General features: G+C 27.7%; 64 protein-coding genes (2 of these 64 running past the window's edge). 56 read left to right on the forward strand and 8 right to left on the reverse strand.

Annotated features, from left to right (window positions below):
• The 20 genes from VJI93_RS01605 to dltB form a co-directional block, all read left to right on the forward strand.
• On the forward strand, window positions 1-664 hold the 3' portion of the coding sequence (locus VJI93_RS01605) for a cobalamin-independent methionine synthase II family protein (RefSeq protein ID WP_323998780.1). The gene continues 518 nt to the left of window position 1, outside the view; the window shows 664 of its 1,182 coding nt (coding positions 519-1,182); its start codon lies off the left edge, out of view; its stop codon occupies window positions 662-664.
• Entirely contained in the window at window positions 657-1,124 is a 468-nt protein-coding gene (locus tag VJI93_RS01610; RefSeq protein WP_323998779.1) for an OsmC family protein, read from the forward strand. The genes VJI93_RS01605 and VJI93_RS01610 overlap by 8 nt, the downstream gene beginning before the upstream one ends.
• Window positions 1,125-1,391: 267 nt before the next feature.
• Window positions 1,392-1,652 (forward strand): HPr family phosphocarrier protein, encoded by a 261-nt coding sequence (locus VJI93_RS01615; RefSeq protein ID WP_323998778.1) that lies wholly within the window; start codon window positions 1,392-1,394, stop codon window positions 1,650-1,652.
• A gap of 46 nt (window positions 1,653-1,698) precedes the next feature.
• Entirely contained in the window at window positions 1,699-3,363 is a 1,665-nt protein-coding gene (ptsP, locus tag VJI93_RS01620; RefSeq protein ID WP_323998777.1) for a phosphoenolpyruvate--protein phosphotransferase, read from the forward strand.
• Window positions 3,364-3,501: 138 nt separating this feature from the next.
• Window positions 3,502-4,191, forward strand: a complete 690-nt coding sequence (gene ftsE, locus VJI93_RS01625) for a cell division ATP-binding protein FtsE (protein ID WP_323998776.1) — start codon at window positions 3,502-3,504, stop codon at window positions 4,189-4,191.
• Window positions 4,178-5,074, forward strand: a complete 897-nt coding sequence (gene ftsX / locus VJI93_RS01630) for a permease-like cell division protein FtsX (protein ID WP_323998775.1) — start codon at window positions 4,178-4,180, stop codon at window positions 5,072-5,074. Before ftsE ends, ftsX begins: the two co-directional genes overlap by 14 nt.
• Before the next feature lie 10 nt (window positions 5,075-5,084).
• The gene (locus VJI93_RS01635; protein WP_323998774.1) at window positions 5,085-6,281 is read left to right on the forward strand and encodes a murein hydrolase activator EnvC family protein; all 1,197 of its coding nucleotides are present in this window, start codon (window positions 5,085-5,087) and stop codon (window positions 6,279-6,281) included.
• Between the two features lie 12 nt (window positions 6,282-6,293).
• Window positions 6,294-7,505: a S41 family peptidase gene (locus VJI93_RS01640; protein ID WP_323998773.1), complete on the forward strand. Its 1,212-nt coding sequence runs from the start codon at window positions 6,294-6,296 to the stop codon at window positions 7,503-7,505.
• Between the two features lie 116 nt (window positions 7,506-7,621).
• Window positions 7,622-8,374 (forward strand): PP2C family protein-serine/threonine phosphatase, encoded by a 753-nt coding sequence (locus VJI93_RS01645; protein ID WP_323998772.1) that lies wholly within the window; start codon window positions 7,622-7,624, stop codon window positions 8,372-8,374.
• Window positions 8,368-10,308, forward strand: coding sequence for a Stk1 family PASTA domain-containing Ser/Thr kinase (gene pknB, locus VJI93_RS01650; RefSeq protein ID WP_323998771.1), 1,941 nt, complete (start codon window positions 8,368-8,370; stop codon window positions 10,306-10,308). Before VJI93_RS01645 ends, pknB begins: the two co-directional genes overlap by 7 nt.
• Window position 10,309: 1 nt before the next feature.
• Window positions 10,310-11,185, forward strand: coding sequence for a ribosome small subunit-dependent GTPase A (gene rsgA, locus VJI93_RS01655; protein ID WP_323998770.1), 876 nt, complete (start codon window positions 10,310-10,312; stop codon window positions 11,183-11,185).
• A complete protein-coding gene (rpe, locus tag VJI93_RS01660) occupies window positions 11,186-11,845 on the forward strand; it encodes a ribulose-phosphate 3-epimerase (RefSeq protein WP_323998769.1) in 660 nt (219 codons plus the stop codon).
• Between the two features lie 72 nt (window positions 11,846-11,917).
• Complete coding sequence (obgE, locus tag VJI93_RS01665) at window positions 11,918-13,183, forward strand: GTPase ObgE (protein ID WP_323998768.1); 1,266 nt, start codon at window positions 11,918-11,920, stop codon at window positions 13,181-13,183.
• Between the two features lie 12 nt (window positions 13,184-13,195).
• Window positions 13,196-13,492 carry a ribosome assembly RNA-binding protein YhbY gene (gene yhbY / locus VJI93_RS01670; protein WP_323998767.1) on the forward strand — a complete coding sequence of 99 codons (297 nt, stop codon included), beginning with the start codon at window positions 13,196-13,198 and terminating at the stop codon, window positions 13,490-13,492.
• A complete protein-coding gene (gene nadD, locus VJI93_RS01675; protein ID WP_323998766.1) occupies window positions 13,492-14,637 on the forward strand; it encodes a nicotinate (nicotinamide) nucleotide adenylyltransferase in 1,146 nt (381 codons plus the stop codon). The genes yhbY and nadD overlap by 1 nt, the downstream gene beginning before the upstream one ends.
• Before the next feature lie 4 nt (window positions 14,638-14,641).
• The gene (rsfS, locus tag VJI93_RS01680) at window positions 14,642-14,950 is read left to right on the forward strand and encodes a ribosome silencing factor (RefSeq protein WP_323998765.1); all 309 of its coding nucleotides are present in this window, start codon (window positions 14,642-14,644) and stop codon (window positions 14,948-14,950) included.
• 17 nt (window positions 14,951-14,967) lie between these two features.
• A complete protein-coding gene (locus VJI93_RS01685; RefSeq protein ID WP_323998764.1) occupies window positions 14,968-15,339 on the forward strand; it encodes a RidA family protein in 372 nt (123 codons plus the stop codon).
• Window positions 15,340-15,700: 361 nt separating this feature from the next.
• Window positions 15,701-17,215 carry a D-alanine--poly(phosphoribitol) ligase subunit DltA gene (gene dltA, locus VJI93_RS01690; RefSeq protein ID WP_323998763.1) on the forward strand — a complete coding sequence of 505 codons (1,515 nt, stop codon included), beginning with the start codon at window positions 15,701-15,703 and terminating at the stop codon, window positions 17,213-17,215.
• 10 nt (window positions 17,216-17,225) lie between these two features.
• Window positions 17,226-17,453, forward strand: a complete 228-nt coding sequence (gene dltC / locus VJI93_RS01695; RefSeq protein WP_323998762.1) for a D-alanine--poly(phosphoribitol) ligase subunit DltC — start codon at window positions 17,226-17,228, stop codon at window positions 17,451-17,453.
• A 2-nt stretch (window positions 17,454-17,455) separates the two neighbouring features.
• Window positions 17,456-18,628 carry a D-alanyl-lipoteichoic acid biosynthesis protein DltB gene (gene dltB, locus VJI93_RS01700; protein WP_323998761.1) on the forward strand — a complete coding sequence of 391 codons (1,173 nt, stop codon included), beginning with the start codon at window positions 17,456-17,458 and terminating at the stop codon, window positions 18,626-18,628.
• Between the two features lie 234 nt (window positions 18,629-18,862).
• Here dltB and dltD (VJI93_RS01705) read toward each other — a convergent pair whose 3' ends face one another.
• Entirely contained in the window at window positions 18,863-20,005 is a 1,143-nt protein-coding gene (dltD, locus tag VJI93_RS01705) for a D-alanyl-lipoteichoic acid biosynthesis protein DltD (RefSeq protein ID WP_323998760.1), read from the reverse strand.
• Between the two features lie 481 nt (window positions 20,006-20,486).
• Here dltD (VJI93_RS01705) and dltD (VJI93_RS01710) point away from each other — a divergent pair, with 481 nt between their 5' ends.
• The 14 genes from dltD (VJI93_RS01710) (at window position 20,487) to VJI93_RS01775 (ending at window position 32,605) form a co-directional block, all read left to right on the forward strand.
• On the forward strand, window positions 20,487-21,641 hold the full coding sequence (dltD, locus tag VJI93_RS01710; RefSeq protein ID WP_323998759.1) for a D-alanyl-lipoteichoic acid biosynthesis protein DltD: 1,155 nt from the start codon (window positions 20,487-20,489) through the stop codon (window positions 21,639-21,641).
• Between the two features lie 104 nt (window positions 21,642-21,745).
• Window positions 21,746-22,264 carry an adenine phosphoribosyltransferase gene (locus tag VJI93_RS01715; RefSeq protein ID WP_323998758.1) on the forward strand — a complete coding sequence of 173 codons (519 nt, stop codon included), beginning with the start codon at window positions 21,746-21,748 and terminating at the stop codon, window positions 22,262-22,264.
• Window positions 22,264-22,503 carry an RNA-binding S4 domain-containing protein gene (locus tag VJI93_RS01720; RefSeq protein ID WP_323998757.1) on the forward strand — a complete coding sequence of 80 codons (240 nt, stop codon included), beginning with the start codon at window positions 22,264-22,266 and terminating at the stop codon, window positions 22,501-22,503. Before VJI93_RS01715 ends, VJI93_RS01720 begins: the two co-directional genes overlap by 1 nt.
• A 60-nt stretch (window positions 22,504-22,563) precedes the next feature.
• The gene (locus tag VJI93_RS01725) at window positions 22,564-22,851 is read left to right on the forward strand and encodes an FtsB family cell division protein (RefSeq protein WP_323998756.1); all 288 of its coding nucleotides are present in this window, start codon (window positions 22,564-22,566) and stop codon (window positions 22,849-22,851) included.
• Window positions 22,852-22,903: 52 nt separating this feature from the next.
• A complete protein-coding gene (gene tilS, locus VJI93_RS01730) occupies window positions 22,904-24,277 on the forward strand; it encodes a tRNA lysidine(34) synthetase TilS (RefSeq protein ID WP_323998755.1) in 1,374 nt (457 codons plus the stop codon).
• Window positions 24,265-24,825, forward strand: a complete 561-nt coding sequence (hpt, locus tag VJI93_RS01735; RefSeq protein WP_323998754.1) for a hypoxanthine phosphoribosyltransferase — start codon at window positions 24,265-24,267, stop codon at window positions 24,823-24,825. Before tilS ends, hpt begins: the two co-directional genes overlap by 13 nt.
• 18 nt (window positions 24,826-24,843) lie before the next feature.
• A complete protein-coding gene (gene ftsH / locus VJI93_RS01740) occupies window positions 24,844-26,802 on the forward strand; it encodes an ATP-dependent zinc metalloprotease FtsH (protein ID WP_323998753.1) in 1,959 nt (652 codons plus the stop codon).
• A gap of 44 nt (window positions 26,803-26,846) precedes the next feature.
• Window positions 26,847-27,323 (forward strand): DUF5673 domain-containing protein, encoded by a 477-nt coding sequence (locus VJI93_RS01745; RefSeq protein ID WP_323998752.1) that lies wholly within the window; start codon window positions 26,847-26,849, stop codon window positions 27,321-27,323.
• Window positions 27,323-28,198, forward strand: coding sequence for a DNA-3-methyladenine glycosylase family protein (locus VJI93_RS01750; RefSeq protein ID WP_323998751.1), 876 nt, complete (start codon window positions 27,323-27,325; stop codon window positions 28,196-28,198). The genes VJI93_RS01745 and VJI93_RS01750 overlap by 1 nt, the downstream gene beginning before the upstream one ends.
• A gap of 184 nt (window positions 28,199-28,382) precedes the next feature.
• The gene (locus VJI93_RS01755; RefSeq protein WP_004833108.1) at window positions 28,383-28,925 is read left to right on the forward strand and encodes a helix-turn-helix domain-containing protein; all 543 of its coding nucleotides are present in this window, start codon (window positions 28,383-28,385) and stop codon (window positions 28,923-28,925) included.
• Between the two features lie 9 nt (window positions 28,926-28,934).
• Window positions 28,935-29,984: a spermidine/putrescine ABC transporter ATP-binding protein gene (potA, locus tag VJI93_RS01760; RefSeq protein ID WP_323998750.1), complete on the forward strand. Its 1,050-nt coding sequence runs from the start codon at window positions 28,935-28,937 to the stop codon at window positions 29,982-29,984.
• Complete coding sequence (locus VJI93_RS01765) at window positions 29,985-30,812, forward strand: ABC transporter permease (RefSeq protein WP_323998749.1); 828 nt, start codon at window positions 29,985-29,987, stop codon at window positions 30,810-30,812.
• Window positions 30,802-31,578, forward strand: a complete 777-nt coding sequence (locus tag VJI93_RS01770; protein WP_323998748.1) for an ABC transporter permease — start codon at window positions 30,802-30,804, stop codon at window positions 31,576-31,578. Before VJI93_RS01765 ends, VJI93_RS01770 begins: the two co-directional genes overlap by 11 nt.
• A complete protein-coding gene (locus tag VJI93_RS01775) occupies window positions 31,571-32,605 on the forward strand; it encodes an ABC transporter substrate-binding protein (RefSeq protein WP_323998747.1) in 1,035 nt (344 codons plus the stop codon). Before VJI93_RS01770 ends, VJI93_RS01775 begins: the two co-directional genes overlap by 8 nt.
• 45 nt (window positions 32,606-32,650) lie before the next feature.
• Here the strand turns inward: VJI93_RS01775 and VJI93_RS01780 are convergent, their stop codons facing one another.
• Window positions 32,651-33,676 carry a M42 family metallopeptidase gene (locus VJI93_RS01780; RefSeq protein ID WP_323998746.1) on the reverse strand — a complete coding sequence of 342 codons (1,026 nt, stop codon included), beginning with the start codon at window positions 33,674-33,676 and terminating at the stop codon, window positions 32,651-32,653.
• Between the two features lie 372 nt (window positions 33,677-34,048).
• Here VJI93_RS01780 and VJI93_RS01785 point away from each other — a divergent pair, with 372 nt between their 5' ends.
• The 4 genes from VJI93_RS01785 (at window position 34,049) to VJI93_RS01800 (ending at window position 35,843) form a co-directional block, all read left to right on the forward strand.
• Entirely contained in the window at window positions 34,049-34,207 is a 159-nt protein-coding gene (locus VJI93_RS01785; protein ID WP_323998744.1) for a hypothetical protein, read from the forward strand.
• 112 nt (window positions 34,208-34,319) lie between these two features.
• Window positions 34,320-34,784 (forward strand): hypothetical protein, encoded by a 465-nt coding sequence (locus tag VJI93_RS01790; protein ID WP_323998742.1) that lies wholly within the window; start codon window positions 34,320-34,322, stop codon window positions 34,782-34,784.
• Complete coding sequence (locus tag VJI93_RS01795; protein WP_324009201.1) at window positions 34,727-34,882, forward strand: hypothetical protein; 156 nt, start codon at window positions 34,727-34,729, stop codon at window positions 34,880-34,882. The genes VJI93_RS01790 and VJI93_RS01795 overlap by 58 nt, the downstream gene beginning before the upstream one ends.
• 10 nt (window positions 34,883-34,892) lie before the next feature.
• Window positions 34,893-35,843: a hypothetical protein gene (locus VJI93_RS01800; RefSeq protein WP_323998741.1), complete on the forward strand. Its 951-nt coding sequence runs from the start codon at window positions 34,893-34,895 to the stop codon at window positions 35,841-35,843.
• A gap of 367 nt (window positions 35,844-36,210) precedes the next feature.
• On the opposite strand, the gene VJI93_RS01805 is transcribed toward VJI93_RS01800, so the two are convergent.
• The 3 genes from VJI93_RS01805 to VJI93_RS01815 form a co-directional block, all read right to left on the reverse strand.
• Window positions 36,211-37,710 carry a C69 family dipeptidase gene (locus VJI93_RS01805; protein WP_323998738.1) on the reverse strand — a complete coding sequence of 500 codons (1,500 nt, stop codon included), beginning with the start codon at window positions 37,708-37,710 and terminating at the stop codon, window positions 36,211-36,213.
• Window positions 37,711-37,859: 149 nt separating this feature from the next.
• Window positions 37,860-38,717, reverse strand: a complete 858-nt coding sequence (gene pdxS / locus VJI93_RS01810; RefSeq protein ID WP_323998737.1) for a pyridoxal 5'-phosphate synthase lyase subunit PdxS — start codon at window positions 38,715-38,717, stop codon at window positions 37,860-37,862.
• Window positions 38,718-38,814: 97 nt separating this feature from the next.
• Window positions 38,815-39,444, reverse strand: coding sequence for a thiamine diphosphokinase (locus VJI93_RS01815; protein ID WP_323998736.1), 630 nt, complete (start codon window positions 39,442-39,444; stop codon window positions 38,815-38,817).
• A 134-nt stretch (window positions 39,445-39,578) separates the two neighbouring features.
• On the opposite strand from VJI93_RS01815, the gene VJI93_RS01820 reads away from it, so the two are divergent.
• On the forward strand, window positions 39,579-41,333 hold the full coding sequence (locus tag VJI93_RS01820; RefSeq protein ID WP_323998734.1) for a 1-deoxy-D-xylulose-5-phosphate synthase: 1,755 nt from the start codon (window positions 39,579-39,581) through the stop codon (window positions 41,331-41,333).
• Window positions 41,334-41,352: 19 nt separating this feature from the next.
• Complete coding sequence (locus VJI93_RS01825) at window positions 41,353-41,826, forward strand: flavodoxin (protein ID WP_004833119.1); 474 nt, start codon at window positions 41,353-41,355, stop codon at window positions 41,824-41,826.
• A 150-nt stretch (window positions 41,827-41,976) separates the two neighbouring features.
• Here the strand turns inward: VJI93_RS01825 and VJI93_RS01830 are convergent, their stop codons facing one another.
• Complete coding sequence (locus tag VJI93_RS01830; RefSeq protein ID WP_323998730.1) at window positions 41,977-43,665, reverse strand: hypothetical protein; 1,689 nt, start codon at window positions 43,663-43,665, stop codon at window positions 41,977-41,979.
• Window positions 43,658-44,383 carry an ABC transporter ATP-binding protein gene (locus VJI93_RS01835; protein ID WP_323998729.1) on the reverse strand — a complete coding sequence of 242 codons (726 nt, stop codon included), beginning with the start codon at window positions 44,381-44,383 and terminating at the stop codon, window positions 43,658-43,660. The genes VJI93_RS01830 and VJI93_RS01835 overlap by 8 nt, the downstream gene beginning before the upstream one ends.
• 617 nt (window positions 44,384-45,000) lie before the next feature.
• Here VJI93_RS01835 and VJI93_RS01840 point away from each other — a divergent pair.
• From VJI93_RS01840 to VJI93_RS01905, 14 genes are all read left to right on the forward strand, one after another.
• Complete coding sequence (locus VJI93_RS01840; RefSeq protein WP_323998727.1) at window positions 45,001-45,702, forward strand: prepilin peptidase; 702 nt, start codon at window positions 45,001-45,003, stop codon at window positions 45,700-45,702.
• A complete protein-coding gene (locus tag VJI93_RS01845; RefSeq protein WP_323998726.1) occupies window positions 45,669-45,869 on the forward strand; it encodes a Flp family type IVb pilin in 201 nt (66 codons plus the stop codon). The genes VJI93_RS01840 and VJI93_RS01845 overlap by 34 nt, the downstream gene beginning before the upstream one ends.
• A gap of 88 nt (window positions 45,870-45,957) precedes the next feature.
• Window positions 45,958-46,128, forward strand: a complete 171-nt coding sequence (locus VJI93_RS01850; RefSeq protein WP_323998724.1) for a Flp family type IVb pilin — start codon at window positions 45,958-45,960, stop codon at window positions 46,126-46,128.
• A gap of 72 nt (window positions 46,129-46,200) precedes the next feature.
• Window positions 46,201-46,365 (forward strand): Flp family type IVb pilin, encoded by a 165-nt coding sequence (locus tag VJI93_RS01855; RefSeq protein ID WP_323998722.1) that lies wholly within the window; start codon window positions 46,201-46,203, stop codon window positions 46,363-46,365.
• Between the two features lie 142 nt (window positions 46,366-46,507).
• Complete coding sequence (locus VJI93_RS01860) at window positions 46,508-47,092, forward strand: TadE/TadG family type IV pilus assembly protein (RefSeq protein WP_323998719.1); 585 nt, start codon at window positions 46,508-46,510, stop codon at window positions 47,090-47,092.
• 8 nt (window positions 47,093-47,100) lie between these two features.
• On the forward strand, window positions 47,101-47,598 hold the full coding sequence (locus VJI93_RS01865; protein WP_323998717.1) for a TadE/TadG family type IV pilus assembly protein: 498 nt from the start codon (window positions 47,101-47,103) through the stop codon (window positions 47,596-47,598).
• A 14-nt stretch (window positions 47,599-47,612) separates the two neighbouring features.
• The gene (locus VJI93_RS01870; protein ID WP_323998716.1) at window positions 47,613-48,152 is read left to right on the forward strand and encodes a hypothetical protein; all 540 of its coding nucleotides are present in this window, start codon (window positions 47,613-47,615) and stop codon (window positions 48,150-48,152) included.
• 50 nt (window positions 48,153-48,202) lie between these two features.
• Window positions 48,203-49,006 carry a Flp pilus assembly protein CpaB gene (gene cpaB / locus VJI93_RS01875; RefSeq protein WP_323998715.1) on the forward strand — a complete coding sequence of 268 codons (804 nt, stop codon included), beginning with the start codon at window positions 48,203-48,205 and terminating at the stop codon, window positions 49,004-49,006.
• A 9-nt stretch (window positions 49,007-49,015) separates the two neighbouring features.
• Window positions 49,016-50,218 carry an AAA family ATPase gene (locus tag VJI93_RS01880; protein ID WP_323998714.1) on the forward strand — a complete coding sequence of 401 codons (1,203 nt, stop codon included), beginning with the start codon at window positions 49,016-49,018 and terminating at the stop codon, window positions 50,216-50,218.
• Window positions 50,218-51,570 carry a CpaF family protein gene (locus VJI93_RS01885; protein WP_323998713.1) on the forward strand — a complete coding sequence of 451 codons (1,353 nt, stop codon included), beginning with the start codon at window positions 50,218-50,220 and terminating at the stop codon, window positions 51,568-51,570. Before VJI93_RS01880 ends, VJI93_RS01885 begins: the two co-directional genes overlap by 1 nt.
• 8 nt (window positions 51,571-51,578) lie before the next feature.
• On the forward strand, window positions 51,579-52,526 hold the full coding sequence (locus tag VJI93_RS01890; RefSeq protein ID WP_323998712.1) for a type II secretion system F family protein: 948 nt from the start codon (window positions 51,579-51,581) through the stop codon (window positions 52,524-52,526).
• A gap of 8 nt (window positions 52,527-52,534) precedes the next feature.
• On the forward strand, window positions 52,535-53,476 hold the full coding sequence (locus VJI93_RS01895; protein WP_323998711.1) for a type II secretion system F family protein: 942 nt from the start codon (window positions 52,535-52,537) through the stop codon (window positions 53,474-53,476).
• Complete coding sequence (locus VJI93_RS01900) at window positions 53,473-53,811, forward strand: DUF192 domain-containing protein (RefSeq protein WP_323998710.1); 339 nt, start codon at window positions 53,473-53,475, stop codon at window positions 53,809-53,811. The genes VJI93_RS01895 and VJI93_RS01900 overlap by 4 nt, the downstream gene beginning before the upstream one ends.
• Before the next feature lie 21 nt (window positions 53,812-53,832).
• Window positions 53,833-55,167: a hypothetical protein gene (locus VJI93_RS01905; RefSeq protein WP_323998709.1), complete on the forward strand. Its 1,335-nt coding sequence runs from the start codon at window positions 53,833-53,835 to the stop codon at window positions 55,165-55,167.
• A 190-nt stretch (window positions 55,168-55,357) separates the two neighbouring features.
• Here VJI93_RS01905 and VJI93_RS01910 read toward each other — a convergent pair whose 3' ends face one another.
• A complete protein-coding gene (locus VJI93_RS01910; RefSeq protein ID WP_323998708.1) occupies window positions 55,358-55,996 on the reverse strand; it encodes a superoxide dismutase in 639 nt (212 codons plus the stop codon).
• 179 nt (window positions 55,997-56,175) lie between these two features.
• On the opposite strand from VJI93_RS01910, the gene trkA reads away from it, so the two are divergent.
• Both trkA and VJI93_RS01920 read left to right on the forward strand, forming a co-directional pair.
• A complete protein-coding gene (trkA, locus tag VJI93_RS01915; protein WP_323998707.1) occupies window positions 56,176-57,531 on the forward strand; it encodes a Trk system potassium transporter TrkA in 1,356 nt (451 codons plus the stop codon).
• Between the two features lie 7 nt (window positions 57,532-57,538).
• Window positions 57,539-57,671: the 5' end (the start) of a TrkH family potassium uptake protein gene (locus VJI93_RS01920; RefSeq protein WP_323998706.1), read on the forward strand. It continues 1,313 nt past the right edge of the window; only the first 133 of its 1,446 coding nucleotides appear in the window; the start codon lies at window positions 57,539-57,541; its stop codon lies beyond the right edge, outside the window.

Below are 57,671 nucleotides of genomic sequence, written 5' to 3' on the forward strand. Positions count from 1 at the left end.
AGAAGAATTAGGTAAAGATGTAGTAAAAATTTTAAAACAAGAGATAGATAACTTAATAGAAGCTGGTGTTGATATAATCCAGTTCGATGAGCCTGTACTTACAGAAGTTGTTTTTTCTGAAGGAAAAACAAGATCTTTTATGTGTGCTGCTCTTTCTGAAAGAAAGGATCCTACAGAAGAGTTGATATTTGCAACGAATTTGATAAAATGTGTTATGGATTATATGAAAGATAAACCTATACTTAGTTCACTTCATGTTTGTAGAGGAAACTGGAGTAAGGATGAGAGTATTTTGCTTGAAGGACCATATACACCTCTTGTTCCTCTTTTTGAAGAAACATCTCCAAATATTTTGGCACTTGAATTTTCGACTCCTCGTGCAGGAGAACTTGATTCTTTATTATCAAGTGAAAAAATTAAAGAAAATTCAATTCTTGCACTTGGAGTTATAAATCCTAGGACAGACGTTATTGAAACAGCACAATCAATAATTGATAGAGCTAGAGAAGCATTAAAATTTATCTCTAAGGAAAAACTTTGGTTAAATCCCGATTGTGGCTTTGCTACTTTTTCAAATAGACCTGTAAGTACATTTGAAATAATTGAAAAGAAGTTGGAACAATTACAAATAGCTAAAAATGCTTTAAGGGAAATGTATGAGTAGTTTATATGAATCATATAATTATGATGCTTCTTACAGGGCTATTTTAAGTTATAACGATGTTGTAAAAGTTTTTACAGAAAAAGATTTTATTGAAGTGAATTCTCAGATAAGTTTTGATGTAGAAGATAGTAATAAAACTTCTTTTAATTATTTTGCAAGCTCAATTATTTCGGGGATAATTCATAATTTAATTTTTGTTTCAAAAAAACTTAATATAAAATTAGAGGATATTGAGGGAAAAATTAAAATAAAATTAAAAAATCCACTGACAATATTAGCTGTTAAAGGCTATTCAGAGGAAGCTAAAATTGATAGTTGTGATATCATAGTATATTTATTTTCAGATCTTGAAGATGATGAGTTAGTTGATTTTTGTAAGAAATCTTTGAATAGTTGTTTTATTTATAATACACTCAAGGATGTAATGAATATTAATATAAGATTTATTCCAATTTTATAAAAATATTAATAATAGACTTCAAATTTTTAATAAAAAGATTAATTATTTGAAGTCTTTTTTTGATAGATGTTTTTAACAATATTAAAATTTATTAATATAGATTTTTTTATGAATTTTATTATATTTTATGTAAAAAATTACATACTAAATTAATTTAACAATTATGAAAAACGTTTTTAAAAATTTTTGATAAAACTATTGAATTGTTTAAACAATAATGGTAAAATATATATGTAGTTTAAATATGAGAAACTTAGGAGGCTTATTATGATTGAAAAAAACGTTATAATAAAAAATGAAACAGGATTACATGCAAGACCTGCTGCATCTTTAGTTCAATTTGTTAAGAAATTTGATGAGAGTATTGAAATTATTTTAGATAACAAGGTTGCAGATGCGAAAAGTATTTTTAATGTTATGAGTTTAGGTATTTCTAAGGGAATGGAAATAACATTGAGAGTTGATGGGGAAAATGAAGAGAAAACTTTAGGAGAAGTTGTAAACTTCATAGAAAATTTAGCTGATTAATTTTAAGGATAGCTTCTCAAAAGAGAAGCTTTTTTGGTGGAGTATTATGAGAATATATGATGGATTTTCCGTTTCTGACGGAATAGCATATGGCAAAGCTGTTACATTATTTTATGAAAAGATTTCTATTCAAGATAAAATTCTTGATAATGAAAAAGAAAAAGAACTTTTAAGATTTGAAAGTTTATTATCAGGTTTTTTAGAATCGGATAGAATAATGGACGAGGATGAAAAACTAGAAAATTTATTAAATGTTCATATTGAATTGATAGATGATCCATTCTTAAAAGATACGGTAAAAAATAAAATATTGACTGAAAATAAATCTTTAGAAAAATCAATAGAAGAGACATTCAGTCATATTTGTTATGAATTAAATAGTCTTGATTCTGACTATATGAGAGACAGAATTTATGATTATATTTCGATTCAAGAAGAATTTATTAGGACTTTAACATCAGTTGAGGAAATTAAAATTTATGAAAATAAATTTATTCTTTTTACTGAAAATTTATCTCCAAAACTAATTGATAAGTATAAAGATCAATTAATAGGAATAGTTTCAAAAAATGGTGGAAAAACCTCACATGCTTCTTTGTATGCTAAAAATTTACAAATTCCTTATATAATTTGTAATTCATTGGATTTTCAAGAGTTAAAAAATAAAAGTTTTGATTGTATTCTGGATTGTGATCAAGAAAAGTTGATTATAAATCCTGATGGAGATACTGTTAATTCATATAAAAAATCATTAAAAGCATCTCAAAAAGAATTTTTAGATACTAATATTGTTAGGACAAAAAACAATAGATATGTAAGGGTTTGTAGTAATATTTCAAGTTTTGAAGAGTTTGAAGTATCTTTGAATAATGGTACAGACGGCTGTGGATTATTTAGAACAGAATTTTTATATATGTCTGATGAATCTCCAACAGAAGAATATCAATTTGAGATTTTTAAAAAGCTTGCACAAAGTACAGAAAAACCCATTGTAATTAGAACTTTTGATATTGGAGCAGATAAAAAATCAAAATTTTTTAGACTTGATGAGGAAAAAAATCCTTTCTTGGGTCTTAGAGGTTTTAGAATATATAAAGAATTTTATAAAGAATTAAGAAAGCATTTAAGAGCAATTCTAAGAGCTTCAGCTTTTGGAAATGTAAAAATTATGATTCCCATGATAACAACACTTGAAGAGGTTTTGTGGATAAAAAATGAAATTTTAAAAATTAAAGATGAATTGAGAGAAGAAAAAGTCGATTTTGATGAAAATATTGAATTTGGAATTATGATAGAAACTCCTGCATCGGTGTTTCTTTTTGATATCTTGGTTAAAGAGGTTGATTTTGTAAGTATTGGAACAAATGATTTAGTTCAATATATGTTAGCTTGTGATAGAGAAAATTCTAAGATGCAACAACTCTATGATTGCTATCATCCTTCGGTTATTCGCTCAATTAATCGTGTAGTAGATATTGCTCATAGAAATGGAAAAATTGTTTCAATGTGTGGAAACTTTGCAAGTGAGTTGGATGCTGTTGAACTTTTAATTTTACTGGGAATTGATGAATTCAGTGTTACTAATGATGTTTTACAAAAAATAAAGAAAAGGATAAAGTTGTTTGATTATAATAATTATTTGGACTTTTTTGACAAGTTAAACAAGTTTAAAACAGGTCGATCAGTAATGTATTATTTTGATAATAAATAAAAAATTTTTTGAGTATATTAAGTTTTTGTAATATTTTTGTCATTATTTTGTAACTTTTTTGGTTTTTTTACTACTTTTTATAAATTTTATGATATAATAGTACTATCGATTAGTTAGAAATTTATTTGAGGTGATATTTTGTTAGAATTTATAGAAGTAACTAAAATATATAAAAATGACGTTTGTGCCCTGAAAGATTTGAGTTTTAGGGTTGAAGATGGAGAGTTTGTATTTCTAATAGGAGCCAGTGGAGCTGGTAAAACAAGTATTATAAAGATGCTTTTAAGAGAAGTAAAACCTACATCAGGTGAAATAATAGTTGATGATATTGATATAGTTAAATTAAGAAATAGAAAAATACCTCATCTTAGAAAAAAGATGGGTATTGTTTTTCAGGACTTTAGATTATTAGAAGGAAAGACAGTTTTTGATAATATAAAGTATCCACTACAAATTCTAGGAGTTTCAAAAAGAGAAATAAATAGAAGAGTTAAGGAACTTTTGGAACTGGTTGGTTTATCAGAAAGAGCGAATTCTTTCCCAAATCAACTATCTGGTGGAGAACAACAAAGGGTTTGTATTGCTAGAGCAATTGTAAATAGGCCGAAATATTTAATAGCTGATGAGCCTACAGGAAATTTAGATCCAAATACTTCAGAAGATATAATGAAGTTGCTTTTGGATGTAAATGCCAAAGGAACAACGGTAATTGTTTCTACTCATGATAAAGATATAGTTAACAAGCTCAAAAAGAGAGTTATCAGTATGAATCATGGAGAAATGATTAATGACGAAGAACGTGGAGGTTATTTCGATGAGTTCAATTAGAAGATTTTTTTCTGCGATAGGAGAAGGCTTGGTTGGTATTTGGAGAAATAAATCCATGGGTGTTGCGTCGATAGTTTCAATTTGTTCAATGCTTTTAATTCTTGGCGGGATTACTTTTGGAGTTTTTGTGGCTAATAATATAGTAGAAGATATGAAGACCAAAGTTGATCAAATAGACGTTCTTTTGACACCCGAAGTTACATCCGACAGAGTTTTAAAAATAAAAGAAGAATTGCAAAAAATTGAAAATGTAAAATCTGTAAATTATGTTTCAAAAGAACAAGCTCTTGCAAAGATGAAAGCACAATGGAAGGAAAATGCATTTTTATTAGACGGAATGGAATCAGCACTGCCTGAAAGTTATGAGTTAAAAGTTGAAAATATAGAAAATTCAAATGCTGTTGCATCTAGTATTTATAATATTAAAGATGTGGAAAAAGTTGTTTATTATAAAGATATTGTTGAAAAGATTGCAAAAGTATCAGAGATAGTTAAATATGTAGGAATTACATTGGTTGGAGTATTACTGTTAGTAAGTTTCTTTATAATGTCTATAACTATAAAATTGACAGTTATTGCAAGAAAGAAAGAAATAAGTATAAAGAAATATATTGGTGCTACGAATATGAGTATTACGGGTCCGTTTATTGTTGAAGGTATTTTGCTCGGAGGACTTGGTGCAGGAATATCTTTTGCAATTATTTTCTTTGCTTATAAGTATGTTTATGAGAGTTTTGCTTGGGGAATAGGTGGTATATTCTCTAATTATTTTTTGCCTGTTAATGTTTTTGGAATTTATATAGCTATTTCTTATTTTATAATAGGTATGGGCATTGGAATATTAGCATCAATATTTTCAAGTAGAAAGTATATGAATGTATAGGAGGTTGTATATGAAAAAGAGAAGATTTGTAGCGTTGATACTTATGCTTTCAATGCTTGGTTCAGGTGTGATTTCTTATGCTGATAAAGTAGACAATCTAAAGAAAGAGAAAAAAAATCAAGAAAAAAATCTAGAAAACAAGAAAAAATCTATTAATGATATGACTACTGAAAAAGATACAGCATTCAAAGAAATTGTTGAAAAACAAAAAAATATTGACCAATTGGATAAAGATCTTACAGAGTTAGAAGATATGATTAATAAGATTTCTGAAGAAATTCAAGTTTCTAAAGAAAAAATATCAATTTTAGAAGATAGAATTACTGAAAAACAAGAACTATTTAAAAAGAGAGTTCGTGTTATGTATGGTAATAGAGATTTAAGCTCTATTGAAGTTCTGTTTTCTTCATCTAGTATAGGAGATTTTATTTCAAGATATTTTATGATGCAATCAATTGCTGATTATGATAAAAAATTAATTACAAGTTTGAAAAATGATAAACTTGCCTTAGTAGCAGAAAAAGAAGAACTTGAATCAAGAAAAGAAGAAAAAGTAGTTAAGAAAAAAGAAATGGAAATAAAGTATCAAGCTTATACTGAAGAAGTTGAAAAAAACAAACAACTTATAGCAAAATTGGAACAAAATATAGAGTATACAAAATCTGAAATTGACCAATTACAAAGTAAAGTTAAAAATTTAAATGCAAATATAAGTTTTGAAGAAAAAGTAAAAGCAGATATTCTAAGAGGAATAAACGAAAGAAAAATTCAAAAAGATATTGATGACGGTAAAATAGATGCACGTCCTTCAAATGGAGAAATGATGTGGCCGTTGAAGGGATATTATAGAATTTCAAGTCCATTTGGATGGAGAAATGCACCAATTGGTAGTGGTGGAGAAAGACATAGAGGAATTGATATTCCTGCTCCAACAGGAACACCTGTGTACTCTGCAACAGATGGAGTAGTAATTTCAGCAGGATGGAATGGAAGTTATGGTAATGCTGTTATGATTAAATATACAAATAATATTGTTATTGTATATGGACATAATTCAAGCTTAGTTGTAAAAGCTGGACAAAGAGTAAGTAAAGGACAAGTTATTTCTTTAGTAGGTTCTACAGGAAATTCAACAGGGCCACATTTACACTTTGAAGTTAGATATAACGGCTCACCAGTAGATCCACTTAGATATTTGAATCACTAGGAGTAATAATATATGATAAAAAATAAAAGGCTTACTGCGTTTCTAGTCTTAATGATATTTTTGTGTTCATTTATATCATACAAGGCTGGAAAAAATTCTGCAGCTGTTTTTAACAAAACAACTACAACAAATAATACTACTGATCAAGACAATACAGATTATGGAAAATTTCAGTCATTTGTAAACTCAATAAAAGAGAAGTATTATTTCAATATAGACTATGAAAAAATGAATACTGAAATAAAGAAGGCTATATTTTCTTCTTTAGGAGATCCGTATACTCAATATCTTACTGAAAAAGATATGAAGGAGCTTCAAAAAGTGAGTTCTGGAAAATTCGTTGGAATAGGAGTTCAAGTAAGTGTAAATGAAAATGGAGAAATAGTTGTTGTCGCTCCTATAAAAGGAGGTCCAAGCCAAAAGGCTGGAATACAATCAGAAGATATTATAGTAAAAGTAAATGATGAAGAAGTCAAAAAAAATGATTTAGAATCAACAATCAAACTAATGAGAGGAAATGAAGAAGTTGGTTCAGAAGTTAAGGTTACAGTTAAGAGAATTGTAGATTCAGAAGAAAAGATTTTAGATTTTACAATAAAGAGAGAAGAAATAACTACAGAATCTGTTAATTCAAAACTTTTAGATAATGGAGTTTTATATGTGCAAATTACTAATTTTGCTGCAAAGACAGGAGCTGATTTTGAAAAGGCTGTTGATGAAGGTATTAGTAAGGGTGCAAAATCTTTGATAATTGACCTTCGAAATAATCCAGGAGGATTATTAACTGCCGTTAAGCAAGTTGCAGATAAAATTTTACCTGCTTCTACAATTATGAAAATTGTAGATAGTAAGGGGAACGAAACTCTTGAAAAAGCAACTGGAAAAGGAACTGATATTCCGATAGTAGTTTTGATTAACAAAGGTTCAGCATCAGCATCTGAAGTACTAAGTGTTGCACTTCGTGATAATAAAAAAGCTACATTGGTTGGAGAAAAATCTTTTGGTAAAGGAATTATTCAAACAGTTTTCCCTATAGATAATGATGGTAAAACAGAAGGAGTAAAAATGACTATTGCTGAATATTTTGGACCTAATGGTACTAAGATTAATAAAGTAGGATTGGAACCTGATCATAAAGTTGAGCAAAAAGGAAATTCTAAAATAGGGATAGAACATTTAGATACAGACCCACAATTACAGAAAGCTATAGAATTGTTAAAGTAGTTTTGTCTGTTAATTGTTGAAAAATCTTATTAGTTGTTAAATTAAAAAAAAAATGATATAATACCTTTATGAAAATTGTTGGTTTTCATAAAGGTATTTTTTTAAAGGGGTGTTTTATGTCTTTTTATATGGATTCGGATAAAGGAAATGTTAGACAGAATAATGAAGACAGTTTTCTTTTTGAACAATTTGAAAAACTAAATATTTTAATTTTAGCTGATGGTGTAGGAGGACATGAAGATGGAGAAATTGCATCAAGTTATGCAGTAAATATAGTTATGGAATACATAAAAAGTAACTATAAACTATATTCAGATTATTTGCATTTATTAGTTGATGCTTTTTGTGATGCCAATAAAGTTATTTATGAGATAAATTTAGAAAAAAATTCAGGAGAAAATAAAATATCAAATAGACTTATGGGAACAACTTTAGAAGTTCTTTTATTTGATGGAGATATTTTATACTTTGGACATGTTGGTGATAGTAGAATATATATTAAAAATGATAATTTTAGATTGTTAACTAAAGACCATTCTTTAGTTCAATATTTATATTCAAGTGGGGCATTAACAGAAGAGGAAGTAAAAAATTATAATGATAAAAATTCTATTTTGAGAGCAATCGGGATGGAAAAACATGTAGAAGTCGATGTTGATTCAATTAGAATTAAACCTAAAGATATTGTACTTGTTTGTTCTGATGGACTTACAAATGAACTTGAAGATAACGAAATTTCAGAAATGTTAGACTTTAAATATAATGCAAAAGAAATGGTTTATAATATTATTTCCACTGTTAAAAATGGTTTAGCAAGAGATAATGTTACTGTTGGAATTTTTAAAAATGATGAGGAGATTATATGTTAGGATCAATTTTAAATGGCAGATATGAGATAATTGAAAAAGTTGGAATTGGCGGAATGGCCATAGTATACAAAGCTAAGGATATTTATTTAAAAAGAATTGTTGCCGTTAAAGTTTTGAAGGAACAATATCTTGAAGATAGAGAATTTATAAAAAAATTTGTTATTGAAGCGCAATCTGTTGCTAATTTAAACAATCAAAATATAGTTAAGATTTATGATGTAGGGCAACATATTGAAAATGAAAAAACATTTAACTATATTGTAATGGAATATATTAAAGGAAAGACTCTAAATGAATTAATAAAGGATAATGGAAAACTAAATTCTAATGCAGTTGTTTCAATCTCTAAGCAAATAGCTAATGCTTTAGATTGCGCTCATAAACATCATATAATACATAGGGATATTAAGCCACATAATATTATTATTGATGAAAATTTAAATGTTAAAGTTACAGATTTTGGTATAGCTAGAATTGCAACAAGTTCAACTATAACTTACACTTCTTCTGTACTTGGAACAGTTCATTATATTTCTCCAGAACAAGCAAAGGGAAAATTTATTGATGAAAAATCTGATATTTACTCTTTAGGTGTTGTTATGTATGAAATGATAACAGGTAGAGTTCCTTTTGATACGGATAATGCAGTTGGAATAGCAATGCAACATATAAATGAACCGTTGGTTGAGCCAATTAGACTTGTTCCAAATATGGAACCTTGGTTAAATGCAATAATTGTAAAATGTATGGAAAAAGATCCAGAAAACAGATTTGAAAGTGCTGAAAGTCTAATTAGGGCATTGGAAGATAAGAATGTAGGAACTAACCAAACAGTTGCATTTAACGATAATACAGACAGAGCTTTATATAGAGAATCTGTTTATAAGGCAGATAAGCAAAAAGATTTTAACAAACCGATTATAAAAAATAATAATAAAAATAGAGAAAGTCTAAAAAAGAAAAAGGGAATCTTTGATTATAGTATAACTTATGTTGTATTAGCTTTACTCATAGTAGCTTCCGTATTCTTTATATATAGATTGGCAGTTTCTAATAAAGCTACAAATACTGTAAAAGTTCCTCCAGTAATTGGATTGGATAAAGATGAAGCAATTAGAGTATTAAAAGAAAAGAAACTTAATGGACTTATAGTCAAGACTGTAAATGATGATTCTGTTGAGGCAGGAAAAATTGTTCAACAATCCCCAGCTCCTAACGCTGAAGCAAAAGAGGGAACAAATGTTGAACTAACTGTAAGTGTAGGCAAAAATAAAACGATAGTTCCTAATCTTTCAAATGTTGAGTTTGAAAAAGTTGAAGAATTATTAAAAAAGAGTAATTTATCATTAGGTAAAGTTGAAAGAAAATATGACGATAAAGTTGATGAAAACAAGGTAATAAGCCAAAGTGTGAATTATGGTGATGAGGTTGAAAAAGGAACTAAAATTGACATTGTAGTAAGTAGGGGAAAAGAAGATAAAAAGGTAGAAGTTCCTGATTTGATTGGAAAAACTGAAGCTGAAGCTATTAAAGCATTATACGATAGTGGGCTTGCAGTTGGTAGAACAGAGAAAAAGGCGGATTCTAAAAAAGCTGGAACTGTAATTTGGCAATCTTATGGCAAAGGCGTAAAGGTTGATGCGTCAACTAAGATTGATATTGTTGTAAGTTCAGGGAAAGCAACAAAGGACAATGTATTAAATTTAAGCCATTATACGGAAGATGATGCAGTTACAAAGAGGTATACTATTAATGAACCCGATAAAAATTATCTTTTACGGATTACCAAAAATACAGAAAAGGGTGAAACAAAGATATATGAAAAAACAATGGTTACAGGTAGTGGAAAATTGACAATAAATATAAAAGCTAAATCTAGTGATAAATTCAATATTTATGTAAATGGAGAACTTATTCTATCAGGTGAAAATTAATATGTTTGAAATTGGCGTTATATTTGATATTTCAAAAGATTTATATTATGTAAAAACTCCAACTGAAAGATATATGTCAAAAGCAAGAGGGGTTTTTAGAAAGCAAAAATTTTCCCCAATGGTTGGAGATAATGTTAAAATTGAAATTTTCGAAGATAATACTGCCTACATTGTAGAAGTTTTTGATAGAAAAAATAAAATTTTAAGACCTCCAGTTGTAAATGTAGATCAAGCTATAATAGTTTTTTCTTTGAAAGAACCAGAAATTTCATATAAAATCATTGATAGATATATAATGTATTATGAAGTAATGAAAATTCCAATAATTTTATGTTTAAATAAATGTGATTTAATCAATAAAGAAACGGAAATTGATTTTAGAAATACTTATGAAAGACTTGGTTACAAGATAATTTTTAATAGCATTAACTTAGATAATAGAAAACTATTTGAAGAAATTTGTAAAGACAAAATTTCGGTTATTACAGGTGCTTCAGGAGTTGGTAAAAGTACGATTTTAAATTTTTTAAATCCAGATTATAATATTTGGGTTGGAGAGATAAGTAATAAGACAAAAAGAGGTAAACATACAACAAGAGCTGCTACTTTATATGAATTTTTTGACAACTCATTCATTATTGATACAGCAGGGTTTACTTCTCTTGATCTTACTAAATTTATAGATAGCGAGGCTCAAATTAGAGATGCTTTTGTGGAATTTGAATTTGGCTCTAAATGTAAGTTTTCAGACTGTAGGCATATCAATGAACCTAATTGTTATGTGAAAGTTAAATTAGAAAACAGAAGTATAAGTAAAAGTAGATATGACAGTTATATATTTTACTTAAATGAATATCTAAAAAATAGGAGGTATTAAATGTTAGAATTATCACCATCATTATTATCAGCTGATTTTACAGATTTAAAATCTGAAATAGAAGTTTTAGATAAAAATGGAGTTAAGTATTTACATTTAGATGTAATGGACGGAATGTTTGTTCCAAATATTTCTTTTGGTCCAATGATAATTAAGCAGTTACGACCTTTAACAAATATGGTTTTTGATGTTCATTTGATGATAGAAGAACCTGATAGATATGTTCAAAATTTTAAGGACGCAGGAGCCGATATTTTAACTGTACATTATGAAGCTTGCAAACATCTTCATAGAACTATTTCTTATATTAAATCATTGGGAATGAAAGCTGGAGTTTCTTTAAATCCTGCAACTAATATTGACGTTTTAGATTATGTATTGGAAGATTTAGACTTAGTTTTAATTATGAGTGTAAATCCAGGCTTTGGGGGACAAAGTTTTATTCCTTCAGCTATTGATAAAATAAAAAATTTAAAAGAAAAGATAATAAAAAGAAATTTAAATGTTATAGTAGAAGTTGATGGTGGTGTAAAAACTACTAATGTTAAAGATGTCATTGAAGCCGGAGCAGATTTGATAGTTTCAGGTTCAGACGTTTTTGCGGATAAAGAAAATAGAATTAGAGCTTATAAAGAAATTTTTAAAAATTATGAAAAATAATTATGAGCTTGTCATTAAAAAAAGATTGAGCTTTCAATCTTTTTTAAAATTAAATAAGAAAAAGAGGTTAATATGTTTATAGATATTGCAAAAATAGAATTAAAAGCCGGAAAAGGCGGAGATGGCTGTGTTTCTTTTAGAAGAGAAAAATATGAACCTGATGGCGGACCTTACGGTGGCGACGGCGGAGATGGAGGAAGTGTAATTTTTATATCTGATGAAGGTGTAAGAACTCTTATGGATTTCAGATATAAAAAACATTACTTCGCTCAAAACGGAGAAAATGGAAAAACTAAAAAACAATATGGGAAAAAAGGGGAAGATTTAATTGTAAAAGTTCCCGTTGGTACATTGATTAAGGATTTTGAAACTAATAGAGTTATTCATGATTTTAAAGTTAAAGATGATAAATTTATAGTTGCTAAAGGTGGTAGAGGTGGTAAGGGAAATGCAAGATTTGCCACAAGTACAAGACAAGCACCTCGTTTTGCACAACCCGGAACAAAAGGAGAAGAGAGAACTATAAAATTAGAATTAAAACTAATTGCTGATGTTGGACTTGTTGGTCTTCCAAATGTTGGAAAATCTTCTTTGCTTTCTGTTTTAAGTGATGCAAAACCTAAGATTGCAAATTATCATTTTACAACATTGGAACCTAATTTAGGAGTTTGTAGAGTTGAAGAAAACAAATCATTTGTAATAGCTGATATTCCTGGACTTATTGAAGGTGCTAGTGATGGGATTGGACTTGGATTTGAATTTTTAAAACATGTTGAAAGAACAAGACTTTTAGTTCATGTTTTGGATATTTCTGGAATTGAAGGTAGAGATCCTATTGAAGATTACAATACTATTTATAAGGAATTAGAGCTTTATAATGAAAATATTAAGAATAAAAAAGAGATAATTGTTGCAAATAAAATAGATTTACTTACTTCTGATGAGAATTTAAAAAGAGTAAAGGAATATTTTAAAGATAGAACAGTATTAGAAATTTCTGCTGTTACACAAATGGGAGTAAAGGAATTAAAATATAAAATATTTGATGAATTATCAAAAATCGAAATAGATTATGAGACTTTTGATGAAGATTATGAATATATAGAAGAAGTTGAAAAAGAGGCTTATGAAATTTATAGTGAAGACGGGACATTCTATGTTGAAGGACCTCTTATTGACTATTTAGTCTATATAACTAATTTTGAAGATTATGATTCTTTAAAATATTTCCAAAAAGTTTTAACTGATAAGGGAGTAATTGAAGAATTAAAACAAAAAGGAGTAAAAGAAGGTCAATCCATTGTAATTGGAGAAATGGAATTTGAATTTTTTGAATAATAAGGAGAAAATATGATAAACCCAAAGCAAAGAGCATTTCTAAAGTCTTTATCTCACTCTATGGAACCTATTATGAATATAGGAAAGCATGGAGTTAATGATGAAACTATAAGACAATTAGATTTGGCTTTAGAGAAAAGAGAGCTTGTAAAAATCAAAATTCTAAATAACAATTTGGACGATAACAAAGAAATAGTAGATTTAGTTTTACAAAAAACTAGAGCAGAATTTGTACAACACATTGGAAATAAATTTGTTATTTATAGAAGAAAAAGAAAAGATAAAGATAGAATAGAGTTACCAGAATAATGAAAAAAATTGGAATTTTTGGTGGAAGTTTTTCACCTATTCATAATGGTCATTTACAAATTGCTGAGGACTGTTTGCTAGAAATAGGACTTGATAAGATAATTTTTCTTCCAAACTCAAATCCTCCACATAAGGCTGTAGATAAATTTAGTTTTGATACAAGAGTTGAAATGTTAAGATTAGCTTTAGAAGATAATGAAAACTTTGAAATTTCTCTTGTCGAAAATGATTCTACAAAAGTTCATTACTCCTATAATACCATTAGTGAAAATTTTTACAATGGTGAAGATAAATTTTATTTCATAATGGGAGATGATGAGTTTTTAAGTGTAAGGTCTTGGTATGAATATGAAAAACTTTTAGAGCTTACTTCAGTTATAGTTTTTCTAAGAAAATACGATTATGATTTTATTTTAGAAAAAAATAGAGAAATAATTGAAAAATATGATATTAATATTATTACAAATTCTGTTATTTCAATTTCATCTACAGAAATTAGAAATAGAATGAATGAAAAGAAATCTATAGAATATCTTATACCCGAAAAAGTAAGAGACTATATTTATGAAGAGCTTAATTATTTTGATATACTTAAAATAAAAAAAGATTTAAAGGAAAAACTTTCAAAGAATAGATATGAACATTCTTTAAGGGTTGCAGAATACTGTAAAAGACTTGCTAAAATATATAATGCTGATGAACACAAGGCTTATTTATCTGGACTTGTTCATGATTGTGCAAAGAATCTAGAAGAATATTATATGTTGAATAAAATAGTAAATTCTGATATAATATTGGATGTTGAAGAAAAAAATAATCCAAAAATTCAACATGCACCAATAGGGGCAGCTGTTTGTAAAAATATATATGGTATCTTTGACGATGAAATTATTTCAGCGGTTCGTTATCATACAACAGCAAGGGAAAATATGTCTTTAATTGAAAAGATTTTGTTTATATCAGACAAGATTGAGCCTAATAGAATGTATGATACAGCTGATGAGCTTAGAAGGATTGCAGATTATGATATAGATAAAGCTATAATAAAGTTTTTAAATGATAGTTTTGAATATTTAGAAAAAAACTCTCAAAAAATTCATCCCTTGTCAATTAAAGCAAGAGATTATTTAGTAAATATGAGGTGATTTTATGGAAAAACTTGATGTTATATTGAAAGCATTGGATGATAAGATTGCAGAAAATGTTGTAAGCATTGATTTAAAAGGAAGATCATCAATTGCTGAATATTTTGTTATCGCAACTGGGAGCGTGGTTAATCACAATCAAGCTATTTGTGATGAAATTGAGTTCCAATTAAAAAAGAATAATATGGACTGTTTAAGTACAGAAGGATATAAAGATGGAAATTGGATTTTATTGGACTGTGGAGAAATTATAGTTCATATTATGACAGAAGATTATAGAAGCTATTACAATCTTGAAAGATTGTGGGCATAGATTTAGGAGGTAAAAAAATGAGCGTAGAATTTTTAAAAACTGATAAGGCTCCAGCAGCAATTGGACCTTATTCACAAGCTGGAAAGGTTGGTAATTTAATATTTGTTTCTGGACAATTACCAATTACAAATGGAGAATTACAAACTGAAATAAAGGCTGCAACACTTGCTAGTTTAACTAATGTTTTAGAAATTATTAAAGCAGGTGGTGGAAGCATAGAAAGTATTGCTAAAGTTAATGTTTTTGTAAAAGACATGAATGATTTTGAAGCAATTAATGGAGTTTATGCTGAATTTTTTGGAAATCATAAACCAGCAAGAGCTTTAGTTCAAGTTGCTAAATTACCAAAAGATGCTCTAATAGAAATAGAAGCAGTAGCAGCTGTTTAAAAATTTTTATACTGATGTTTAAATACATCAGTATTTTTTTGCAAAAATATATTTTTGTGGTACAATTATTCAATTATTTTGTTAAAAAGTTAAATTATTTATTGATAGTTGCGCTATCAGGCTTTTGTTTTTCTTCTATTTTTGGTATAATATAACCTATGAGAATATAATTATCGTAAATAAATTTAGTATTTTAGGTTTATTTAAAGTTTATAGTATAAAATATAAGTGTGTTACGATATACTTTATTTTGAGTTTAGTTTAATATTGAAGATATTAAATATTAGATTAAAAATAAAATAAAAAAGTAATATTACGGAGAGATACACTTTGAAATTTTTAATGATTTGGAGGATTTTTTGTGAAGTATTTAGAAACTTTTAATAGTTATAAGAGTTCAGAAAAAATTGCCTATATTTGTGATGACAAATTCATTACATATAGGGAGCTTATGTTATATTCTGATAGACTTGCAAAATATATTTTACAAAATTTTGGAGCTGGGAATAAAGATGCAATTGCAGTTTATGGACACAAAGATTTTTTAATGTTGGTTAGTTTTTTAGCCTGTACAAAATCAGGGCATCCATATTGTCCGATGGATATATCTTTTACTAGAAATAGAGTTGAAGATGTGTTGACTGTAACTGATTCAAAATTTTCAATTTTTACAGAAGATTTGACTGTAGATGAAAAATTTAATATTTTAAATAAAAAAGAGATTTTGAATATTATTAATGATGAAAAATATGATGATATTTCAAATGATGGCCTATATAAAATTGAACCAGAAGATATTGTTTATATAATTTTTACATCTGGAAGTACAGGAAAGCCTAAGGGAGTTCAAATAACATATGATAATTTAAATAATTATATTGGATGGATACATAATGTTGTAGGAAATGAGAAAAATAAAATTTACTTAAATCAAGCACCTTTTTCTTTTGATTTATCAGTAATGGATTTATACTTATCTTTGTTTTCTGAATCCACTTTATTTGCTATAACGAAGGAAGACCAACAAGATTTTTCTAAACTTTATCAAAACTTGGAAAAATCTGGTATTACAAATTGGGTTTCTACTCCTTCATTTGCAGATATGTGTTTGTCTTTGCAAGAATTTAATTCTGAAAATATAAAGAATATAGATTATTTTCTATTTTGTGGAGAAGTTTTGACAAAAAAAACAGCACAAAGGTTAAGGAAGAGATTTCCAAATGCAAAAGTTATTAATACTTACGGGCCTACTGAATCTACAGTATGTGTTACTGATATTTTAATTACAGACGAAGTTTTAGAAAAGTTTGATATACTTCCACTTGGAGATGTTAAAAATGGAAGTAAGATTGAAATACGAGAAGATGATAAAATTCTTGGTGATGGGGAAATTGGAGAAATTGTCATTATTGGAGATACAGTAAGTAGCGGATACTATAAAAATCCTGTTCAAACTGAAAAAGCATTTTTTGTTACTGAAGATGATAAAAGAGCTTATAAAACAGGGGACTTAGGATATTATAAGGATGGAAATTTATTTTTTTCCAATAGAAAAGACTTTCAAGTTAAATTAAATGGGTATAGAATTGAACTTGGAGATATTGAAAGCAATCTTTTAAATATTGATGGTATAAGTTCTTGTTGTGCATTGCCGAATTATGATTCAGATAATAAAGTTAAGAGCATAACAGCTTTCATAGTAAGTAAAGTGATTGATGATGAAAAAGAATATATAAAGTTTTTAAAAGAAGAATTACAGAAATATGTTCCAAGTTATATGGTACCAAAAAAATTCAAATTTTTAGAAAAATTACCAATGAATAATAATGGAAAAGTTGATAGAAAAGAATTAAAAAAAATTTTAGAAAATAGATAGGGAGATTTACATGGAAGAAAAAGTTTATGAAATTTTAGAAGACATTTGTGAAGAGGATTTAAGAGATACTCCTGATGTGAATATCTTTGAAGAAGGTCTTATGGATTCTCTTGGGCTTGTTAGATTTATTGTTGAAGTTGAAGAAAGATTGGGAATAACTTTAGGAATAATGGAATTAGATAAGGAAGTAGTTAATACACCAAATAAAATAATTGAATTTTTAAATAGTAGGAAGTAGAAATGAGTTTTTTTAGCGGATTAAATTTCTGGTTGGTATTTATTTTAATGTCCATACCTGCAGTTATTATAGGTATTAGAGAAAAGAAAAGTAAATACTATATCTTAGGAGTTTCTCTTGTTTTTTGCGTTATGGTTTATTCGAAAAAAATAAATTCATTAATATCATTAACTATATTTGTAATATATGAGTTTTTATTGATTAAATTATTTTTAAAGCTTAAAAAAGAGAAAAATTTTGACAAAGTTTATATATTTGTACTTTTAAGTTTACTACCACTTATTTTAGCTCGTGTATTACCCTTTACAAAAATACATTATAGATTAGGATTCTTAGGAATATCATATATCACTTTTAAAGTAATGCAAATACTTGTAGAAATAAAAGATAATTTAATAAAAGAAGTAAAATTTGTTGACTATTTATCTTTTATGATATTTTTTCCAACCCTTTCATCAGGACCAATTGATAGAAGTAGAAGATTTTTTAAAGACTTGGAATCTACAATAACTAAAAGTGAATACTTAGATAAATTAGGAAAAGGGATAGAATATATTTTACAAGGGCTTGTCTATAAAATGATTTTATCACAGTTGATTTTTGATAAGATGAATGTTGTTGCTGAAAGACACTACACAGTTCCTAATCTATTAATATATATGTATCTATATGGATTTTATTTGTTTTTTGATTTTGCAGGATATAGTTTAATGGCAGTTGGAGTTAGTAAAATTTTCGGAATTGAAACTCCAATGAACTTTAATAAACCATTTTTGGCAAAAGATATGAAAGACTTTTGGAACAGATGGCATATTAGTTTATCACATTGGTTTAGAGATTTTGTTTTTAGTAGATTAGTTTTTGGAATGTTCAAAAGGAAACTTTTAAAAAGTTCATTAACTACTGCTATGGTTGCCTATATTGTTAATATGTCTGTGATGGGTGTTTGGCATGGATTAAAGTTAAGCTATCTTTTATATGGATTTTATCATGGAGTTGTTCTTGCATTTACAGAATTATTCCAAAAAACTAAATTTTATAAAAATAATAAAAGCAAAAAATGGTTTGAATATTCATCTATTTTTATTACTTTTAATTTGGTTATGTTTGGATTTTTCATATTCTCAGAAAAATTTGTTTACATTTTACGAATATTAGGAGGTAGATTATGGTAAAAAAAGAAACACAAGAATTTATATTCAGAGTTGTTTTTTATACTTTGATGATCACCAGTATTATAATTTTTTGTGTATTATATGATTTTAACGTCGTAAAAGAATTTATATATAGTAATTTTTAGGTATAAATTTTAAGATTGAGAAAATAGTATTCTCAATCTTTTTTTGTGAAAAATCTAACTATTAAAAAGGAGTAGCTTACATAATAGTTACTCCTTATTTTTTCATACTTTAGTCATTCTGTTTTAATAAATCTTTTTGTAATTTTATAAAACCTAACCTTCCTAAATGCATTACATCGTTAAAAAAGTAAGGTTTATAGGAATACATACTATAGTCTGTAAGTTGTACTTGATTTTCTTTGGCAATCTCTTTTATTTTATCATAATACTCATTTATTGAGTCTTTAGAAATACCTGTATAATCTGCCCAATATCCCTGCAATGGAATCATTATAAGATTTACTTCAAAACCAAGCTCTTTTGCAACAGTTAAAAATAATCTTAAATCATCGTATTCTGGACTTGCTGAATAACTTTGATTACTCATATAGCCTTCATATTTTTTAAAATCATCCTTTATATATTTATTATAATATCTATTTTCTATATAAAATTTATTATTATCAGTTTCTTTCTCTGCTCTTTTTGTAGCTTCTTCTTCTAAAACTTCCCAATCTATTCCTTTAAATTTTAGATTATTTACAGAACTATCATATTCATATTTTTTAACGAAATTTCTCTTTTCTTGTAAATCATATTTAAACTTTAAAATAGGGTTTATAAGCTTGTAGAAAAAATTAGGGAAATAGATATTATCTACAGTTGAATTGATAAAACTTGTTGAATCAGTTAAATTTTTTATTCTATTATACATTTTTTCTTTAGTAGTATTAGAAATATTTTTATTATCAAAGAAATGATAAAGATGATCTAATGAAACTCTATTTTCAAAAGCTTCTTTTTCTAAACCCTTTTTTTCAAACCATTGCATTGATAATATTAAGTTAACTTTTTTAACAGGTATATCACTTCCAATAGAACCTAAAACAATGGACTGTAATAAACTCTGATAATTACCTCCGCCTATTTGCATTATATTTTTATCTGAATAATTTAACAATTGTCTTGGATGTTCTTCATTTTCTAGTGTTGTTACAAGTTCCGATGAACCCATAAGTAAAATTGTATTTTTATCTATATTTTTTATCAACACATCATAAGAATTATACTTTGAGTATAAAGTATTATATTTTATACTATTATTTTTTACAACGATATTTTTTTCAATATTTTTTGAATAATACATTAGTATAAAAGAGGATATAATAACAGACAAAATTAATGAAATTACTAATGCTTTTAATCTTTTCATAAATTCTCCTAAACTTTACCATATTTGAAATTTATAAAAACAAATATAACCAATATTTTTATGTTCTAGTACGTTTAAAATTTGTATAATATACAAAAATCTATAACTTTTAATGAGGGAATTATAGCATATGCAGAAAAAAATTTCAATTCTTCGTTACTAAGATTTCACAATAGTATATAACTATACAACATATAAAATAATAGATAAATTTTTTTGAATTTTCTTGATTTTATGGTATAATAGTATTCGCTAAATATAGATGTCTTAAAATTTTAAAAAAATTTTTACATTATTTTTGAAATTAGTAATATGATAATTTTAGTTTAATTTAAAGTTTATATTGTAGAATTACTTGGAGTAATTTATGAAGTTTTTAAATTAAAATAAGTTTATTAAGGATTTTTAAAAGTCTATAATTTTAGCATATTGTACGATTTTTATATCGTAAAAATTTATACATCAAATTTTAGGAGCGTTTATGAAAAGGTTAAAAGCATTAGCAGTAGCAATTATTTTATCTTCAATTATTTCTTTTACATTTTTAAATTTTTATACAAAAAAAGAGCAACAAGCTTTTGATGAATTATCTGTCAAGAATAATTCAATAAGATATAGTGATTCTCCTTCTAAGTATAAATCACATGATGCTATAGTGAAAAATATAGGAAAGGGAACTATCTTACTTCTAGGTTCTTCTGAGTTAATTGTAACAAATGATTGGAAAGAGCATCCAAAACAATTGTTAGATTATTCAGATAAAAATATAATGCAGATAGGAGAAGGATATTATCAATCTCTAATTCAAGCTATAACTTTGGGTTCAATAGGGGAAAAATCCCAGGTGAAAACTGTTAATTTAATATTATCAATGCAATGGTTTGAAAAGAAGGGAATTTTGCCTGAAGCATTTCAATCCAGATTTTCAATAGATCATTTATACAATTTGTATAAGAGTGAAAAAATATCTCAAGAAACTAAAGAAAAAATTTATGATAGAATTTTACAACTTTCTAAGCGCAATCCTATTGTTAAAAGGATGGTTGAAAGTTTAAAACGAGACAATCCTATAGATAGAACAATGAATAATGTAAATTATGAAAAATACAAATTGATTGCAAATAGTAAATTTCTAAGTTCATATCATAGGGATGATAGTGTAAATGATAAAAAAGCACCTGAAAAATTTGATTGGGAACAATTAAAGAAAGAAGCAATAGAAACTGCAAAAGCAGAAACAAATGAAAATAAATTTTTTATAGAAAATAAATATTTTGATAAGAATTTCAAGAAAAATTTGGATAAGTTAAAAGATTCTGCAAAGGATACAAAGTATAGAAGTAAAGAAGAATATGGAGATTTACAATTATTTTTAGATGTTGCCAAAGATTTAGGAATAAAAGTTAATTTGGTTTTAGTTCCATTACAAGGACAATGGGCTGATTATACCGGAGTTCCAAAATCAGAGATAGAATATTTTTACAAAAAAATCAGAGATATTTCAGCGAAAAATAATGTGAATTTGATTGATTATAGTAAATATTCTTATACTCCATATTTCTTTAAAGATGCTACACATTTAGGAAGACTAGGGCTTCTACAATTACAAGAAGATTTATTAAAATATAATGACTAATTATTAGAAAAAAGTATTTTAAATTCAATTAATTGTCCTAAATCATTGCAAAAAAAGTTAAAATGTTATATAATGAGTAGCCAGCAAAATTTTAGGAGGAAATTATGGATTTAAAATCAAAGATAAGAGTTATTGATGGATTTCCTAAAGAAGGAATCAGTTTTAAAGATATAACTACTTTAATTAGTGATGCAGAAGCTTTTAATGAAGCTGTTAATATTATGAAAAGAAATTTAGAAAATAGAAATATAGATTATATTGTTGGGCCTGAAGCGAGAGGGTTTGTTTTTGGTTCTGCCGTTGCCTATGCCTTAAATATAGGTTTTATTCCAGTTAGAAAACCGGGAAAATTACCTGGAAAAACTGTATCTTTTGAATATGCATTAGAATATGGAACAGATGTACTTGAAATCTGTAAAGATGTGTTAAAGCCAGGAGATCGAGTTGCAATAGTAGATGATTTGCTTGCCACAGGTGGAACTATTAATGCTTGTGCAAAATTAATCGAATCACAAGGGGCGGAAGTTGTATCAATGCAATTTTTAATGGAATTGACAGACCTAAAAGGTAGAGAAAAAAATAAAGAATATCAGATAGATGCTGTTATGGAGTATAATATTTAATGAGAATTGATAAATTTTTAAAAAATTCAAGACTTATAAAGAGAAGAACAGTAGCTAAAGAAGCTTGTGAAAAAGAAAGAGTTTTTAGAAATGGAAAAGCTATGAAACCTTCTGATGAGGTAAAAGTTGGAGATATTATAGAGTTAAAGTTCGGAAATTCTGAAGTTAAAATTAAAGTTTTAGATATTACTGACAGTCAAAAGAAAGAAGATGCACAAAAAATGTATGAAAATCTCTAAAAGTATTGAAAATTTATATTTTTTGTTATATAATCTATAGTAGATAGGGGTGATGACTTGATGAAAAAGAAAAATAAAAGTCGAATCAGGGTTTACAGTTTAGTATTTTTTGCTCTTTGCATTGTTTTTGGAAAGACTTTTATTTATCAAGTCAAGGAAAAAAACAGATTAAATAACAAGATTCAAACTTTAAAAGATAGAAAAGATAAGTTGGATTCTGAAATCACAGAAGCAAAAGACAATCTTCAAAAAGTTGATACTGAAGAATTTATTAAAAAAGTAGCTAGAGAAAAACTTAAAATGGTTGAAAAAGACGAGATAGTAGTAAAGTATAAGGATAACGATTAGTTTAATTTAGTAAAGAAAGGGGACCGAGTTTTTACTCGGTTTTTTAATTTTTATGAAAGATGAATTTTTAAAAAATTTAGAAGACTATAATCTTGAAAATTCTAGAATTTTACTTGCCATATCAGGTGGTAAAGATTCTATGACTATGCTAGATTTGTTTAATTGTTTTAAAGATGAATTAAAATTAGATTTAGTTGCTTGCCATTTTAATCATTCTTTAAGAGAAGATGCTGACAGAGATGAAAAATTTGTAAAATCTCAATGTGAAAAATATGGATTAAAATTTTATTCCAAAAAAGAAGATGTTCTCCTTTATTCAAATGAAAATAAATTATCTACTGAAGAGGGAGCAAGATTTTTAAGATATAAATTTTTTGATGAAATTAAAAGAGCTGAAAATATTGAATATATTGCAACTGCTCATAATAAGAATGATTTAGCAGAAACTGTTATTATGAGAATTTTAAGAGGAACCGGTATTAACGGACTGGTAGGGATACAATCTGAAAGAGGAGATTTAATTAGACCAATTTTAAATTTTTCAAGAGATGAAATAGAAAAATATATTGAATATAATAATATACCTTTTGTTGAAGATGAAACTAATTTTGAGGATTTGTATCTAAGAAATAAAATTAGATTAAATTTATTTCCAATATTAAAAAATGAATATAATCCTAAAATTTTAGACGCTCTTTCTAGATTGTCTAATATTGCTTTTGATTATAGTAGCATTTCAAGAGAATATATTGCTTCAAAAGAAGGATTATTATGGGAATTTAATAAGGGAAAAATACTGGTTTATATTGAAAAATTAAAACTTCAATCTAGGTCTTTTAGAAATATTATGTATAGAGAATTCTTTGAATTTTTTAGTAAGAATCCAGATGGAATAAATTATAAAATAATTGAAGAAATTGATAATTTGATTTTTTCAAAAACGGGTAAATATATAGAAATTAAAAATGTAATTTTTAAAATTGAATATGATAAACTTCTCATTTATGATAAAAATATTTTTGAAAATTTAGAGTCGAATTTTTATTTTGAAAATTTAGATTTTTCTTTGTATTCTACAAAATTTTTTGATATAATTATAGAGCAGTCATGTTTTGAAGAATTTAAAAAATTAAAACATAATAAGAACTTGCTTTTTATAAATAAAAGATATCTTGATTTTATAAAAATCAGAAAAAGAAAAAATGGAGATTTTTTAGAATTTGATTTTGGGAAAAAGAAGTTGAAAGATATCTTTATTGATGAAAAAATCAGTAAAGATATTCGAGAAAACATACCTATTTTTGAAATTAAAAATAATATTGTTTGGGTTCCTAATATTAGAAGATCTAACAGATATTTAGTTGAAGGAAATGAGGATATTATAAAAATTAAAGTTTTATCAAAGGAGATTTTATGGAGAGATTAGATAATGTCGTTAAGTTGGATATGAAAGAATTGTTATTTGATGAAAAAACTATAAAAAGTAGAGTTGAAGAACTTGGAAAAGAAATAACTAAACATTATGAAGATGATGAATCTGAACTTGTTGTGGTTGGAATTTTAAGAGGATCTACTTTGTTTTTTGCGGATTTGATTAGATATATAAATTTACCAATTTCCATAGACTTTATGGCAATTTCATCTTATGGTAATACATCTGAAAGTGGAGTTGTAAAAATCATAAAAGATTTAGAGGCAGATGTTACTGGAAAAAATATTTTGATAGTTGAAGATATTATTGATACAGGGAAGACTTTAAAATATCTATTAAATTATTTTAGAGAAAGGGGAGCTAAAACTGTTAAAATTTCTAGCATGTTGGATAAGCCTGAAAGACGACTTGTTGAAATTTCAGGAGATTTTGTAGGGTTTGCAGTTCCAAATGATTTTATTGTTGGTTATGGTTTAGATTATAATCAATCATATAGAAATCTACCATATATAATTTCACTAAAAGAAGAAGTTTATAAATAAAATAATAGGAGGAAAAACGTGAATAAAAAAAGTAAAGCGTATCTTATATATTTGATACCAATTATATTTTTAACTGTGTATTTTTTTGTAATAAAAACTTCAACTCCTGTAGTTAAAGAATATACAGTTACAGAGATTGTATCAAAAATAAAAAATGATGAAGTTTCAGAGATAACAACTCAAGGTGCCTATATTACCGGGAAATTAAATGATAAGGATAAAACTGAATTTAAAACTTACTTACCACAAGAATTTAGATTTCAATTTTATGAAAATTATTTAAAATCAAAGGTAGAGAATAATACTTTGAAATATAATGGTAAAGCTGAACCTACAAAGCCTTTTTATATTGAAATTTTACCAACTCTATTACTTTTGGTAGGACTTGGAGTCGTTTGGTTCGTATTTATGAAACAAGCTCAAGGTGGCGGAAAAGTAATGAACTTTGGAAAGAGCAAGGCAAAACTTCATAAGGACAAGAAAAATGATGTTACTTTTGCTGAAGTTGCTGGTCTTGAGGAAGAAAAAGAAGAATTACAAGAAATTGTAGATTTCTTGAAATCTCCAAAAAAATATAGTGATATAGGTGCAAGAATTCCAAAAGGTGTTTTGATGGTTGGTCCTCCGGGAACTGGGAAAACATATCTTTCAAGGGCTGTAGCAGGAGAAGCAAAAGTTCCATTTTTCAGCATAAGTGGTTCTGACTTTGTTGAAATGTTTGTCGGTGTAGGAGCTTCAAGAGTTAGAGATTTATTTGAAGAAGCTAAAAAGAATGCTCCTTGTATAATATTTATCGATGAAATAGATGCTGTTGGTAGAAGAAGAGGTGCAGGACTTGGTGGTGGACATGATGAAAGAGAACAAACATTAAACCAATTACTTGTTGAAATGGACGGTTTTGGTGTAAATGAAGGAATCATTGTTATGGCTGCAACAAATAGACCTGATATACTTGACCCAGCTATTTTAAGACCAGGTAGATTTGATAGACAAATCTATGTTGGAATTCCAAATGTAAAAGAGAGAGAAGCAATTCTTATGGTTCACACTAGAAATAAAAGATTAGATCCAGATGTAGACCTTAAAGCTATTGCAAAACATACAACAGGATTTACTCCTGCAGATCTTGAAAACTTATGTAATGAAGCTGCTCTTTTATCTGCAAGACAAAACTTAAAGAGTATTCCTATGAGAATCTTTGAAGAAGCTGCAATAAAAGTTGTTGCAGGACCTGAAAAGAAATCAGCTGTTGTAACTGATAGAGATAGAAAGATTACAGCTTACCATGAAGCGGGACATGCTATTGTCTCAAGATTTGTACCATTATCAGATCCAGTTCAGATGATTACTATTGTACCAAGAGGAAGAGCTGGTGGATTTACTGCTTATTCTCAAGATGAAGATAGTCAATATATGACTGTGAATGCTATGAAGTCAAGACTTGCAACGATGCTTGGTGGACGTTCAGCTGAACTTATAATTTTTGAAGATTTTACAACTGGGGCGTCCAGTGATATTGAAAGAGCTACAAAAATTGCAAGAAGTATGGTTACAACTTATGGTATGAGTAGTAAAATTGGACCAATAAATTATGATATGGGAGAAGAAGAAACTTTCTTAGGAAGAGACTTTGGTAAAGGCAGATCTTATTCTGAAGATGTTGCCAGACTTATCGACGGAGAAGTTAAAGACCTTCTTGATCAAGCTTATGAAACTGCTCAAAATATTCTAAGAGAAAATATAGAATTTTTACACATAATTGCAAAAAAACTTTTAGAAGAAGAAACTATAAGTGGAAAAGATTTTGAAGATATGTATAAAAAATACATGGGAATTGAAGAAGAAAAAGATGGAGTTTCTGAAAAAACAGTTTTTGAGGATAGTAATGTTATTGCTGAAGAACAAAATACTGCTGAAGAAGTAAATAACTCAGAAGAAACTATTGAATTAGGAAAAACTGAAACAGAAGATAATTAAAATTAAGTAGAAGCTTGCTTCTACTTAATTTATATGGAGGATTTATGGGAAGCAACGATATTTTATTGATAGTATTTGGTATAATCTTAATATTTGTAATTAAGAAAATAGTAGCAATGTTTCAAACTAGAAAGAAATTAACAGGAAAAGTTTATACCATTGGCCTTAGAGGAAGAAAGGTGTTATTTGGACTATCTATAGCATTGGTGGGATTTGGAATTGTATATGCTGTAAATGTTCAAGATATCTTTAGTGTAGTATATGTATTGATTGGTATTACATATTCTATAGTTTCTCTAGATAGATTATATATTGGAGAAAATGGATTTTGTTTTGATGGAAAGATTGCAGAATTTAAAAAAATAAAAAAATGGGGTGCTTTAAATGATAAATTTTTTGAAGTGTTAGTTTCCGGAGAATTAAAAGATGAAGTCTTAACAATTCCTCTTACTAAAGAAAATTCTGAAAAACTATCTGCAATTATTAAACAACATAAATCAAAAACAAAGGCGAAAAAATAATGAAACTATATGAAAAAGATAATTTAGTAATTTTAGAAGAAGTTGAGAATTTTGATGTAAGAGCAATATTCACTTGTGGACAGGCTTTTAGATGGTATGAAGAAAGTGATGGAAGTTTTACAACAGTACATTTAGGAAGAGTTTTAAATGTTTTAAATGAAAACGGCAGGGTTATATTCAAAGGAACTAATTTGGAAGAATTTAATGAAATTTGGATGGATTATTTTGATTTGAATACAGACTATAAAGAGATAATAAAAGAACTGTCAAACAATGAAATTTTAGCAAATGCAATAGAATATGGGAAAGGTATCAGGATATTAAATCAAAATCATTTTGAAATGTTAATAAGTTTTATAATTTCAGCTAATAATATGATTCCTAGAATAAAAAAATCTATTGAAGTAATTTCTACGAGATATGGAAAGCTTATCTGTGAAGATAAAAATAGAAAATATTATTCCTTTCCAACTATAGAAGAATTAAGTAAGGCTACTGTAGAAGAATTAAGAGAATTTGCAAAAGTAGGTTTTAGAGATAAAAGAATTTTTGATACAGTAAATATGATTTTAAACGAAAAAATTGACTTAGATAATTTTGAAAATTTAGAAACTGATATTTTAAGAGAAGAACTATTAAAATTTTCAGGTGTTGGAAATAAGGTTGCAGATTGTATAATGTTATTTTCATACAAAAGAGGAGAAGTTTTTCCGGTTGACGTTTGGATTAAAAGAGTGATGGAGGAATTTTTTATTAAAGAAGAAACTCCTGTGAAAAAAATTGCAAAAGAAGCAGATAAAATATTTGGAAAATATGCAGGCTATGCACAACAATATCTTTTCTACTACGGAAGAGAAGAAAAAATAGGAAAGTAGAAATATGTACCGATTTGATCGGTACTTTTTTGTATTCTTTTGTTTAATATTTTAAAATTTTAATAAAAAATTTTAAATTTTTAGTAAAAAAGTATTGAATAAAGATTTATTTGTGATATAATATTTATTGTTTAATATAGAGATATTTATAGTTTAATATATTGTTATATTGGGAGAAAGAAAATTGGATATTGGAGAAAAAATTAAAAATTTAAGGACCATTTTGGGACTTACACAAGAAGAACTTGCAGAGAGGGCAGAGCTTACTAAAGGCTTTATTTCTCAGCTAGAAAGAGGACTTACTTCACCATCTATTAGTTCTTTAGAAGATGTTTTAGAAGCACTTGGAACTAATATTTCAGATTTTTTTAAAGAAGAAAAGGAAGAAAAATTTGTTTTTCAAAAATTTGATGCTTATGAAACTATTTTTGAAAATGGAAATAGTAAATTAGAGTGGATTGTTCCAAATGCACAAAAAAATTCAATGGAACCGATAATAATAACTTTGAATGAACAAAAAAGTTTTTCAAGGACTTATGAACCTTTTGAGGGAGAAGAATTCGGTTATGTTTTAAAGGGTAAGGTTGAACTTCATCTTGGAACAAAGGTATTTGTTTTAAAAGAGGGTGAATGTTTTTATACGAGTGGTCAATTTGAAAGAAGTATAATAAATTTGTCTAAAAAAGAATCTAAGGTTTTGTGGATTACTAATCCACCAAGTTTTTAGGAGGAATATATGGGAAATCACGCAGTCGAATTAGTTAATATAAATAAAAGATTTGGAGATAATATTGTTCTTGACGATATAAATTTATATATTAGAGATAAGGAGTTTTTAACTCTTTTAGGTCCATCAGGTTGTGGAAAGACAACTACGTTAAGACTTATTGGAGGTTTTGAAACTCCTACTAGTGGAAAAATTTTATTTGAAGGAAAAGACATTTCAAATGTTCCTCCTTATGAAAGAAATATAAATACGGTCTTTCAAAAATATGCTCTTTTTCCAAATATGAATGTTTATGAAAATATTGCTTTCGGTCTTAGAATTAAGAAGATACAAGAAAGCATAATAAATGAAAAAGTTAAAGAAATGTTAAGACTTGTAAACTTGAAAGGATATGAAAAAAGATCTATTCTATCTTTAAGTGGGGGTCAACAACAAAGAATTGCAATTGCAAGAGCTTTGGTAAATGAACCAAAAGTTTTACTTTTAGATGAGCCACTTGGTGCTTTGGATTTACAACTTAGGAAAGATATGCAAGTTGAACTGAAAAATATTCAAAAGAGAGTTGGGATTACATTCGTTTATGTAACTCATGACCAGGAAGAAGCTCTTACAATGAGCGATACTATTGTTGTTATGAATGACGGTAAAATTCAACAAGTTGGAACTCCAATTGATATTTACAATGAACCTAAAAATGCCTTTATAGCTTCTTTCATTGGAGAAAGTAATATTTTAGACGGAGTTATGAATGAAGATTTTGTCGTAAGTTTTTCAAGCAGAAGTTTCAAATGTGTTGATAAAGGCTTTTCTCCAAATGAAGAAATTGATGTAGTAATTCGTCCGGAAGACTTGGAGCTTGTTGATGAAGAAAATGGAATGTTGGTAGGAATTGTGAAGTCTGAAATTTTTAAAGGGGTTCATTATGAACTGCTTGTTAAGGTTGGAGAAGTTGAATATATGGTGCATTCTACAATTACAAAACCTATAGGTTCAAAAGTTGGACTTAGAGTTACGCCTGATAATATTCACATTATGAAAAAAGGAGCTAAAGAAATATAGATGAAATTTAAGAGGTTTGCATATCCATACGTTGTATGGTTAGTAATTTTTATTGTTGTTCCTCTGATTTTCATAGCAAAATATTCTGTTGACTATGGAGGAGAAAATTTTCTTTTTTCATTGGAACATTACAAAAGATTTTTTAATCCGACTTATATTAAAGTCTTATTAAGATCTTTAAGAATGGCGGTTTTATCTACAGTATTATGCCTTATAATTGGTTATCCTTTTTCATATTTTATTTCAAAGTTTAAAGTTAAAACTAGAAATATGATGATTTTGTTGGTTGTAATTCCGATGTGGATGAACTTTTTACTTAGGACTTATTCTTGGATTAGTATTTTGAGTAAAAATGGACTTTTAAATTCGATTTTAAATTTTTTTGGATTATCAACTGTAAATTTAATGTATTCTAATGTATCAATTTTAATAGGGATGGTATATAATTTTTTACCTTTTATGATTTTACCTATTTATACAACTTTGATTAAAATAGATAAGGAATATATTGAAGCATCTCACGATTTAGGTGCTAATAGAGTTAAGACTTTTACTAAATTAGTATTTCCTATGAGTTTACCAGGAGTTATTACGGGAATAACAATGGTATTTATCCCCGCAATTTCAACTTTCGAAATATCTGCTCTTTTAGGTGGAAATAAAGAAAATTTAATAGGGAATATAATTGAACAACAATTTAGAGTAACAGGAAATTGGAATTTTGGCTCTGCAATGAGTATGGTACTTTTAGTTATGATTTTGGTTTCACTTTTCATTATGAATAAGTTTGATCCAGAGTATTCAAAAGAGGTGGAAAATGGAAAATAAGTTAAAAAAATTATATATTTCACTTGTATTCATATTTATATATGCACCTATTTTTGTACTTATACTTTATTCATTCAATGATTCAAAACTTCGTGGGTCTTTTACAGGAATTACTTTTAAATGGTATGTTGAATTATTTAATGATAGAGAGGTCTTGAGAGCTCTATATTATACAATACTGATTGCTGTTCTAACTACGGTAATTGCAACTTTTATAGGTACCGTTGCAGCTATCGGGATATATTATATGAAAAAAAGTGAAAAGTTTGTAGTTTTAAATTTGAATTACATTCCAGTTTTAAATCCGGATATAGTAATAGCTATTTCACTTATGGTATTATATAAAGTTTTTAATATCGATTATGGATTTTTAACTTTGCTTGCTTCACATATTGTACTTGCAACGCCTTATGTAATACTTTCTGTTTATCCAAAGATGAAACATATGAATAAATTTTTACCTGAAGCAGCAATGGATTTAGGAGCAACACCTTTTTATGCACTAAGAAAAGTAATTCTTCCTGAAATTAAACAGGGAGTTTTTGCTGGGGCATTGCTTGCATTTACCCTTTCGTTAGACGATTTTGTTATAGCATATTTTAACAGTGGAAATGGTGTTGTAAATTTGAGTACACAAATTTACTCTATGGCAAGAAAAGGGATAAATCCATCAATAAATGCTCTTTCAACATTGATGTTTATTGCAATGCTTGCTCTTTTACTAATTATAAATAAGAAAAGTGAGGATGGTATTTTGTATGACTAAAAAGAATATATTTTTAAAAATATTTTTTTCGCTTTGTGTGATATTTTTGTTTTCTTCTTGTAACAAAAGAGAGGGAAATGTTGTAAATATGTATAATTGGGGAGAGTATATAGATAAAGAAGTCTTGGATGAATTCACAAGAGAAACTGGAATTAAAGTAAATTATGAAACCTTTGTTACAAACGAAGATATGTACTTGAAGATAAAACAAGGGGGAAGTAATTACGATATAGTAGTCCCTTCAGACTATATGATTGAAAAGATGATTAAGGAAGATATGCTTGAACCAATTGATAAAAATAAGCTTTCAAATTATAAGAACATAGATTCAAAATTTTTAAATAAGAGCTATGACCCTGAGTCAAAATATTCAATTCCTTTGTACTGGGGAACATTGGGTATTTTATATAATAAAAATTTAGTTGATGGAGAGATTACTTCTTGGGCTGATTTATGGAATGAAAAGCATAAAGATAAAATTATTATGTTGGATAGTTCAAGAGACAGTTTAGCAGCAGCACTTTTAAAAAATGGATTTTCTATGAATTCGAGAAATAAAGAAGAATTAGAAATTGCTAAAAAAGATTTAATAAAGCAAAAAAAATCAATACTTGCATATCTTGTAGATGAAACAAAAGATAATATGTTAGCTGAAAATGCTGCGATTGCAGTGATGTATTCTGGAGATGCGACTGAACTTTTAAATGCAGACAAAAAATTTAAGTATGTAAAACCCAAAGAGGGAACAAATCTTTGGTTTGATTCAATGGTAATTTTAAAAAATTCAAAGAATAAAGAAAATGCACATAAATTGATAAATTTCTTAATCAAAAAAGAAATTTTAACAAAAAATATGGATTATACATGTTATGCAGTTCCGAATCAAGAAGTGATTAATAAAAATAAATTAGTAAAATCTGTAACAGAAATTGACGATAAATATTTTAAAAAAATGGAAGTATTCAAAGATCCATCAGATTTTATAAAAGAATATGATAATATCTGGACAGATGTAAAAGCTGATTAAAAAAAGGCATAGATTTTCAAAATCTATGCCTTTTCAAATTAAAATTTATTTATCTAATAAATATTCCAACATTAATTTATATGTATTTTCGATACCTAAGATATGAGTTCTTTCATAGCTGTGGCTAGCATCAACCCCTGGACCGATTAATGCACAACGAATATCATTTCCTGCTCTAAGTGCAGCAGTTGCATCTGATCCATAATGTGGATAAATATCAATTCTGTAATTAATTTTCTTTTCTTCAGCAATTTTTCTCAATTTATTTCTCATTCCTAAATCATAAGGCGTTGAAGAATCCATTGCACAAATTGTTACAGCTCTTTCGTCGGATTCTTGCCCAACTCCAGGAGCTGCCATATCTACAGCAAAAAATTCAACAGTATTTTCAGGAATAAAACTAGAACCATGACCAATTTCTTCGTAATTACTTATAAAGAAATTAATTGTATTTTTAGGTTTGATTTTATTATCAACTAAATATTTAGCAAGTCCCATCATAGCTGCTATACAAGCCTTATCATCCAAATGTCTTGATTTAATAAAACCTGATTCATAAATTCTGCATCTTGCATCTAAATAGATGAAATCTCCAACAGAAATGCCAAGTTTTTTAACATCTTCAGCATTTTCAACAACTTCATCAATTCTTACTTCCATATTTTTTATAGAACGTTGAGCAGTAGTTGTAGTATCATAAACATGAACTGAAGCTTCATTATATAGAACCGTTCCCGGAATTAACTTTCCGTTAAAAGTTTTAATAAATACATTTTCAGTTTCAACACTTGTTGGAGAAAAACCACCAACTAAACTAAAAGCTAAACGTCCATTTGCTTTTATTTCTTTTACCATTAAACCTAATGTATCAACATGACCTGAAAAAGTAATTGCTTCTTTTTCTTTGCCTTTTATTGTAGCTATTAGAGCATTCTTATTAGTTCTTTTTGTAGGAATATTCAATTCCTTAAACTTTTTTTCCATAAAACTAATCGCATTTTCAGTATCTCCAGTAGGACTGTAGATATTTAATAACTCTTCAAGTAAATTTGTAACATAATTTTTATCCATAACAACCTCCAAATTTATTTTATATGTTTATTATACACGATATTAAAAAGATTGTAAATTGTTAAATGTACAAATTGTAATAATAAGTTATTCACTAAAAATTTCAAAAAGTGTTTTATAATCTTTAAAATTTTTTCATTAATAAATTTGATAAATTATTACATTAATCACAGTAAGACAATATTAAAGTTAAATTTATTGACAAGTAATGAAATAAGATGTATCATTTAACTAGAAGGTAAATTTTTTATATTACTTGTATTATAAAATCTATAAAAATATCAAAAGTGTACGTTATAACAGGAGGTATTTATGAAAGAAAGAAAAAATTATTTTAAAATTAAATAATTAATATCCGCTTTATGTATTTTTATGCTACTTTTTAACTTTACAGTTTCAAGTATTGTAAATGCAGAAAATAGAGCTAATAACAATATTGTTGCATATAATGATAACAGTAACAACAATAATAGTGAAAAATTTGATATTACTGAAAATACGATTACAATAAATGGAGTTAGTATAACATGAAGAAGAAGTAATAAATGCAAGAAAAACTTTAAAATTAGTAAAGAAAAATGTAATACCGAAAATAAATGTCAAGATTAAGCTACTTAGTGATAGTGGAGAATATGGTGGAATATTGACTTTTGATGTGAATTCAGCATCAGCATTGAAATCAATAGGAGTAGGTGTTGTAGGAGCTTTTGGCATAATAGGCTATAGATTAGGACTTGTTGAACATGCTTATGAATTTTGGAGATGTAGTATAGATGGTTATAAATTAAATATCTTCTTTACTCCTGAGGGTATGTTGGTAAATAATTATTCAATCAGTTATTCTTGGTTTACAAAAGCATTAATGGAAAATGTTGATAAAAAAGAAGAACCAAAAACTGAAGCTGAAGAGGAAGATTACTTAGGTGAAGTATTAGAAGGGGCTAAAAAATTAAAAGATAAAAAAGGAAAATCAAAGCAATGGGAAAAAGATGGAGGCTATGAAAAGGCATTAGAAGATTTTAATAGTTTGAAATTAGAAGGTTCAGAGATATGTCTGACTCTGAAGGAGAAAAGAAAACTGGAGTACTGCCTGATGGAAGAAAAGTAACTGTTAGAAAGTTTGCAAAACAAGGAAAGTCTACATTGGAAATTATAACAGAAGTAGGCAAAAAGATAACAAAGAGAATAAAGATTAGGTATAAATAAGGATATGATTATGAATGATTTTCAATTAAAAGAAAAAATAAAACATTCTCTTAGACTTGGGATGGGTATATGGGAAAAATGGAATCCTAGAAATCATTACTATTTATATAATGATTTTTTTGGAGATTATGAGGAAGATTCAAGATTTGAATTAAATGATAAGGGATTAAAATTTTGTTTAGTGAATGATCAAAGAGGATATAAAATAACATTAACATTTAATTTAAAAAATCTTTTCAAAATCATAGGAACAGACGAAACATATAGATGTGGATCCTTTTGTACAGGAATTGAAACTATTGGAGAAAAATTTGAAAGAACCAAGATATTTAAAGTAGAATATTCATATTTTCAAAACTACTATTACGAAAATTTTAAAGATGAGCTAAAGGATAAGATTTTAAATTATTTTATAACTGGTTGTAGTAATTATATTTTTGAGGCTTTTTGTGTTGAAGAACCAAAGATTAGTTTTGAAAAAATTGAGGTAAAAGAAAATGAAGAGATAGAACTTAAAGAAGATAATAAATATGGTTATTTTGACGATGATGAAGATGAAGAATATATAGGAGAACCATATGATTTTGACGAAATAATATTGCCATTTGATAATTATAAATTAGAGAGTTTTAATCTTGAACGTGATTATTATGTATTTATACTTTATAGTAAAAATGCTAATAAAAGATATAAAATTACTTTTTATTATAATAATGTACATTCTATTATGATTAATAGAAGAAAATATTTCAAAGGAAAAGATGTTGAATGTGAAATGGTTAACGATGGTATTAGAATTTTTTATGAGATAGAAGATTCGGAATTTTTTGAATGGTACAAACAAGAACCTTTATGGGACTTTGGCACTGATGATTTAAGGCATATAAGATTTAATGGTTGTGATGATTTTGTAATAGATTTTATTTTTGAGTGTTGTGAAATAGGTGTAATGGAGATTTAGTTAAGGGATGTTTCGACATCTCTTTTTATTTTATAAAATTAGATTTTTTTATAAATTTAAGTAGGATTGTTGAATTTATGCTTGTTATTATAAATATATGAAATTAAATGAAGTTTAAATTATATATTTATAATATTTTTTTGTTATTAGAAAATTTTTTTAATTAGGTTTAATATTGTTCATAAAAAATTCCATAGGTAAAATTCTAGTATAGCTGTTTTTTCACTTTTTGTTTATACTCAAAATTCTCACTAAAATTCACAAAAAAAGGATGCCTCTTTAAAAAACAGAGACATCCATTGTTTAATTAATAACATACATTTATTAGGCAGATGTCAAAATACGACTACCTTTAAATTTTAATTTTTTAAGCATCAGATCTTGAAAAACCATTTTTCATTTCACAGCTTGCTGTGTAAAGAACTTTACTTAATAAATCAATTGTTTGTTTCTTTAGTTCTGTTGCAATTTCTTCGTTTGCTTTTTCGCAAAATTCAACAACTTTTCCTTTAGCTACTTTTTTACCTAGGAATTTATTGTCGTATTTATTTATTATTTCAGTACATTTTGATTGAATAGCTAATTGGTAACGTTCAATATGTGAACTACAAGATGCAAAATGAGCATCTGCCAAAGCTGCTACTAAACGATTTGTCCAATAAAAATCTTCTGTTGTAGGTACTCCTGTAGTATTTGCAAGATATTCAGGTGTCTTATCTATATTTACATAGAAAGGAATCATTGCATTAAATACATTTGAACCAAGAGCAAGCCATTCAATGCTTCTAATTGCTTCAGGCATATCAGGTCTTATTTGAACTAGTCCTAAGAAGTTATTTCTATTAATTCCAATTGGTCTGAATTTTCCTTTTTCATCTGCAAATTTTCCATAAGGGTCATAAGGAGTTCCTTGGAAATGATTAGAAAGTGCATATTTAATATCTTCAACAGTTATTTTTTTGTCTGGAGTCCTGCACCATGGAATATCATCTGATTCAGGAACATAATCTGCTTCTATTCCATCCCAATAATTTGTAAGTGGATTGAAATATCTTTGTAATACCCAAGCACGAGGAGTATTATAAGTATGATCTGCGTCAGAATGGCTACCAAAAGCTTCTCTAGGATTTAAACTTCCATCAATAGAAAGATCTAAATGGTATCTATTTATAAATTCTTTTAAATCTGCAGAGCACATATATTCTTTTTGTTTTCCAAAAGCATCGTCTAAATCAAAATAATCAAGACCAAGTTGGTTTGGCATAATTACGTAACAATCATCTGGAACACGTCTTGCAATCCAATGATGACCTCCGATAGTTTCTAACCACCAAATTTCATTTACATCTTGAAAAGCTATACCGTTCATTTCATAAGTGCCGTATTTTTCTAAAATTTCTCCAAGTCTAATTACACCTTCACGAGCGGATTTGATATATGGTAAAACTAAAGTAACCATATCTTCTTCACCAATTCCACCAACTTTTTCAGGAACATAATTCTTATCTCCTTTTTTTCCAACGGCAGGAACAAAATTTACAAGAGGATCAGCACCTAAAACTCTTTCGTTAGAAGTTAAAGTTTCAGTTGCGGACATGGAAATATTTAATTCATTAACACCACAAGCGCCCCAAATTCCTTCACTATCAACTGCATTAGGCATACAAGTATAACGCATAGGATTAGTAGGTAAATCAATTTCAACATGAGATAAAACTGATTTATATTTTACTGGTTGATCTTTTGGATGAACAACTATAAATTTTTTTTCTAAAAATCTACCTGATGGAGAGTCCTCGTTACGCGCAACCATTGTTGATCCATCATAAGTAGCATTTTTTCCGACTAAAATTGTAGTACAAGCCATAATAAAATCTCCTTTCAAAATATATCTTTTTGCATAAATTGTGTAACATTTTCATTTATGCTACAAATATATTATACTCTGAAAAAAATAAAAAGTAAATATATTTAATAATAAATATCAAAAATAATAAAAAATAAATTTAATAATTTTTAAATTCCTCTTTCAGCCATAATTATTTCAATTTCATTTTCATTAATTCCTACCATAGCTTCTCCAAGATTTTCAGAAACTTTAGCAATAACTTTAGGGTCATTATAATGTTTAACAGCTTCAACTATTGCCTTAGCTCTTTGTTCAGGATTTCCTGATTTAAAAATTCCTGAGCCTACAAAAACACCTTCTGCTCCTAATTGTCTCATAAGGGCTGCATCTGCTGGAGTCGCAACTCCACCTGCTGAAAAATTAACAACAGGAAGTTTTCCATTTTCGCGAACATATTTTAATAGTTCATAAGGAACTTTAAATTCTTTTGCTTTTTCAAATAATTCATCTTCTGCCATCGCAGTTACTTGACGAATTTCACCTTGAATTTTTCTCATATGTGATACAGCTTGAACAACATCTCCTGTACCTGCTTCTCCTTTTGTACGAATCATTCTTGCGCCTTCTTGAATACGCCTTAGAGCTTCTCCTAAATCTCTTGCACCACATACAAAAGGCGTATCGAATTTTGTTTTATCTACATGATGAATATTATCTGCAGGGGATAGCACTTCACTTTCATCAATATAATCTATTCCAATTTCTTGCAAAATTTGAGCTTCAACAAAATGTCCAATTCTACATTTTGCCATAACTGGAATTGAAACAGCTTTCATTATACTTTTAATCATTGCAGGGTCGCTCATTCTTGAAACTCCACCGGCTACACGAATATCAGCAGGGATTCTTTCTAAAGCCATAACTGCTACGGCTCCTGCTTTTTCAGCTATCTTTGCTTGTTCGGGTGTGGTAACATCCATTATAACTCCCCCTATAAAATTTTGTGTTAAATCTTTCTTTTTCATAATAATTTTTTCTCCTTAAATAAATTTTACATAAACAGTATAATATATTTTTGATACTAGAGAAAGAACCAAAATTGATATAAAAAATGGTATCAGATTAAGATTTAATAACACACAAAATTTTCCCTTCTTCAAAGGTTATTTTTGCAAAATCTGATTCTATAATATTACTTATGCAAAGAGAGTCGCCTTTTTTAAGAGTAATATTTTCTACATTATATTCAAAACCTGACAATGTTAATTTTTTTATTTCTTCTGAAAATGGAATAAAGGAAATTTTTGTATTTGATAGATTGTTAAATTCAAAATTTTTTTCTATTTTAAATAGCGTTTCATTTTCTTTTAAGAAATATAAATTATCATATTTAAACATTAAATTAATATTTGTAAGTTCATGAGCTATATCTCCTCCAAATGCTCCAATACAATATATTTTATCGTAAGTTTTATCTTTAACGTAATTTAAAATTAATTCAGAATCTGTAAAATTTTTATCTTCAGGGAATTTTTTTATAATTACATTTTTTTTCTCATAAAAATTTAAAATATCTTTATTAATTGAATCTAAATCTCCCCAAATTTCATTTGGAATTAAATTTAATTCATAGCAAAGATTGGCTCCTCCGTCTGCACAGAATATATCACCTATATTTTGCATAAAGAAATTTTTAAAATATTCTACATTTCCTAAAAGTTTTCCATTAAAAAATATATAAGCAAATTTCATATTTTTTCTCCTAATTTTTTCTATATTTATATTTTAACACAATTTAAAAATTTTTAAACTATTGAATATTTTGTTTATTAGGGGTATAATTTAATAAATTGAAGTAAAAATTTTACATAAAAGGAGGAGATATTATGTATTTAGAAAAAATCAATTCACCAAAAGATATAAAAAAATTATCTATTGATGAATTAAAAGAGTTAATTGTGGAGCTTAGAGCACATTTGCTAAAAAGACTTAGCGAAAAGGGGGGACATATAGGTCCTAATCTTGGATCATTGGAATTTACAGTTGCACTTCATTATGTTTTTGACTCTCCAAAAGATAAGATTGTTTTTGATGTATCTCATCAAACTTATGTTCACAAAATGTTGACAGGAAGAAAAGATGCATTTATGATTCCCGAAAAATATAGTTCAGTTACGGGATATACTTCTCCTAAAGAAAGTGAACATGATTTCTTTACTATCGGGCATACTTCAACTTCAATAAGTCTTGCATGCGGTCTTGCAAAAGCTAGAAATTTAAAAGGAGATAACGAAAATATTATTGCAGTTATAGGAGATGGTTCTTTAAGTGGAGGAGAAGCTTATGAAGGACTTAATAATATTTTTGAACTTGATAGTAACATGATTGTAGTTATAAATGATAATAATCAATCCATTGCTGAAAATCATGGAGGTATTTACAAGAATCTTTTTGAACTCAGAAAAACAAAAGGAAAAGCTGAAAATAATATTTTTAAAGCCATGGGACTTAATTATATCTATGTTGATGAAGGAAATGATATTGAAGAACTGATTTCAGCATTTAAGTCCGTGAAGAACATTGGCAAACCTATAGTTGTTCATCTTTCGACAAATAAAGGTAACGGATTCAAACCTGCAGAAATAAATAAAGAAGATTTTCATTTTGGAGCACCTTTTGATATTGAAACAGGAGAATTTAAGAGAAATAAAAGTGGACAAAAAGACGAAGATTATAGTTCTATAACTTTAGACTTTTTGATAAATTCAGTTAAAAATGATAAAACTGTTGCTGTTTTGACTGCGGGAACACCTGGAGATTTTGAATTGTCAAAAGAAGTTAGGGAAAAAATGGGCAAACAATATATCGATGTTGGAATTGCAGAGGAACATGCAGTAGCTATGTCTTCAGGACTTGCAAAAAATGGTGCAAAACCTGTTTTTTGTGTATGTAGTTCATTTATCCAAAGGACTTATGACCAACTTTCTCAAGACTTGTGTCTAAATAATAATCCTGCATTGATATTAGTTTATTATGCGTCTGTTTATAGAGCAAATGATGTGACTCATCTTGGAATTTTTGATATACCGATGATTTCAAATATTCCAAACTTGGTTTACCTTGCTCCTACAAATAAAGAAGAACATTTAAAGATGATGGAGTGGGGATTAAATCAAAATGAACATCCTGTTGCAATAAGAGTCCCTGCATTAGATTTAATATCAACAGGAGAAGAAGACAAAACGGATTATTCTATTTTAAATAAATACAAAGTTACAAAAAAGGGAAAAGATGTGGCCATAATTGCTCTTGGTAATTTCTATAAACTTGGAAAAGAAATTGCAGATGAATTGGGAGACATTACTTTGATAAATCCAAGATTCATTACAGGATTGGATGAAGAATTGCTTGAAGAATTAAAAGAAAATCACAAATTGGTAATAACTTTAGAAGATGGAGCTATAGATGGAGGTTTTGGAGAAAAAATTTCAAGATTTTTTGGAACATCCGATTTAAAGGTTAAGAATTATGGGATTAAAAAGAATTTTCCGGATAGAGTTGTTGCAGAAAAATTACTCCTTGAAAATGGAATTTCAAAAGATTTAATCATCAATGATATCAAGGAAATATTGAATAAATAGGAGATAGGAGGTACTGGTTATGAGTAGAAAATTAGTTGCATATTTCAGTGCAAGTGGAGTAACAAAAAAACTTGCAGAAAGAATTTCAAAAATTGCAGGAGCGGATTTACACGAAATTGTACCTAAGGAAATTTACACAGATGAAGATTTAAACTGGATGAATGAAAATAGTCGTAGCAGTATCGAAATGAAAAACAAATCATTTAGACCTGAAATAGCAAACAAGATTAATAATATTGATGACTATGATACTATCTATGTAGGATTTCCTATTTGGTGGTATGTTGCACCTACAATCATAAATACTTTTTTAGAAAGTTATAATTTAACAGGAAAAACTATTATTCCTTTTGCGACTTCAGGAGAAAGTTTAATGGGAAATACTAACGAAGAATTGAAAAATTCCTGTAAGGGTTCAGTTCTAAAAGAAGGAAGAAGATTTGACATTAAAGATAGTGATGAAATAATTAAAAATTGGATTGAAAGTTTATAAAATGTTAGCCGACTTAATTTCAAGTCGGTTTTTTAGTAAAGAAACTTAAGCTTTCGGTAATATTAGATATTTAATGTTTTTTCAATAATACTGTTGTTCTACAATAAAAAGAGATTTCGTTTGAAATCTCTTTTTGAAATAACTAAGGTTCTATAATCTCTTTAATAATTTTTGGTATAATTTATAGTTTATTATATACGAAATTATTCCAATTAAAAGAATAATTAATATATCTACCAATAATACAATTGGTATTCTTATATTATTCTTTTTACCAAAATAGAAAATTGTTCCAAGGAAAACATATATACCATAGTTTATAAGAATAGAAACAAAACTTATTCCTGAACCACTATTTAAAGCTTCTTTTGGAGTTTTCCAATCAAAATTAGGATTAACAAGCCCAAGTATCATATTTAACGATCCACTTGTAAATAAAGTTATAGAAGCACCAAGTATTAATGCTATATAAACTAAAGGATCAAATATATGAACAATAAGTGATAAAAGTATAATTATCATCAAAAATATAAAATATAAAAATTGACAAGCAAATATTCTTGCCAAAATTTGAGTATGGACTTTTATTGGTGCTGAAGCAACAATCCAAAAGGCTTTTCCATCCCTTGAAACAGAACTAGTAGTTAAAGATGTAAAACCTAAAACAATACCTAAGATGGCTCCAGTCGTAAAAGCATAAACCAACAACTCAAATGAAGTTGTTGAGGTAATAACCCAATAAAACGCACTCTCTACCATATCTTTTGCCTTAAAGAAAATAATACCAAAAGCCACAATAAGCATTACATTTTGAACTATTAATTGTAATACATATGTTGGTATTGTTAATATTTCGATAAATTCTCTTTTGAATAATACCATAAATTTACTTTGTTTAGAGTATGCAAGGCCACGGCTTTTTCTTTTTTCTATTACAGAAGAGTCTTCTTGTGATGCAACATTTGAACTTCTTAAAATTTCAAGATAGTTTCTATTAGCCAGAATTCTAAATATTAGTACTATTAAAATCGTAGAAACAACTCCGATTAGAAGACTAATCAAAACTGTTTGATAATCTTTAAAAATAATAATATCTTTAGGCCATACCGCAAAGAAAAATGTCTTTGAAAGTATTTCATTAACATTGCTCATGACAGAAGTTACTTCTGATCCTAATTTAGGAGATGAAAAACTTTGTGTAATTATCATATATAAAGAAAACCCTAGAATCATAAATAGGGTATATATAGCTTTTGCAAATTTATTGAAAAATTTACTTTTTCTAATAAGTTTACCGAATATCAGAACTATAATTCCTGAAAGTACTATTGATTCAATATTGAATAAAATCATAGAAATAGTTATAAAGATGTAATAATCAAATCCTCTACTTAAATTATAACCTAGTGAATAAAGTACTGCTAAAATTATAGTCTGTAATGATATAAAAAACACTATAGTCAATGCATAAATTCTAGCACTAATAATATCTTTTCCAGAAATTGGTAGAGATAACAAGAACTCACTCTCTTCAGTTTTTTCTATAAAAGAAAAAGCAGATGAAAGGGCAATGAATAATGTTACTACAAATATCATTGAAAAAATAGTTGTAAATAGGGGAATAGTGTGAGTATTAAGTATAAAACTGCTAATATTTTTTCCCAACACAGGCGCAACAAATATTATTAGAATAAAAGTTGTTAAAAGCCCAATGATTCCTTGAAATGCTGCTGATTTCTTTCCTTTTTTTGATAGTAAGTTTTGTTTTATTGACAAAATTGCAAAAAAATCAATAGAAACAAAATATTTTGTTAAAATCCAGAGTTTTGAATTATTCATTATCAGTTAACTCCAAGAATATTTTTTCAAGATCTTCATTTGCTTCATTTTGTTCCTTAAGATCTTGTAGATTTCCACAATATGCAATTTTACCTTTGTTAATAATACCAACTTTATCACAAATTTTTTCAGCTACCTCCATAATGTGAGTTGAAAAAATTACAGTTTTTCCACTATCTGCAAATTTCCTTAAAATATTTTTTAAGTTAAAAGAAGTCTTTACATCAAGTCCAACCATCGGTTCATCTAAAATTAGAACTTCAGGATCAATTATTAATGCACCTATTAAAACTAATTTTTGACGCATACCATGTGAATAACTTTCTATGGTGTTATAAATCGCATCTCCTAATTCTAATTCTTTATTATATTCTTCAATTCTTTTTGTTCTAAGATTTTTATCAACACCATAAATATCACAGATAAAGTTTAGATATTTAATTCCGGTCATTTTTGTATAAATATCTGGATTATCTGGAACATAACTTATAATCTTTTTTACTTCCATAGGTTTTTTTAGGGTATCTAATCCATTTACTGTTATAGTTCCTTCTGTTTGCTCTAAAATTCCTACAAGCATTTTTAAACTTGTGCTCTTTCCAGCTCCATTTGGGCCTAAAAAACCAAAAATTTCACCTTCATTAATTGTAAAGTTTACATTGTTAACGGCTTTGATTCCTTTGGAAAAAATTTTTGATACATTTTTAAATTCTATCATGTAAAAAATCTCCTTTCTTACTATTTATATTATTATATTTCTTACTATTTATATTATTATAATAAAAAATATTTTAAAATACAAGTAAAATTAAATCTATTTTTAATATAAGTAAAATTAATCGTTCTTATATAAAATTAATCAACAAAACATTGAAAAGTACTAATGATATATAAAAATAATAAATAAAATAAAATTTAATAATAAAAAAATTTAAAAAAATACGTTTAATATGTTTTATAATGGTTATAATACTAGAGGTAAAATTTAAAAGATGAGAAATAATATATCAAATTTTTAAAGAAAGATGGTTTTTAGCATAAAATAAAAGAGAAAAGCGGTCAACTATGAAATCTCTTTAGAAAATTTTTGACCAAGTAATCTAATATTACACTTAACCATGTAAAAAAATCTTTCAAATTATGTAAAATTTATTGAATTTTATTTTTTATTATGATATAATACTATCTGATAAAGTATTATGAAAATATATCTGTAGTTTGTATTTTAATAATTCAATGAATTTTCGTTAATATTTTTGATATATTTTTTTGTGTGTAATAAAATGCATTTATAGATTTTAATTTGATTAATTTATATTTTTAAGGAGGCATATTTTGAATTATATCTATTTTACTATTTCTGTAATAGTAGGGGTGTTGTTTGCTTTTATTGTGCCAATAATTGTTGATGGTTTAATACAGTATAAACAGAAAAACGCTAGAGTTGAGTATGTTGATAGGAAGCCGTCTGTTTTATTTTGTAGACTGTATTCGGCGATTACGGGGATAGTATTTAGTTATCTAGCATTTGTGTATTTTCCAAAATGGAAAGTTATGTTTTTATTAGTTTTTTGTTTAATCGCATGTGTTGGGACATTTGTTGATAATAGAATAAGGATAATTTCAAACGAAATGGTTGTTCTTATGCTTTTAATAGCAATACCATATCGTATCATAGACGGAGGTCTTCCGTATTTACTTAATAGTGTATTGTCTATGATAGGTATATTTGTTTTTTTAGTTGGAACTTTTTTCCTTATTGGAAAGTTTATGACTAGGTTAGCACCTGGTGGTGCTGGTGATTTAAAACTAATGATGACATTGGGTTTTTTAGTCGGTTATCCAAATATGATAATTGCAGTGTTTTTTACCATGATTGTTATGTTGATATATATAATCTTTGGATTAATTACAAAAAGATTATTATTTAAATCTTACATTCCAATGGCAGGATTTATTATGTTGGGGATTTTAGTTGGATTTCTTAGTGGAGGTATGAATTTATGGGAATTAATTCCAAAAACTGGACTAATATAGAAAAGTTTGTTTTTGAAGAAGATGGACAAGGAATGGTAGAGTATGCTTTAATACTTGCGGTTGTGTTTTTAGTGGCATTACCTGCTGTTGTATTGGTTGGAAAAGCAATAACTTCTATATACGTAGAGAAAATTGCTCCTGTATTGTTTAGTGCATTCGGCATCTAATTATTATACATTGAGGTGTATGATTTGATGTACATATAATTATTTTTAATCAATATTATATGAAATTATTTGAGGGGAGGTGAAATAAATGAACAAATTTATGAATTGGTTTGCTAACGAAGAAAGTGGGCAAGGAATGGTAGAATATGGTTTAATTATCGCATTAGTTTCAATCGTAGTAATAGCAATTTTAACAACAGTTGGAACTAATTTGAAAGGTATATTCGACAAGATTGCTAAAGCTTTAAAAACTGCTTAGTTGATGAGTCCAATATAGTATCTAACAGATACTAGAAATTTAGTAAAAATAAATAAATGGGAGGTGAAAAATATGAGCAAATTTATGAATTGGTTCGCTAATGAAGAAAGTGGACAAGGAATGGTAGAATATGGTTTAATTATCGCATTAGTTTCAATCGTAGTAATAGCAATTTTAACAACAGTTGGAACTAATTTGAAAGCTATATTTACTAAAATAGCTGGTGCTTTAAAATAATTGATATTTTGAAAGCTTAAATGTTTGCTAATAGCAACCCTAGCCAATGGAAGTTTCATTAAGATGAAACTTCCCCAGCTTAGGGAATTAAAGGTTATTAAATATGGATTATAGAGTAGTATATTCGTGAGACATGTTTTGTATGATTACTAAAACAAGTATGGTTTATATTTCTAAAATTTTGAAATTGTTAATTTTAGAAGAGTATCTTATAAAAATAGTAAAGGGGTGTTTAATGAGAAAGTATTTTAGAAAAAATTTAATAAAAAATGAAAATGGACAGGCTTTAGTCCAAATAGTTATACTTTTCATACCTGTTTTATTAGTTATATTAAGCATGATGGCGGATTTATGGAGAGTTTTTGACGCTAAGTTGTTGGTTCAATCAGCCGCTTCAGAATGTGCAATAAATATGGTTGAAAAATCCGATGATCCGGAAGGTGTTGAAAAATATGTAAGGCATGTTATATACACAGAATATGGGAATAGACTTAAGGCTGATAAAGTCAAGTTTAAGATGACTCCAACGGGAACTGAGTATGAAGAAAAATATAAATATCATTCAAATTTAGAGCATGAAGGAATAGAAACATCAAATAAGTTTAGAGATATGAAAATAGAAGTTTCTTATGATGTGGATTTAGTTCTTCCGCTCACAAAGGAGATATTTGGAAGTAACACGGTGAATGTTAAGTCTAGTTTTATAACGAGGGTAAGTAAAAAATGAGAAATATTTTGAAAAAATTTGTAAAAGCTGAAAGAGGACAGGCTATGGTTGAATTTGCCGTTGTCACTTTTTTTATATTTTTACCATTATCTCTTATGATAATGGATATAGGTTGGATGGCATATAATTACATTTCTTTTGACTATAATTACCGTGTAACATCATGGGAATTTAGAGTTGATGATCCTGATATAGATCGTGATCGTACTATTAGCGGTGGTGAGGCAAATAAGCTATTACTTAATGAATTTTCTAAGAAGAGTATTGCATTGAATCTTTCTAAAATCAGTATTAGTGATGCAACTATAAAGTTAACAACTCAAAGAAGAGATAAAAAATACCCAGATGGAGGAAAATCAGTTGAAAGAAGAAGATATATGAATATCACAGGAAATATAACATATAAATTTGAACCTCTTACTCCGATTGGAAAGACTTTTTTTGGGAAAGAGCATAATATTACAAAAAAGCTCGATAAGTTAAGAATAATGGAAGTTAAGAGTTAGAATAGGAGGTTATAATGCTAAGAAATAAGTTATCTAAATTCAAAAATGAGGAAAGAGGAGATATCTTAGTTTTAACCGCTGCAATGTTTACTGTTTTTATGCTGTTCTTGTCTGTTGCGACAGATTTGGCTATGGCATATAACAAAAGAGCTAAAATGTATGAAATTGGTCATGTTATGAGACAAACTAGATTTACTAAGGATCAAGATACTTTATCCCGCTTTATGAATGTTGAAGAACCAGGTAAGGAATATGCCAAAGGGTTTAATGAATATGCTAGAAAAAATGGATTTAAAGGGAAGATTACAGTTACCTATAATGAAACCCATCCACAAGCATTTGGGTATTCTAAAAGACAGTTTACGATTGATATGAAACTTGAGGATGTTTATGAAACTATGATACTTAGGGTTGTTAATATAAATGAACTTCCAATAACTGTAGTTATTCGTGGATCTGGGCATAAGTGGCATGGAGGAAAGAGTAAAATTTGGTATCCTAAAGACAATCCAAACTTTACTCATTATGAAACGACTTTTCCAGCGATTAAATAAGATATAAAAATTTAAAATAAAAAAATAATTTGAAAAAAGGAAGGTTAAAAATGAAAAAAATTAGAATAGTTGCTTTAGTTTCTGCACTTGCAGTTATGGTTTTTTTAGGAATTTATTTATCTGGAATATCTGGTTCTAGAGGGAGAAGTAAAGGTAGTGTTGAGGTTGTAGTTGCAAATGAAGATATACCAGCAAACTCAATAATTAAAGAGTCACAATTAAAGAAAATTTATGTTTCTAAAGATTCTGTGCCTGAAAACTCAATATCAAATCCAGATGAGATTGTTGGGAAAATGTCAAAATCTGCAATTTATAAGGATGAAGTAGTTATTAAAGAACGTATTATTGAAAAAGCAGAAGGAAATTCTTCACCTTATGGATTAGCTTATGTAGTGTCCGTTGGGAAAAGAGCTATGAGTATTGAAGTAACACTACCACAAGGAGTATCTAATTCATTAAAAGTAGGAAACTATATTGATGTTTATTATTCTGGAAGTGTTAAATATACTGTAATTAACTCTGGAAAAGGAAGTAATGATAATAAAGAAAAACAAAAAGAAGAGCTTACTAAAGAATTTTCAAAACTTCTTTTACAAGATGTTAAGGTTATAGGTCTTGAGTCTAATATAGAACAAAAAGATAGTGAAAAAGGATCAAATTATAAGACTGTTACTCTAGAACTTTCACCACAAGATTTTGCAAAATTAGTTTTTGCAATTAATAATGGAACTGTTTGGTTAGGCTTAAGAGCTGAGGGAGATCATGAAATCGTAAAAACAGAGGATGTATTGATAGATGACCTTGTTGATAAGTCTAAGTTATTAAAAGTATTAAAAGAAGAATTTGAACGTTAGGGAGGAATTATGGCTATTAGGGTATTGTTACTTGGAGAGTCTTGGGATGAACTCGAAAAGATTGAAGGTAAAATTACAGACAATGATTTTTCAATTGTCGGAGCTTCTGCAGAATTAGGAAGTGCATCAGATGAAGTTGTAGAACATGAACCGGATGTAGTGGTAATGTCTTGTTCAGATTTAAGCTGGGTTTTTAGGGCATGTCAACAAATTTATTTGCTTCATCCTAATGTTGTTACTGTTATGGTATCTGATGAAAAATCATATGAAATTGCTAAAAAGGCAATAGATTCAGGAGCTACTGCATATATTTCTCCAATTCCTGATTCTTCTGAATTTTGTGACAGATTGAAAAAAATATATTTCAATGAGAAGTCAAGAGTTTCAATGTTAATTGAAAATTCAGGTGTGCAAAGAAAAGCAGAAGTTATTACTGTTTTTGGTACAAAAGGTGGAGTTGGAAAAACAACTTTAGCCGTTAATTTAGCTGTTGAGCTTTCTAGAAAAAAAGCAAAAGTTGCTATTTTAGATTTAGATTTATTATTTGGAGATGCTCATATGTTCTTGGGCTTAGATGTTAAAGAAACAGTTGTTGAATTGTTACAAGAGAGAAAAGTTCCAACAATTGATAGTGTAAGAAATTATTTTTTGGTACATTCTTCAGGTGTTCAATTGCTATGTGCACCAATCAGTCCAGAATATGCTGAAAATGTTACAGCTTCTCAAGTTGAGCCTCTTTTAAATGTATTAAGACCTCATTATGATTATATAATAATTGATACAAACGCTGATTTTTCAGAATTAAATCTTTTATTACTTGAAGAAGCAAGTACTATACTTTATGTAACAGGACTTGATATATCACTTTTGAATAACTCAAAGAAAGGATTATTACTTTTGGATTCACTTAATTTAAGTGGAAAAATCAAAATAGTTGTAAGTAAATCTTTCAAAGGAGATATCTCTAAGGGAGATGTTGAAAAGATAATGGGTAAACCTGTTTTTGCTACAATTTCGAATGACTATATTGAATGTGTTAAGTCTTTAAATCAAGGGGTTCCAATTGTTCAAGGAAGTAAGAGCCCTATTGCTAAAGATATTGTTACTATTGCAGGTGCTTTTAGAAAACATGATTCAGAATCTGGAAATGATGAACAAGATGAGCCTCGTAAATTTTCTTTTGATTTCTTAAAATTGGGAGGTAGAAAGTAATGGCAAGTAATCTACTTAAAAGATTAGAGCAAGCTAAATCAATAAAAGCGTCTAGTTATAATTTGAAAAAAACAGATGATGACGATGACAAGACTGTCTATTATGATGAGTATGCCACTTTTAAAAATAGAGTTCACAAAGAAATTCTTGACCAAATTAATTTTGGAAATATTGTAGATGTTAAGGATAAGGAAGAAATTCATAATTTAATAAAAAACATTGTGGATGAATATGGAGCTGAAATTTCTCGTCCTATCAAAAATAGATTAATTTCAGAAATACAAGATGAAACTTTAGGTCTAGGACCTTTAGAAACATTACTTAAAGATGAAACTATAACAGAAATTATGGTAAATGGTCCTTCTCAAGTATATATAGAAAGAAATGGTAAGATTGAACTTTCTTCCATCCAATTTAGAGACAACAACCATGTTCTGAACATAATAGATAGAATTATTTCTCCTCTTGGAAGAAGATGTGATGAAAGTTCACCAATGGTTGATGCCAGACTGGCAGACGGATCTCGTGTTAATGCTATTATTCCACCAATTTCTCTTGTCGGTCCTTCAATAACTATAAGAAAGTTTTCAAAAAGGCCTCTTGAGATTGGTGATTTGATAAAAAATAATTCAATTTCTTACCAAATGTCTTCTTTCTTGGAAGCATGTGTTAAGGGGAAAGCAAATATAGTTGTATTCGGAGGGACTGGTAGTGGTAAAACCACTCTTCTAAATACGCTTTCAGGTTTTATTCCTGAAAATGAACGTATTGTTACAATCGAAGATGCTGCGGAACTTCAATTGAAACAGCCTCACACTATAACCCTAGAAAGTAGACCTGCGAATATTGAAGGTACTGGAGCTATTACAATAAGAGATTTGGTTAAAAACTCTCTACGTATGAGACCTGATAGAATTGTTGTAGGGGAAGTTCGTTCTGGAGAAGCATTAGACATGCTTCAAGCAATGAATACAGGACATGATGGTTCTTTAACTACTGCCCATGCTAATACTACCAGAGATTTACTTGCACGTCTTGAAACTATGGTTCTTATGGCAGGAATGGGCTTGCCTTCTCATGCTATTCGTGAACAAATAGCTTCAGCTTTTAATATTATTGTTCATCAAGCTAGACTTAGAGATGGTAGCAGAAAGGTAGTTGCTATTTCTGAAATTCTTGGAATGGAATCTGATACAATAGTTTTACAAGAGATATTCCGTTTCAAACAAGAAGGTTTTGATAGTACTGGAAATATTAGAGGAAACTTTGTTCCTACTGGTGTAAGACCAAAGATATTGCAAAGAATTACTGATGAAGGTGTCATGATTAACGATAATTGGTTTAATGCATAGGAGGGTTTATGGGTTTAATTATTAAATTATTACTGATTGGAGCTATAGGCACAATTGTGTATTATCTAGTATTTACAATATTGAGTGGAGATTTGCTTGCTTCATCAAGAGTAAATAGAAGAGTTAAGCATTTAACTAAAATGAATGAAATAAATGGTGCTAATGTAAACAAAAATTCACAGCATGGTTCTTCAGTTTTCTCTTTTATAGTTGTTTCTGATAAATTTAAGAGAAATCTTATGACTTCTGGGATTAAGTTAAAAGCAGAAGAATATGTTGTATTTTGGATTGTTGTTACATTATTACCTATGATGTTGTATTCTCTTATTAAAGGATTTAGTTTCATGTCATTAATTATAGCAGGGATTTGTTTTTTTTCAGTACCCGCTTGGGTTAAAACCGCTAGAAAGAAGAGAATGCAGAAATTTAATTATCAACTAAATGATGCACTTTTAATAATTAGTAATTCATTAAGAAGTGGTTTTACATTTAGACATGCTGTTGCAAGAGTAGCAGAAGATTTACCAGATCCTATTTCTGAAGAACTAAGAAGAGTAATTAGAGAGGTAAATTATGGAGCTAATATTGAGGATTCATTGAGAGCTTTAGCTGAAAAAATGCAAAGTAAAGAACTTGCTATGATAAATTCAGCTGTTGCAATTCAACAAAGATCAGGAGGAAACTTAGCAGAGATAATTGATAAAGTAAGCGAAACAATATCTGATAGAATTGAAATGAAAGGAAAAATAAGAGCCCTTACTGCTCAAGGAAGAATGGGTGGAATTATTATAGCATTAATACCAGTGGTAATTGGACTTGCAGTATCTGTAATTAATCCTGGATATATGAAGATATTTTTTGAGTCACCAATTGGGATATTCTTTTTAATTTTATCAATTATATGGGAATTGATAGGCTTTTTAGTTATTAGTAAAATAGTAGATGTTAAGTATTAGGTGATATTATGGTATATATAATTGTTTTATTGTCAGGACTTTGTGTATATTCAAGTATTTTGTTACTCTTAGGAGAAAAAGCAAGTAGAGTTGAGAATATAAGAAAGAGGATAAATAAAGCTGGAAAAGAAAATAGAATAAAAACGGATGATTTTTATGAAAATGTTCCATTTGCAGAGAGAGTTATAAAACCGATTGTAGACTTTTTTATAAAAGCTGTTTCTGATATGTTTCCAAGTAGTAAAGAGGTTGAAGATGAAACTTACCAAACGACTTTACTTCAAGCGGGAATTAGAATGAAAGCTAGAGATTATTATATCTTAAAACTTTTAGTTGTAGTTCTTTTTGCTATAATCGGTGGATTTTATTCTAAAGTAGTAGGACTTAGAGGATTATTTGGCTTTTTATTTGGTGGCATCTTTGGTGCTATTATTGGTTATCTTTTTATGACTTACTTGTTAAGAAGAAGAATAAGAATAAGAAAAGAGAATATGGAAAGACAATTTCCTGAGTTTTTAGATTTACTTTCCGTATGTATAGAAGCAGGATTAGGTTTTGATCAAGCTATACAATATGTAGTTGGAGAATATAAATCTGAATTATCAGATGAGTTTAGAATTGTAATGAGAGATATTTCTTTAGGGAGTACTAGAAAGCAAGCTCTATTAAAATTACAAGAGAGATGTTTAGTTGAACAAGTTAAGACTTTTAATGCTGCAATTATTCAAGCCGATGAAATGGGTATTTCTCTAAAGAAGATACTTTCAGCACAGTCTTATAATGCTAGACAAGCTAGAAAAAGAAAAGTTGAAGAAGAAATTCAAAGACTACCTATAAAGATATTATTTCCAATGTTAATCTTTATATTCCCGGTAATCTTTATTGTTCTTTTATTACCTGCTGGACTTTCAATAATTAAATCTCTTACATCAACGGGGTTATTTTCATGATAATTACTATAGTAAGAGATAATGAAGCTGTTTTAAAAGGTCCTTTACATCTTGCAGATTCTTTTTTTGCTAGATTTAAAGGACTTATGCTGAAAAAAAGCATAGGTGAAGAAGAAGGGATATTTTTTACAAATGTTAATAGAATACACACTTCTTTTATGAGATTTCCTATAGATGTTGTTTACTTTGACGAAGAATATAAAGTTTTACATATTGAAACTGTGAAACCTTGGAAACTAGGATCTAAAGTTAAAGGAGCAAAACATGTTCTTGAGCTTAATGTTGGAATAGGAAGTAAATTTAAATTAGATGAATATGTAAGTATTAATAGATAAAGTAAAGGAGGAATATTTGATATGGATAATAAAGATAATATTGAAAATGGTGAAAACAACGAAAATGTTGAAAGTAAAGATAACTTTGAAGGTAATGATGCAAGTGATTCTTCTGAAAAAAAAGATACTATCAGTAGAATCAGAAATAGAAGTATAGAAGATTTTTTAGAAACTAAATTAAAGACAGTATATCTTACAAAGGGTTATTCAAAATCTAGTGTTAAAGAATATGTTAATAATTTATTAAAAGAAATAGAATATCAAAAAGAAAATTTTAAAGATAGAATTAAAGAAGTTTTAGATGAAAAAGAAAAGATTTTAAATGAAAAAAACTTGTTATCAGATCAATTATTGGAAACTTCAGATTCCTTAGCTAAATATGAAAAAGAGGGAAGTAAAATTTCTGAATATCAAGATTTAATAGATAGATTAAATAAAGAATTAGAAATTGTTAAATCTGAAAATGAAAAATTCAAACTTGCAAGTAATGATGATGATAGAGTAAAGATATTGGAAGATAGTATTGAAATTCTTGAATCTGAAATTGCTGAATTGAGAAGCAACAATAGCGAGATTACACATACTGTATCAGATTTAAATACAAAATTGGAAGATGCTAATGGTTGTATTGAGTCTTTAAATTCTGAATTAGAAAGCGAAAAGCAAAAATTACAAGAAGCTAATGATTTGATAAACAATGAATTAGCTGAAAAAATTTCTGGATTGGAAAATCACAATAGAGAACTTGAAGAAGATAATAAAAAGCTTTCAGGAGAATTAGAAGAAATAACTGCGGAATTAGTTTTACTACAAGAAGCAGATGAATTCAACGGAGAGCTTGCTGCTAAAAACTTTGAACTTCAAAAACTATTGGACGATTTAAAATCTCAATATGTTGAATTTGATAAGGTAAAAGTACACAATCAAGAACTTGCTGAAGAAAATTTAGAGTTAAATAAGACTGTTAATGAACTTTCTGTTATTGAAAAAGAACAAGAAATTAAAATAATTGATTTGGAAAGTCAATTAAGTGACCAAAAAGTTAAATATTATGACGATTTGAAGAAACTTTCTGAAAAATTTGAATCTGAAAGATTATATTATGAAAAACTTGTTAATGATTGTAAGTTAGAATTAGAAGAAAAGGTTAAAGAAAATCAAGACCTAATTAATGAAAAAGAAGATTTACAATTGAGACTTTCAGCGTTCTTAAGATACTTGGATGAGTTATGTGAAAAGGTTAGTGGTATTAACTATATAAAATCTAATAGTGAAAATAATATTGAAAAAGTTGAAAATATTGAAGAAACTAAAGATGTCAATAGTGAAGATTTTACTGCTAATGATAATGAATAATTACATTATATAAGTATAATTAGGAAATATTTTCAGTAATTAAGTCTGGGGAGAAATTTTATAAAATTCTCCCTGTTTTTATATTTTTAGAATAATTAGATAGTTATTAAAATTTACACCTATTTTTAGGTGTTTTTTATTGTAAAAAAGAAGTGACCTTTAATCACTTCTAAAACTTATTTTTATTTAATTAGCATCCACAACTACAAGAACATTCGTTATGGTTTCTATTTTTATATCTTTTTTCTACAACATCCCAGTTTACAACTTTCCACCATTCTTTTAGGTATTCAGCTCTTTTATTTTGATATTTTAAATAATAAGCATGTTCCCAAACATCATTTCCTAAAAGGATAATTTTTCCACATGAAATAGGGCAGTCTTGATTAGGTGTTGAAATCACTTCAATATTTCCTTCTTTATCACAAACAAGCCATACCCAACCTGAACCGAATTGTCCAGCACCTTTTTTGTTAAATTCTTCTTTGAAATTTTCAAAGTTTCCAAATTTTTCGTTAATTTTTTTAGCTACTTCTCCAACAGCTTCTTTTGATCCACCTGGAGTCATACTTTCCCAGAATAAATTGTGGTTGAAAACTCCACCTACATTATTTCTAATTCCGTTCTTCTTATCTTCTGGAGCATGTTCTAAATGTGTTAGAATTTCTTCTAATGAAGCTTCTTCAAATACTGTATCTTTAATTAAGTTATTTAAGTTATTTACATAAGCTTGATGATGTTTGCTATGATGAATTTCCATAGTTTCTTTGTCTATTACAGGTTCTAACGCATCATAAGCATAATTTAATTTTACTAATTCAAATGACATTTCATTCCTCCTAAAATTTTAAAATATTTAAAAACTTATTTGTTTTTCAAGTCTATTTTACCCATAGGAATATCTTTAAAACTTTAATAATGAATATCAATAAAATGACGATTTATATAAAATATTTTTTTCTATTGAAGTTTTTTAAAAATATGATATACTATGAATTGGAGGTATTTATGAAAATTATAATAGTTGGAGCTGGTAAGGTTGGAGAGTATTTATTTACTGATTTGAATACAGAAGACAATGATATTATTTTAATAGAAAAAAGACAAGAAATACTAAATGAAATGTTATCTAAATATGATATTATGGGAATTTCTGGAAGTGGAACGAACTATGATGTTTTAGAAGAGGCAGGAGTTGCAGATAGCGATGTATTTATTTCTGTAACAGAGAGTGATGAAATAAATATTATATCTTGTATCTTTGCAAAGAATATGGGAGCAAAGTATACTATTGCACGTGTTAGAAATCCAGAATATTCTTCTAAGTCTGGTTTTGTCAAGGAAGTACTGGGAATTGATTTAGTAATTAATCCTGAATTTGTCGCTGCAAGAGAAATTTCTAGAGGTTTAAAGTATCCATTTGCACATTCAGTTGAAACATTTGCAGATGGACGAGTGAAGCTTATAGGAATTTCTGTTGGGAAGGACAGTCCATTGAAAGACACCAAAATTTCGGATTTGCAACAAAAATTTAATATAAAAGTTTTAATTGGAATTGTTGAAAGAAAAGACGAAATTTTTATTCCATCGGGGGATTTTATCATTAGAGAAAATGATAAAATTTATTTCACAGGAACTGATGAATTTGCATATAAATTTTACAATATATTAGAAGGTGGAAACAAAAAGATAGAATCTGTTTTTATAATAGGCGGTAGTAGAATTTCTTATTATTTAATTTCAAACTTAATTCGTGAAAATATTAAAATTAAGCTGGTTGAAGTTAATAGAGATTTAGCAACTTCATTTAGCGAAAAATTTCCATCAAAGGTTAAAGTTATTTGTGCAGATGGTTCAGACTCTGATGTTTTAGATGAAGAAGGGTTGACAAATTATGATGCTTGTGTAGCGTTAACGGGTATTGATGAAGAAAATATTATGTTAGGAATGTTTGCTGAAAAGCTTAATGTAAAAAAAGCTGTTGCGAAAGTTAGTAGAATTTCTCTTTTAAATATAATTCCATCTACTGAAAGATTTTCATTTGTTACACCAAAAAGATTAGTTTCTGATATAATAATTAGTGTAGTAAGGTCAATTATTAATAGTGAGGGATCAAATATAGAGACTTTGCATAGATTATCAAATAATGCTGAGGCGGTTGAGATAAAAGTAAATAAAAAATCTAAAGTCCTAGACATCCCACTAAAAGAGTTGAAAATAAAAGATAATGTACTTATAGCATATATAATTAGAGATAATAAGCTGATTTTTCCAACAGGAGAAGATTTTATAAGGGTAAATGATACTGTAATAGTGATTTCAAAGGCAAATTTGATACAAAATATAGATTGTATTTTGGTATAGGTGTATTATGAATAATAGAATTATAAGATATATTTTGAGTAAAATTTTATATATTGAGGCAGGATTTTTACTTTTACCTGTTATTGTTTCTATGATATATAAAGAAAATTATACTAATATTTTAAGCTTTTTAGCGACAA

The sequence above is a fragment of the Parvimonas sp. M20 genome (assembly GCF_035282425.1).
Lineage (GTDB): Bacteria > Bacillota > Clostridia > Tissierellales > Peptoniphilaceae > Parvimonas.

Bases quoted from the DNA above. Each gene is read 5' to 3' on its own strand.
- VJI93_RS01820 (WP_323998734.1), top strand. From the start codon at position 39,579: ATGTATTTAGAAAAAATCAATTCACCAAAAGATATAAAAAAATTATCT.
- VJI93_RS01845 (WP_323998726.1), top strand. From the start codon at position 45,669: ATGGGAATTAATTCCAAAAACTGGACTAATATAGAAAAGTTTGTTTTT.
- VJI93_RS01895 (WP_323998711.1), top strand. From the start codon at position 52,535: ATGGTATATATAATTGTTTTATTGTCAGGACTTTGTGTATATTCAAGT.
- hpt (WP_323998754.1), top strand. From the start codon at position 24,265: ATGGAGAGATTAGATAATGTCGTTAAGTTGGATATGAAAGAATTGTTA.
- obgE (WP_323998768.1), top strand. From the start codon at position 11,918: ATGTTTATAGATATTGCAAAAATAGAATTAAAAGCCGGAAAAGGCGGA.
- VJI93_RS01775 (WP_323998747.1), top strand. From the start codon at position 31,571: ATGACTAAAAAGAATATATTTTTAAAAATATTTTTTTCGCTTTGTGTG.
- dltB (WP_323998761.1), top strand. From the start codon at position 17,456: ATGAGTTTTTTTAGCGGATTAAATTTCTGGTTGGTATTTATTTTAATG.
- VJI93_RS01855 (WP_323998722.1), top strand. From the start codon at position 46,201: ATGAGCAAATTTATGAATTGGTTCGCTAATGAAGAAAGTGGACAAGGA.
- ftsX (WP_323998775.1), top strand. From the start codon at position 4,178: ATGAGTTCAATTAGAAGATTTTTTTCTGCGATAGGAGAAGGCTTGGTT.
- VJI93_RS01850 (WP_323998724.1), top strand. From the start codon at position 45,958: ATGAACAAATTTATGAATTGGTTTGCTAACGAAGAAAGTGGGCAAGGA.
- rsgA (WP_323998770.1), top strand. From the start codon at position 10,310: ATGTTTGAAATTGGCGTTATATTTGATATTTCAAAAGATTTATATTAT.
- VJI93_RS01825 (WP_004833119.1), top strand. From the start codon at position 41,353: ATGAGTAGAAAATTAGTTGCATATTTCAGTGCAAGTGGAGTAACAAAA.
- dltC (WP_323998762.1), top strand. From the start codon at position 17,226: ATGGAAGAAAAAGTTTATGAAATTTTAGAAGACATTTGTGAAGAGGAT.
- VJI93_RS01785 (WP_323998744.1), top strand. From the start codon at position 34,049: ATGCTACTTTTTAACTTTACAGTTTCAAGTATTGTAAATGCAGAAAAT.
- VJI93_RS01610 (WP_323998779.1), top strand. From the start codon at position 657: ATGAGTAGTTTATATGAATCATATAATTATGATGCTTCTTACAGGGCT.
- VJI93_RS01900 (WP_323998710.1), top strand. From the start codon at position 53,473: ATGATAATTACTATAGTAAGAGATAATGAAGCTGTTTTAAAAGGTCCT.
- dltD (WP_323998759.1), top strand. From the start codon at position 20,487: ATGAAAAGGTTAAAAGCATTAGCAGTAGCAATTATTTTATCTTCAATT.
- VJI93_RS01830 (WP_323998730.1), bottom strand. From the start codon at position 43,665: ATGAATAATTCAAAACTCTGGATTTTAACAAAATATTTTGTTTCTATT.
- VJI93_RS01765 (WP_323998749.1), top strand. From the start codon at position 29,985: ATGAAATTTAAGAGGTTTGCATATCCATACGTTGTATGGTTAGTAATT.
- potA (WP_323998750.1), top strand. From the start codon at position 28,935: ATGGGAAATCACGCAGTCGAATTAGTTAATATAAATAAAAGATTTGGA.
- VJI93_RS01805 (WP_323998738.1), bottom strand. From the start codon at position 37,710: ATGGCTTGTACTACAATTTTAGTCGGAAAAAATGCTACTTATGATGGA.
- nadD (WP_323998766.1), top strand. From the start codon at position 13,492: ATGAAAAAAATTGGAATTTTTGGTGGAAGTTTTTCACCTATTCATAAT.
- VJI93_RS01770 (WP_323998748.1), top strand. From the start codon at position 30,802: ATGGAAAATAAGTTAAAAAAATTATATATTTCACTTGTATTCATATTT.
- VJI93_RS01835 (WP_323998729.1), bottom strand. From the start codon at position 44,383: ATGATAGAATTTAAAAATGTATCAAAAATTTTTTCCAAAGGAATCAAA.
- VJI93_RS01615 (WP_323998778.1), top strand. From the start codon at position 1,392: ATGATTGAAAAAAACGTTATAATAAAAAATGAAACAGGATTACATGCA.
- VJI93_RS01910 (WP_323998708.1), bottom strand. From the start codon at position 55,996: ATGTCATTTGAATTAGTAAAATTAAATTATGCTTATGATGCGTTAGAA.
- VJI93_RS01640 (WP_323998773.1), top strand. From the start codon at position 6,294: ATGATAAAAAATAAAAGGCTTACTGCGTTTCTAGTCTTAATGATATTT.
- pdxS (WP_323998737.1), bottom strand. From the start codon at position 38,717: ATGAAAAAGAAAGATTTAACACAAAATTTTATAGGGGGAGTTATAATG.
- tilS (WP_323998755.1), top strand. From the start codon at position 22,904: ATGAAAGATGAATTTTTAAAAAATTTAGAAGACTATAATCTTGAAAAT.
- VJI93_RS01635 (WP_323998774.1), top strand. From the start codon at position 5,085: ATGAAAAAGAGAAGATTTGTAGCGTTGATACTTATGCTTTCAATGCTT.
- trkA (WP_323998707.1), top strand. From the start codon at position 56,176: ATGAAAATTATAATAGTTGGAGCTGGTAAGGTTGGAGAGTATTTATTT.
- VJI93_RS01800 (WP_323998741.1), top strand. From the start codon at position 34,893: ATGAATGATTTTCAATTAAAAGAAAAAATAAAACATTCTCTTAGACTT.
- VJI93_RS01905 (WP_323998709.1), top strand. From the start codon at position 53,833: ATGGATAATAAAGATAATATTGAAAATGGTGAAAACAACGAAAATGTT.
- VJI93_RS01720 (WP_323998757.1), top strand. From the start codon at position 22,264: ATGAGAATTGATAAATTTTTAAAAAATTCAAGACTTATAAAGAGAAGA.
- VJI93_RS01890 (WP_323998712.1), top strand. From the start codon at position 51,579: ATGGGTTTAATTATTAAATTATTACTGATTGGAGCTATAGGCACAATT.
- VJI93_RS01795 (WP_324009201.1), top strand. From the start codon at position 34,727: ATGTCTGACTCTGAAGGAGAAAAGAAAACTGGAGTACTGCCTGATGGA.
- pknB (WP_323998771.1), top strand. From the start codon at position 8,368: ATGTTAGGATCAATTTTAAATGGCAGATATGAGATAATTGAAAAAGTT.
- rsfS (WP_323998765.1), top strand. From the start codon at position 14,642: ATGGAAAAACTTGATGTTATATTGAAAGCATTGGATGATAAGATTGCA.
- cpaB (WP_323998715.1), top strand. From the start codon at position 48,203: ATGAAAAAAATTAGAATAGTTGCTTTAGTTTCTGCACTTGCAGTTATG.
- VJI93_RS01815 (WP_323998736.1), bottom strand. From the start codon at position 39,444: ATGAAATTTGCTTATATATTTTTTAATGGAAAACTTTTAGGAAATGTA.
- yhbY (WP_323998767.1), top strand. From the start codon at position 13,196: ATGATAAACCCAAAGCAAAGAGCATTTCTAAAGTCTTTATCTCACTCT.
- VJI93_RS01685 (WP_323998764.1), top strand. From the start codon at position 14,968: ATGAGCGTAGAATTTTTAAAAACTGATAAGGCTCCAGCAGCAATTGGA.
- VJI93_RS01750 (WP_323998751.1), top strand. From the start codon at position 27,323: ATGAAACTATATGAAAAAGATAATTTAGTAATTTTAGAAGAAGTTGAG.
- VJI93_RS01645 (WP_323998772.1), top strand. From the start codon at position 7,622: ATGTCTTTTTATATGGATTCGGATAAAGGAAATGTTAGACAGAATAAT.
- rpe (WP_323998769.1), top strand. From the start codon at position 11,186: ATGTTAGAATTATCACCATCATTATTATCAGCTGATTTTACAGATTTA.
- VJI93_RS01885 (WP_323998713.1), top strand. From the start codon at position 50,218: ATGGCAAGTAATCTACTTAAAAGATTAGAGCAAGCTAAATCAATAAAA.
- VJI93_RS01715 (WP_323998758.1), top strand. From the start codon at position 21,746: ATGGATTTAAAATCAAAGATAAGAGTTATTGATGGATTTCCTAAAGAA.
- VJI93_RS01860 (WP_323998719.1), top strand. From the start codon at position 46,508: ATGATTACTAAAACAAGTATGGTTTATATTTCTAAAATTTTGAAATTG.
- VJI93_RS01725 (WP_323998756.1), top strand. From the start codon at position 22,564: ATGAAAAAGAAAAATAAAAGTCGAATCAGGGTTTACAGTTTAGTATTT.
- ptsP (WP_323998777.1), top strand. From the start codon at position 1,699: ATGAGAATATATGATGGATTTTCCGTTTCTGACGGAATAGCATATGGC.
- dltD (WP_323998760.1), bottom strand. From the start codon at position 20,005: ATGAAAAGATTAAAAGCATTAGTAATTTCATTAATTTTGTCTGTTATT.
- VJI93_RS01745 (WP_323998752.1), top strand. From the start codon at position 26,847: ATGGGAAGCAACGATATTTTATTGATAGTATTTGGTATAATCTTAATA.
- VJI93_RS01870 (WP_323998716.1), top strand. From the start codon at position 47,613: ATGCTAAGAAATAAGTTATCTAAATTCAAAAATGAGGAAAGAGGAGAT.
- VJI93_RS01880 (WP_323998714.1), top strand. From the start codon at position 49,016: ATGGCTATTAGGGTATTGTTACTTGGAGAGTCTTGGGATGAACTCGAA.
- VJI93_RS01780 (WP_323998746.1), bottom strand. From the start codon at position 33,676: ATGGATAAAAATTATGTTACAAATTTACTTGAAGAGTTATTAAATATC.